At 61.6% G+C, this 55,312-nt stretch carries 57 protein-coding genes and 2 pseudogenes (2 of these 59 only partly in view); 32 read left to right on the forward strand and 27 right to left on the reverse strand.

The window, feature by feature from the left end:
• The 4 genes in view from IVB19_RS27135 to IVB19_RS27150 are tightly spaced (at most 11 nt apart) and all read left to right on the forward strand, a layout consistent with a single transcriptional unit that may run on beyond the window.
• Positions 1 to 463, forward strand: the final stretch of a protein-coding gene (locus IVB19_RS27135; RefSeq protein ID WP_247820133.1) for a CgeB family protein. It extends 668 nt beyond the left edge of the window; 463 of the gene's 1,131 nt are visible here — the last part of the coding sequence; its start codon lies off the left edge, out of view; it ends in the stop codon at positions 461 to 463.
• Positions 460 to 1,548 carry a CgeB family protein gene (locus IVB19_RS27140; protein WP_247820134.1) on the forward strand — a complete coding sequence of 363 codons (1,089 nt, stop codon included), beginning with the start codon at positions 460 to 462 and terminating at the stop codon, positions 1,546 to 1,548. The genes IVB19_RS27135 and IVB19_RS27140 overlap by 4 nt, the downstream gene beginning before the upstream one ends.
• On the forward strand, positions 1,545 to 2,669 hold the full coding sequence (locus tag IVB19_RS27145; RefSeq protein ID WP_247820135.1) for a CgeB family protein: 1,125 nt from the start codon (positions 1,545 to 1,547) through the stop codon (positions 2,667 to 2,669). The genes IVB19_RS27140 and IVB19_RS27145 overlap by 4 nt, the downstream gene beginning before the upstream one ends.
• An 11-nt stretch (positions 2,670 to 2,680) precedes the next feature.
• Entirely contained in the window at positions 2,681 to 3,748 is a 1,068-nt protein-coding gene (locus IVB19_RS27150) for a UDP-glucuronic acid decarboxylase family protein (protein WP_247820136.1), read from the forward strand.
• Positions 3,749 to 4,159: 411 nt separating this feature from the next.
• Here the strand turns inward: IVB19_RS27150 and IVB19_RS27160 are convergent, their stop codons facing one another.
• Positions 4,160 to 4,657, reverse strand: coding sequence for a ferritin-like domain-containing protein (locus IVB19_RS27160; protein ID WP_247290810.1), 498 nt, complete (start codon positions 4,655 to 4,657; stop codon positions 4,160 to 4,162).
• A 226-nt stretch (positions 4,658 to 4,883) separates the two neighbouring features.
• Between IVB19_RS27160 and IVB19_RS27165 the strand changes: the two genes are divergently transcribed.
• The 4 genes from IVB19_RS27165 (at position 4,884) to IVB19_RS27180 (ending at position 7,211) form a co-directional block, all read left to right on the forward strand.
• Complete coding sequence (locus IVB19_RS27165; protein WP_276017443.1) at positions 4,884 to 5,486, forward strand: NuoB/complex I 20 kDa subunit family protein; 603 nt, start codon at positions 4,884 to 4,886, stop codon at positions 5,484 to 5,486.
• 29 nt (positions 5,487 to 5,515) lie between these two features.
• Entirely contained in the window at positions 5,516 to 6,385 is an 870-nt protein-coding gene (locus IVB19_RS27170) for an MBL fold metallo-hydrolase (protein ID WP_247820137.1), read from the forward strand.
• A gap of 73 nt (positions 6,386 to 6,458) precedes the next feature.
• Positions 6,459 to 6,791 (forward strand): hypothetical protein, encoded by a 333-nt coding sequence (locus IVB19_RS27175; protein WP_247820138.1) that lies wholly within the window; start codon positions 6,459 to 6,461, stop codon positions 6,789 to 6,791.
• A gap of 186 nt (positions 6,792 to 6,977) precedes the next feature.
• Positions 6,978 to 7,211 (forward strand): DUF3551 domain-containing protein, encoded by a 234-nt coding sequence (locus IVB19_RS27180; protein WP_247821710.1) that lies wholly within the window; start codon positions 6,978 to 6,980, stop codon positions 7,209 to 7,211.
• 113 nt (positions 7,212 to 7,324) lie between these two features.
• Here the strand turns inward: IVB19_RS27180 and IVB19_RS27185 are convergent, their stop codons facing one another.
• From IVB19_RS27185 to IVB19_RS27205, 5 genes and pseudogenes are all read right to left on the reverse strand, one after another.
• A complete protein-coding gene (locus IVB19_RS27185; protein ID WP_247820139.1) occupies positions 7,325 to 8,185 on the reverse strand; it encodes an SIR2 family NAD-dependent protein deacylase in 861 nt (286 codons plus the stop codon).
• Complete coding sequence (locus tag IVB19_RS27190) at positions 8,186 to 8,665, reverse strand: NUDIX hydrolase (RefSeq protein ID WP_085348964.1); 480 nt, start codon at positions 8,663 to 8,665, stop codon at positions 8,186 to 8,188. It lies immediately after the preceding gene.
• Positions 8,666 to 8,738: 73 nt separating this feature from the next.
• On the reverse strand, positions 8,739 to 9,524 hold the full coding sequence (sdhB, locus tag IVB19_RS27195) for a succinate dehydrogenase iron-sulfur subunit (RefSeq protein WP_018460386.1): 786 nt from the start codon (positions 9,522 to 9,524) through the stop codon (positions 8,739 to 8,741).
• 38 nt (positions 9,525 to 9,562) lie between these two features.
• Positions 9,563 to 9,727, reverse strand: a complete 165-nt coding sequence (locus IVB19_RS27200) for a hypothetical protein (protein ID WP_204511968.1) — start codon at positions 9,725 to 9,727, stop codon at positions 9,563 to 9,565.
• Positions 9,699 to 10,207 (reverse strand): annotated as a pseudogene (locus tag IVB19_RS27205) (DUF2243 domain-containing protein). The gene IVB19_RS27200 and the pseudogene IVB19_RS27205 overlap by 29 nt, the downstream one beginning before the upstream one ends.
• Positions 10,208 to 10,621: 414 nt before the next feature.
• Here IVB19_RS27205 and IVB19_RS27210 point away from each other — a divergent pair.
• Complete coding sequence (locus tag IVB19_RS27210; protein ID WP_247820140.1) at positions 10,622 to 10,837, forward strand: hypothetical protein; 216 nt, start codon at positions 10,622 to 10,624, stop codon at positions 10,835 to 10,837.
• 704 nt (positions 10,838 to 11,541) lie between these two features.
• Here the strand turns inward: IVB19_RS27210 and IVB19_RS27220 are convergent.
• Positions 11,542 to 11,715: a hypothetical protein gene (locus IVB19_RS27220; protein WP_204511971.1), complete on the reverse strand. Its 174-nt coding sequence runs from the start codon at positions 11,713 to 11,715 to the stop codon at positions 11,542 to 11,544.
• Positions 11,716 to 11,984: 269 nt separating this feature from the next.
• Here IVB19_RS27220 and IVB19_RS27225 point away from each other — a divergent pair, with 269 nt between their 5' ends.
• Positions 11,985 to 12,173 (forward strand): hypothetical protein, encoded by a 189-nt coding sequence (locus IVB19_RS27225; RefSeq protein WP_083926604.1) that lies wholly within the window; start codon positions 11,985 to 11,987, stop codon positions 12,171 to 12,173.
• Positions 12,174 to 12,193: 20 nt separating this feature from the next.
• On the opposite strand, the gene IVB19_RS27230 is transcribed toward IVB19_RS27225, so the two are convergent.
• Positions 12,194 to 12,661, reverse strand: coding sequence for a metallophosphoesterase family protein (locus IVB19_RS27230; protein WP_247820141.1), 468 nt, complete (start codon positions 12,659 to 12,661; stop codon positions 12,194 to 12,196).
• 14 nt (positions 12,662 to 12,675) lie between these two features.
• On the reverse strand, positions 12,676 to 13,068 hold the full coding sequence (locus IVB19_RS27235; protein WP_247820142.1) for a DUF6894 family protein: 393 nt from the start codon (positions 13,066 to 13,068) through the stop codon (positions 12,676 to 12,678).
• A gap of 228 nt (positions 13,069 to 13,296) precedes the next feature.
• Between IVB19_RS27235 and coxB the strand changes: the two genes are divergently transcribed.
• From coxB to IVB19_RS27290, 11 genes are all read left to right on the forward strand, one after another.
• Positions 13,297 to 14,271: a cytochrome c oxidase subunit II gene (gene coxB, locus IVB19_RS27240; protein WP_247820143.1), complete on the forward strand. Its 975-nt coding sequence runs from the start codon at positions 13,297 to 13,299 to the stop codon at positions 14,269 to 14,271.
• Positions 14,268 to 16,181, forward strand: coding sequence for a cytochrome c oxidase subunit I (ctaD, locus tag IVB19_RS27245; protein WP_247820144.1), 1,914 nt, complete (start codon positions 14,268 to 14,270; stop codon positions 16,179 to 16,181). Before coxB ends, ctaD begins: the two co-directional genes overlap by 4 nt.
• A complete protein-coding gene (locus IVB19_RS27250) occupies positions 16,178 to 16,777 on the forward strand; it encodes a cytochrome c oxidase subunit 3 (protein WP_247820145.1) in 600 nt (199 codons plus the stop codon). Before ctaD ends, IVB19_RS27250 begins: the two co-directional genes overlap by 4 nt.
• Entirely contained in the window at positions 16,774 to 17,127 is a 354-nt protein-coding gene (locus IVB19_RS27255) for a hypothetical protein (protein ID WP_247820146.1), read from the forward strand. Before IVB19_RS27250 ends, IVB19_RS27255 begins: the two co-directional genes overlap by 4 nt.
• A complete protein-coding gene (locus IVB19_RS27260; RefSeq protein ID WP_247820147.1) occupies positions 17,115 to 18,038 on the forward strand; it encodes a cytochrome c oxidase assembly protein in 924 nt (307 codons plus the stop codon). The genes IVB19_RS27255 and IVB19_RS27260 overlap by 13 nt, the downstream gene beginning before the upstream one ends.
• Positions 18,039 to 18,110: 72 nt before the next feature.
• Entirely contained in the window at positions 18,111 to 18,902 is a 792-nt protein-coding gene (locus tag IVB19_RS27265; RefSeq protein ID WP_247820148.1) for a GlcG/HbpS family heme-binding protein, read from the forward strand.
• A gap of 111 nt (positions 18,903 to 19,013) precedes the next feature.
• Positions 19,014 to 20,870 (forward strand): PQQ-dependent dehydrogenase, methanol/ethanol family, encoded by a 1,857-nt coding sequence (locus IVB19_RS27270; protein ID WP_256474565.1) that lies wholly within the window; start codon positions 19,014 to 19,016, stop codon positions 20,868 to 20,870.
• Complete coding sequence (locus tag IVB19_RS27275) at positions 20,854 to 21,693, forward strand: substrate-binding domain-containing protein (RefSeq protein WP_247820150.1); 840 nt, start codon at positions 20,854 to 20,856, stop codon at positions 21,691 to 21,693. The genes IVB19_RS27270 and IVB19_RS27275 overlap by 17 nt, the downstream gene beginning before the upstream one ends.
• Positions 21,693 to 22,328 (forward strand): c-type cytochrome, encoded by a 636-nt coding sequence (locus IVB19_RS27280; protein WP_204511980.1) that lies wholly within the window; start codon positions 21,693 to 21,695, stop codon positions 22,326 to 22,328. The genes IVB19_RS27275 and IVB19_RS27280 overlap by 1 nt, the downstream gene beginning before the upstream one ends.
• A gap of 16 nt (positions 22,329 to 22,344) precedes the next feature.
• On the forward strand, positions 22,345 to 22,713 hold the full coding sequence (locus tag IVB19_RS27285) for a c-type cytochrome (RefSeq protein ID WP_018460405.1): 369 nt from the start codon (positions 22,345 to 22,347) through the stop codon (positions 22,711 to 22,713).
• Between the two features lie 26 nt (positions 22,714 to 22,739).
• A complete protein-coding gene (locus IVB19_RS27290) occupies positions 22,740 to 25,118 on the forward strand; it encodes a glucose/quinate/shikimate family membrane-bound PQQ-dependent dehydrogenase (RefSeq protein ID WP_247820151.1) in 2,379 nt (792 codons plus the stop codon).
• Here IVB19_RS27290 and IVB19_RS27295 read toward each other — a convergent pair.
• The 5 genes from IVB19_RS27295 to IVB19_RS27315 all read right to left on the reverse strand — a co-directional run bounded on the left by IVB19_RS27295 (position 25,078) and on the right by IVB19_RS27315 (position 29,807).
• The gene (locus IVB19_RS27295; protein ID WP_247820152.1) at positions 25,078 to 26,904 is read right to left on the reverse strand and encodes an SDR family oxidoreductase; all 1,827 of its coding nucleotides are present in this window, start codon (positions 26,902 to 26,904) and stop codon (positions 25,078 to 25,080) included. The two genes, IVB19_RS27290 and IVB19_RS27295, sit on opposite strands and share 41 nt — an antisense overlap.
• Before the next feature lie 57 nt (positions 26,905 to 26,961).
• Complete coding sequence (locus tag IVB19_RS27300; protein WP_026234025.1) at positions 26,962 to 27,363, reverse strand: hypothetical protein; 402 nt, start codon at positions 27,361 to 27,363, stop codon at positions 26,962 to 26,964.
• 22 nt (positions 27,364 to 27,385) lie between these two features.
• On the reverse strand, positions 27,386 to 27,580 hold the full coding sequence (locus IVB19_RS27305) for a hypothetical protein (protein ID WP_018460409.1): 195 nt from the start codon (positions 27,578 to 27,580) through the stop codon (positions 27,386 to 27,388).
• Positions 27,581 to 28,590: 1,010 nt separating this feature from the next.
• Entirely contained in the window at positions 28,591 to 29,478 is an 888-nt protein-coding gene (locus tag IVB19_RS27310; RefSeq protein ID WP_247820153.1) for a sigma-70 family RNA polymerase sigma factor, read from the reverse strand.
• A gap of 20 nt (positions 29,479 to 29,498) precedes the next feature.
• Entirely contained in the window at positions 29,499 to 29,807 is a 309-nt protein-coding gene (locus IVB19_RS27315) for a hypothetical protein (protein ID WP_026234026.1), read from the reverse strand.
• A 197-nt stretch (positions 29,808 to 30,004) separates the two neighbouring features.
• Here IVB19_RS27315 and IVB19_RS27320 point away from each other — a divergent pair, with 197 nt between their 5' ends.
• A complete protein-coding gene (locus IVB19_RS27320; RefSeq protein ID WP_247820154.1) occupies positions 30,005 to 31,411 on the forward strand; it encodes a DHA2 family efflux MFS transporter permease subunit in 1,407 nt (468 codons plus the stop codon).
• Between the two features lie 884 nt (positions 31,412 to 32,295).
• Here the strand turns inward: IVB19_RS27320 and IVB19_RS27325 are convergent.
• Complete coding sequence (locus tag IVB19_RS27325; protein WP_247820155.1) at positions 32,296 to 32,469, reverse strand: hypothetical protein; 174 nt, start codon at positions 32,467 to 32,469, stop codon at positions 32,296 to 32,298.
• An 862-nt stretch (positions 32,470 to 33,331) separates the two neighbouring features.
• Here IVB19_RS27325 and IVB19_RS40765 point away from each other — a divergent pair.
• The gene (locus IVB19_RS40765; RefSeq protein WP_524536764.1) at positions 33,332 to 34,054 is read left to right on the forward strand and encodes a hypothetical protein; all 723 of its coding nucleotides are present in this window, start codon (positions 33,332 to 33,334) and stop codon (positions 34,052 to 34,054) included.
• Between the two features lie 51 nt (positions 34,055 to 34,105).
• On the opposite strand, the gene IVB19_RS27335 is transcribed toward IVB19_RS40765, so the two are convergent.
• The 5 genes from IVB19_RS27335 to IVB19_RS27355 all read right to left on the reverse strand — a co-directional run bounded on the left by IVB19_RS27335 (position 34,106) and on the right by IVB19_RS27355 (position 38,728).
• Positions 34,106 to 34,777, reverse strand: coding sequence for an ABC transporter ATP-binding protein (locus IVB19_RS27335; RefSeq protein ID WP_018460415.1), 672 nt, complete (start codon positions 34,775 to 34,777; stop codon positions 34,106 to 34,108).
• On the reverse strand, positions 34,774 to 35,517 hold the full coding sequence (locus IVB19_RS27340) for an ABC transporter ATP-binding protein (protein WP_018460416.1): 744 nt from the start codon (positions 35,515 to 35,517) through the stop codon (positions 34,774 to 34,776). The genes IVB19_RS27335 and IVB19_RS27340 overlap by 4 nt, the downstream gene beginning before the upstream one ends.
• Complete coding sequence (locus IVB19_RS27345; protein ID WP_247820157.1) at positions 35,517 to 36,473, reverse strand: branched-chain amino acid ABC transporter permease; 957 nt, start codon at positions 36,471 to 36,473, stop codon at positions 35,517 to 35,519. The genes IVB19_RS27340 and IVB19_RS27345 overlap by 1 nt, the downstream gene beginning before the upstream one ends.
• The gene (locus tag IVB19_RS27350) at positions 36,473 to 37,351 is read right to left on the reverse strand and encodes a branched-chain amino acid ABC transporter permease (RefSeq protein ID WP_338014231.1); all 879 of its coding nucleotides are present in this window, start codon (positions 37,349 to 37,351) and stop codon (positions 36,473 to 36,475) included. Before IVB19_RS27350 ends, IVB19_RS27345 begins: the two co-directional genes overlap by 1 nt.
• A gap of 75 nt (positions 37,352 to 37,426) precedes the next feature.
• A complete protein-coding gene (locus IVB19_RS27355) occupies positions 37,427 to 38,728 on the reverse strand; it encodes an ABC transporter substrate-binding protein (protein WP_018460419.1) in 1,302 nt (433 codons plus the stop codon).
• Positions 38,729 to 38,993: 265 nt separating this feature from the next.
• Between IVB19_RS27355 and IVB19_RS27360 the strand changes: the two genes are divergently transcribed.
• Positions 38,994 to 40,193: an IS256 family transposase gene (locus IVB19_RS27360; protein WP_247820158.1), complete on the forward strand. Its 1,200-nt coding sequence runs from the start codon at positions 38,994 to 38,996 to the stop codon at positions 40,191 to 40,193.
• A 2,048-nt stretch (positions 40,194 to 42,241) separates the two neighbouring features.
• Here the strand turns inward: IVB19_RS27360 and IVB19_RS27365 are convergent.
• Entirely contained in the window at positions 42,242 to 42,919 is a 678-nt protein-coding gene (locus IVB19_RS27365; RefSeq protein WP_247820159.1) for a TetR-like C-terminal domain-containing protein, read from the reverse strand.
• Positions 42,920 to 43,453: 534 nt separating this feature from the next.
• Between IVB19_RS27365 and IVB19_RS40770 the strand changes: the two are divergent.
• Positions 43,454 to 43,885, forward strand: a pseudogene (locus tag IVB19_RS40770) (AraC-like ligand-binding domain-containing protein); the annotation flags it as partial.
• A 197-nt stretch (positions 43,886 to 44,082) separates the two neighbouring features.
• Here IVB19_RS40770 and IVB19_RS27370 read toward each other — a convergent pair.
• Entirely contained in the window at positions 44,083 to 44,631 is a 549-nt protein-coding gene (locus IVB19_RS27370) for a hypothetical protein (RefSeq protein ID WP_247820160.1), read from the reverse strand.
• A gap of 273 nt (positions 44,632 to 44,904) precedes the next feature.
• Between IVB19_RS27370 and IVB19_RS40775 the strand changes: the two genes are divergently transcribed.
• Positions 44,905 to 45,360: a zinc-binding dehydrogenase gene (locus tag IVB19_RS40775; protein WP_524536765.1), complete on the forward strand. Its 456-nt coding sequence runs from the start codon at positions 44,905 to 44,907 to the stop codon at positions 45,358 to 45,360.
• 21 nt (positions 45,361 to 45,381) lie between these two features.
• Here IVB19_RS40775 and IVB19_RS27380 read toward each other — a convergent pair whose 3' ends face one another.
• Positions 45,382 to 45,555, reverse strand: a complete 174-nt coding sequence (locus tag IVB19_RS27380) for a hypothetical protein (protein WP_247820162.1) — start codon at positions 45,553 to 45,555, stop codon at positions 45,382 to 45,384.
• A gap of 219 nt (positions 45,556 to 45,774) precedes the next feature.
• Here IVB19_RS27380 and IVB19_RS27385 point away from each other — a divergent pair, with 219 nt between their 5' ends.
• Positions 45,775 to 46,386 (forward strand): HdeD family acid-resistance protein, encoded by a 612-nt coding sequence (locus IVB19_RS27385; protein ID WP_247820163.1) that lies wholly within the window; start codon positions 45,775 to 45,777, stop codon positions 46,384 to 46,386.
• 154 nt (positions 46,387 to 46,540) lie between these two features.
• Here the strand turns inward: IVB19_RS27385 and IVB19_RS27390 are convergent, their stop codons facing one another.
• The 4 genes from IVB19_RS27390 to IVB19_RS27405 all read right to left on the reverse strand — a co-directional run bounded on the left by IVB19_RS27390 (position 46,541) and on the right by IVB19_RS27405 (position 50,721).
• A complete protein-coding gene (locus tag IVB19_RS27390) occupies positions 46,541 to 46,762 on the reverse strand; it encodes a hypothetical protein (RefSeq protein ID WP_247820164.1) in 222 nt (73 codons plus the stop codon).
• Between the two features lie 351 nt (positions 46,763 to 47,113).
• Complete coding sequence (locus IVB19_RS27395; RefSeq protein WP_247820165.1) at positions 47,114 to 48,136, reverse strand: glycosyltransferase family 4 protein; 1,023 nt, start codon at positions 48,134 to 48,136, stop codon at positions 47,114 to 47,116.
• A gap of 88 nt (positions 48,137 to 48,224) precedes the next feature.
• Complete coding sequence (locus tag IVB19_RS27400; RefSeq protein ID WP_247820166.1) at positions 48,225 to 49,844, reverse strand: alpha-amylase family protein; 1,620 nt, start codon at positions 49,842 to 49,844, stop codon at positions 48,225 to 48,227.
• Between the two features lie 169 nt (positions 49,845 to 50,013).
• A complete protein-coding gene (locus IVB19_RS27405; protein WP_247820167.1) occupies positions 50,014 to 50,721 on the reverse strand; it encodes a helix-turn-helix domain-containing protein in 708 nt (235 codons plus the stop codon).
• Between the two features lie 437 nt (positions 50,722 to 51,158).
• Between IVB19_RS27405 and IVB19_RS27410 the strand changes: the two genes are divergently transcribed.
• The 5 genes from IVB19_RS27410 to dnaK form a co-directional block, all read left to right on the forward strand.
• Positions 51,159 to 51,629, forward strand: a complete 471-nt coding sequence (locus IVB19_RS27410; RefSeq protein WP_247820168.1) for a PRC-barrel domain-containing protein — start codon at positions 51,159 to 51,161, stop codon at positions 51,627 to 51,629.
• Positions 51,630 to 51,647: 18 nt separating this feature from the next.
• A complete protein-coding gene (locus IVB19_RS27415; protein ID WP_247820169.1) occupies positions 51,648 to 52,301 on the forward strand; it encodes a hypothetical protein in 654 nt (217 codons plus the stop codon).
• A gap of 233 nt (positions 52,302 to 52,534) precedes the next feature.
• Positions 52,535 to 53,188 carry a BON domain-containing protein gene (locus IVB19_RS27420; RefSeq protein ID WP_247820170.1) on the forward strand — a complete coding sequence of 218 codons (654 nt, stop codon included), beginning with the start codon at positions 52,535 to 52,537 and terminating at the stop codon, positions 53,186 to 53,188.
• 39 nt (positions 53,189 to 53,227) lie between these two features.
• Complete coding sequence (locus IVB19_RS27425; protein WP_247820171.1) at positions 53,228 to 53,713, forward strand: Hsp20/alpha crystallin family protein; 486 nt, start codon at positions 53,228 to 53,230, stop codon at positions 53,711 to 53,713.
• A gap of 128 nt (positions 53,714 to 53,841) precedes the next feature.
• On the forward strand, positions 53,842 to 55,312 hold the 5' portion of the coding sequence (gene dnaK, locus IVB19_RS27430) for a molecular chaperone DnaK (RefSeq protein ID WP_247820172.1). It continues 443 nt past the right edge of the window; the window shows 1,471 of its 1,914 coding nt (coding positions 1-1,471); it begins with the start codon at positions 53,842 to 53,844; its stop codon lies beyond the right edge, outside the window.

A 55,312-nucleotide genomic window follows, 5' to 3' on the forward strand; every position in this document is an offset into this window, starting at 1 on the left:
CTATTCGGACGCAGCCCTCGCGACCATTCAGGCGGGGGGCATTCGGTATGGCGGCTGGCTGCCCGCACACTGGGCTCCCATCGCTTTCGCCGGCGCACGCGCGACTGTCCACGTCCCCCGCGGCCCCTATGTCCGCTTGCTACCGGGCATTCCGACCATTCGCATCTTCGAGGCGATGGCGTGCGGCATTCCACTGGTCTCGGCCCCCTGGTCGGACGCGGAAGGCCTATTCCCGGAAGGTGCCTATCTCAGCGCCTCCAACGGCACCGCAATGAAGCGGGCGCTTCGTGCGCTGCTCGACGACCGGGAATTTTGGTCAGCCACGGTGGAGACCGGACTCCGGACGATCAAGGAGCGTCACACCTGCCGTCACCGGGCGGAGCAGCTTGTCGGCATCGTGCAGGACCTCCGGGCCACAGGCCACGCGACACAGCCCCTGCGATACATCGGAGCCTCCGCATGAAGATCTGCTTCTTCGGATCCAGCCTCGTCTCATCCTATTGGAACGGTGCCGCCACCTATTACCGCGGCATGCTGAAGGAGATTGCGGCCCTCGGCCACGACGTCACATTCTTCGAGCCCGATGCCTTCGAGCGCCAGGCCCATCGCGACATCGACGATCCCGACTGGGCGAAGGTGGTGGTCTACGCCGCGACGCCCGAGGGCTGGCGTAGCTCGCTTGAGGAAGCCGCCCGCTCGGCCGACATGCTGGTCAAAGCCAGCGGCGTCGGCGTCTTCGATCGGGAACTGGAGAACGCGGTCGCCGAAATTCCGTCGAATGCAATGCGCATCTACTGGGACGTCGATGCCCCCGCGACGCTGGAGTCGGTGGCGGACAATCCAGACCATCATCTGCGCCATGCGATCCGGTCTTATGACATGGTTTTGACCTATGGCGGCGGCGATGCTGTCGTATTCGCTTATCGCGGCATCGGCGCGCGAGACTGCGTGCCGATCTACAATGCGCTCGACCCGGCCACGCACTTTCCGGCGCCGCCCAATCCGCACTTCACGTGCGATCTGAGCTTGCTGGCAAACCGCCTGCCGGACCGCGAGCAGCGCGTCGAGCGGTTCTTTCTCGACGTCGCGCGCCAATTGCCGGACAAGACGTTCGTGCTCGGTGGATCGGGGTGGGACTCCAAAGACACGCCATCCAATCTGCATAAGGTCGGGCACGTCCGGACCGGCGACCACAACGCGTTCTTCGGCTCCGGTCTGGCTACGCTGAACGTCAATCGCGACAGCATGGCGCGCTACGGCTTCTCGCCGCCAACGCGCGTGTTCGAGGCCATCGGTGCCGGAGCCTGCCTGATCACCGACCAGTGGGACGGCATTGATCATTTTCTCGAGCCAGATCGCGAGGTGCTGGTGGCCGCGAGCGGGGCGGAGGTCGCAGAGCATCTTGCCGCACTGCGCCCCGAGCGGGCTCAGGCGATCGCAGCGCGCGCTCGTGCGCGCATTCTGAGCCATCACACCTACCGGCAGCGCGCCCGCCAGTTCAACGATCTCTTTGCCGCAAGCAGTTCGCGAATCGAGGCAGCAGAATGAACCTCACCATCGTCGTCGTCGGTCTTTCGGTTACTTCGTCCTGGGGCAACGGTCATGCCACGACCTATCGCGCCCTGATCGAAGCCCTGGCACGACGAGGTCACCACGTCACGTTTCTGGAACGCGACGTCCCCTGGTATCGCGAGCATCGTGATCTTGCCAAGCCTTCCGCTTGGACTTTCGAGCTTTACCAATCCTTGAAGGACATCCCGCAGCGTTTCGGAAAGATGATCCGGGATGCCGATCTGGTGGTCATCGGCTCCTACGTGCCCGACGGCATCGCGATCTCCGAATGGATCACGACCCGCGCCCGGGGGATTACTGCCTTCTACGACATCGACACGCCTGTCACGCTTGCGAAGCTCGAGCAGGGCCTGGACTATCTGTCCGCGGCGATGATCCCGCGCTTCGACCTTTACCTTTCCTTTGCGGGCGGCCCGGTGCCCGGCATGATCGAGGAGAACTATGGCAGTCCGCTGGCTCGGGTGCTGTATTGCAGTGCCGACACCGACATCTACGCGCCGCAACGCGCGGAGAAGAAATGGGCACTGGGCTATCTCGGAACCTACAGCGAGGACCGGCAGCCGGTTCTGGAGCAGTTGCTGCTCGCCCCTGCTCGCACTCTCTCACGCGAGCAATTCGTCGTCGCCGGCGCGCAATATCCCGATGAGGTGGTCTGGCCCGCCAATGTCGCCCGGATCGAGCACCTCACGCCCAAACATCATCCGGGATTTTACGCAGAGCAACGCTTTACGCTAAACGCCACCCGCGCCGACATGCGCGCGCTCGGCTTCTCGCCCAGCGTTCGGCTGTTCGAAGCGGCCGCGTGCGGCACGCCCGTCATCTCGGACCGGTGGCCTGGAATCGAGACCGTCTTCGAGCCTTCGCGGGAAATCCTGCTCGCATCGAGCCCCCGCGACGTCGTGGAAATCCTACGCGACATGCCCGAGGAGCAAAGGCGCACGATCGCGGAAAACGCTCGGCGCCGCGTTCTGGCGGACCACACCTCCGAACATCGCGCCCGGCAAGTGGAGACCTACTACGCCGAGGCATCGGTCCGTCGCCGCCGGAAAGCCCCGCAACTTCCCGCCTCGCGTCCCATGCAGGTCGCTCAAATCTGAAAGGCAGCACCATGACACTTCAGACCCGCATCAACGCGTCCCGCCGCTCTCCCACCGTTCTGGTGGCCGGCGGCGCCGGCTTCATCGGATCCCACCTCTGCGACGCGCTTCTGCAGCGCGGCCACACCGTGATCTGTCTCGACAACCTGTTTACGGGAAGGATCGACAACATTCGGCCGCTGCTCAATCATCCGAATTTTCGTTTCATCGAACACGACGTGCGCGATCCCGCGGAGATCGAGGGCGACATCGACCGGATCTACAGCCTCGCCTGCCCGGCGTCGCCTCGTCATTATCAGAAAGATCCGGTCGGCACGATGAAGACGTGCGTGCTCGGCACCATCAACATGCTGGAGCTCGCGCAGCGGAAAGGCGCCCGGGTGCTGCAGGCATCGACCAGCGAGGTCTACGGCGATCCCGAAGTGCATCCCCAGCCGGAAACCTATCTCGGCAACGTCAATCCGATCGGACCCCGGGCCTGCTACGACGAGGGCAAGCGGGCCGCGGAAACGCTGATGTTCGATTATCATCGCATGTACGGGGTCGAAATCAAGGTCGCACGCATCTTCAACACCTACGGACCCCGGATGCTGGAGAACGACGGACGCGTGGTCTCCAACTTCATCGTGCAGGCGCTTCGCGGAGAGCCGATCACGATCTATGGAGGTGGTACGCAGACCAGGAGCTTCTGCTTCGTCGACGATCTCGTGCGCGGCCTCCAGCTGCTCATGGAGAGTCCATCCTCGATTACCGGTCCGTGCAATCTTGGCAATCCCCACGAGGTCACCATCGAGGCTATTGCGCGCGACGTGCTGGCGTACACCGACTCGATTTCCCCGCTGCGGTTCGAGGAATTGCCGAAGGACGATCCAAAGCGCCGCAAACCCGTGATCGACACAGCCGTTCGCGCGCTGGGATGGCGCCCGCGCGTGGCGCTCAAAGACGGTCTCAAGGCGACGATCGCCTATTTCGCCATGCGCATGGCCGGGGAAGCGCCGGCACTTGTTCCGGCCATTGCACCGCGCAGGAGCGGACGTACCGGGGCACGCGGACAGCTGACGATCGCCGATGGGCAGTAAACGGCAGAACGAGCCGACGAACGCGCGGAACCCCCGCGAGCTCTTAAGCCCGTGAAGCAGCCGCGCCACGGGCCGGCTTGCAGAATTTCTCGAGTGGTACTGGTATTCGGAGATCGCGCGATTGGCCATCCGGATCCGGTTTTCCTGGCCTTCCTCGACCATCATGGTGATGCGCTGGGCCAGAAACACGCACGCCTCGAACTCATCGTGGATCGCCCCGCTGCGGGCCAGAAAGTCCCACGCGATCTCATAGGCCTGTTCGGCAGCAGGACTACGGTAGTCGCTGAAAATGATGTGCGCCATTACAGCCAAACGTGGATAAGAGGTTCCGGTCCTGCGAGCCCATATGAGACCGCAGGCGGACTCGGCGGCCGAAGCCGCCGGTCTCGCCATGGTGGGTGTGGAGTGCGATCAGGCCGCCTGGCGCTGATGCGCCAGATATTCCATCGTCACCTTCTCGACGTTCGAGTCGATCCAGGCGGCCATGCGCTGCTCCTCCTTCAGCGATGCCTCAAGAGGCTCCTTGGCCTCCGCGAACCCAGCGGCGCCGCAGAGGGCGAGCAGAGACTTGTAGGCAGCGATCTCGAAATTTTCGAAGGCATTGTTGGCGAAAGTATTCTTGAGGATTTCGTCGCCGGCAACCGAGTGTGCCATGGCTTGCATGTTCGCCATCATGGATTGCGTCGTATCCTTGAGGCTGGAGGTGCTCTCCCCGCAGGCTTCCAGGCATCTCTCCAGCCGCTTCAGCTGCTCGTTGGTCTCCTGAAGGTGGGCGGCAACCTTGGCCTTGACCTCGGGATATTCGTCCAATCGTTCCGACTGACGTTCCATCAACTCTCGCGCTTGCACTTCCATCGCATGCGCATTGCGTAATCCAACCACGAATGTATCGCGGGCTGCGTTCGTCATTTCATGTTCTCCATTTCACCGGCCTTGTCGCCGCCAACCGCAGTTTCGGTGGATCGTTCCTAGAGTGATCCGTGACGCCGACGCTGGGTTCCGGCCGCCGGACCCGAAGCTAACCTGCGATAACAGAACACAAATCCGCTACCGCCGCAGGAACGCGGCATGCAAATGACTGTTTTCCCGAACGTGTGGTCGCATCGCCAAACGGCCGCAGCGCTTAGGGACAAGAATGACAGACAACTCTCCGCACGTCGGCAGCTCAGGCGCTTCGCTTGGCCGGCCTGGACTTGGCCGGCCCGAACTTGGCCGGCCGGGCGAGGGACGGCCCGACAACACTTCCGATCCGTTCTTCATGACGATCCGCGACGATCTTGCGGACAAGGGCTTCTTCACGGCGAGCGCGGAGGAGCTGATCACCTGGGCGCGAACCGGGTCCCTGATGTGGATGACGTTCGGGCTCGCCTGCTGCGCGGTCGAAATGATGCAGATGTCGATGCCGCGTTACGACGCCGAACGCTTCGGCTTCGCGCCGCGCGCATCGCCGCGCCAGTCGGATGTGATCATCGTCGCGGGCACGCTCACCAACAAGATGGCGCCGGCGTTTCGCAAGATCTACGACCAGATGCCCGAGCCACGCTACGTCATCTCGATGGGGTCGTGCGCTAACGGCGGTGGTTACTACCACTATTCGTATTCGGTCGTGCGCGGCTGCGATCGTGTCGTGCCGGTCGACATCTACGTGCCCGGCTGCCCGCCGACCGCGGAGGCGCTGCTGTACGGCGTGATGCTGCTTCAGAGGAAGATCCGGCGGATCGGCACGATCGAGCGCTAGTGAGCTGACCAACTCGGACTTGAATGGACATGACGCAGATCCCGCTTCCCTCTTCCGCCGACGCGGAGCACGCGCAATCCGACCTCGACCGCAATGACAACACGCGGCAGATCGTCGCTGACGTCGCCTATCGTCAGCTCGCGATCGTCAACGTCATTTTCGTTGGCCTCGAAAACGCCGGCGACGGCAATTGGGTGCTGGTGGACGCCGGCATTCCCGGATCGGCTGGCGCCATCCGCTCCGCCGCGAAGGCCCGGTTTGGAGGAAACGGCCGGCCTGCCTGCATTGTCATGACGCATGGGCACTTCGATCACGTCGGCGTGCTCGAAACGCTAGCGAATGAATGGGACGTGCCGGTTTATGCCCATGCGGCCGAGCATCCCTATCTTGACGGAAGCCAATCCTATCCGTCGGCCGATCCCAGCGTCGGTGGCGGGCTGCTCGCTCGGCTCTCTCCGCTCTTCCCGACAAAGCCGGTGGATGTCGCATCGCGCCTTTATGATCTTCCCTGTGATCACAGCGTGCCCTTCATGCCGGAATGGCAGTGGATCCATACCCCCGGCCATACCCCAGGGCATATCTCGCTCTGGCGCGAACGCGACCGCGTGCTGATTGCCGGCGATGCCTTCATCACGACGCGGCAGGAATCCGTCTACGCCGCAGTGACGCAAACGCCGGAGATGCACGGGCCCCCGATGTATTTCACCCCCGATTGGGGAAGCGCCAAGACATCGGTGCGCGCACTTGCCGCACTCGCTCCGGAGATCGTCGTCACGGGGCACGGCGCGGCCATGCAGGGGCCGCAGATGCGCGCGGCTCTCGATGCTCTCGCCCAACGGTTCGACGAAGTTGCCGTGCCTTCGCAATATCGACGCGGAGTCGTCGACGACAGAGCTTGATCACGCTGCACGGCTAGGAACGGTGGATGCTTCACATGATTGATCCGACATCGAAACCTCAAGGAGAAGGCAGATGCGTAAGACAATCCTGACGATCTTTACGGCAGCAATGCTTGCAGGCGCTTCAGTCGGCGCAGCGTTAGCGCAAGGTGGCGCAGGCGGCGCCGGTGGTGGCGCAGGCGGCGCCGGTGGTGGGGCCGGAGGCGGCGCTGGCGGTGCGGGCGCTGGTGCCGGGGCTGGCGGCGCAGGCGCAGGCGGAGCTGGAGCTGGAGATGGCGGCTCAGGCGGAACCGGCGGCGGCGGCGGCATCACCCATGTCGAGCGGGGCGGACAAGGTGCCTCCAGTCCTTCCGGCATGCGCAACGAAACGACCCCACCGTCCAACGGCGCCACGCCGCGTCGCTAGCGGTTCGCGGTTAGCAATTCTCCAAAGCGCGCCCTTGCTGTTGCGCGCTTGAGAGCGGCCTCGGTGAGATCCTCTCCTCGCCGGGGCCGCATCGCGTTCAGGTCGCAATTAGAGGAGTCGGTAAACGTTGCACTTTGGAACGCCGCTTCACGAGGGACGTTCAATGTGGAAATGGAGATTTCCATGATACATCGATTGCTCCTGGCTGCCGCCTCCCTTGCGCTCGTGACAGGCCTCGGCTCCCCAACGGCGGCCGTCGCACAAGACCGCTACTGCCTTCAGGGCCGCGTTTGGGGCTATCCGGGCAACTGCCAGTTCGCCAGTTACGCTCAGTGCATGGCGACTGCATCGGGAACGCACGCCTATTGCGGCGTCAATCCTCGCTATGCCTATGCACGGCGATATAGGGGATATCGGTGACCGGCCCAGGTTGCGGACTGGTAATCGAGCCCCCATTCTGACCCTTCCCGCCCGCCGCTGATCCGCGGCCCCGTGACAGCAGAGCAAACGCTCACGGCGCGCCAGGGACCGGTTTAGCTCTCTCGCTCGATACGCCGGCGGATGTCCAGCAAAAACTGGCTCACACCATCATCCGGGCTGACGCCGTCAGGTGGCGCTATGGTGGTGATGCCCCAGTTCGCCAATACCGCTTCCTGCACCGGATTGCGCTGCGTGACGAAAGCGAAGGACCTCGGTCGGTCCTGGCGGTGCCCGGACTGATCCCAACTCTGCCAAATCCGATGCAGCAGGAGCCGAATGTTGGGATCGGACATGCTGTATCCGATGAAAAGCAGCGTGCTGCCCAAAGCATCGGCGCGAAACCGGATATCGAGTGGCGAGTCGAACGCGAGCCGGTTGAGGAAGTCGGTCTCGGTCAAGACGAGCGAGGCATCGTCGTCGAAGTCACCATGAAATTTGATGATGTGCGTGACGCCGGAACGGGCGCTTGCAATGTCCTTTGCGTTGCTGATCTTGGCATAGGGCTTTTCCAGGACCTCGAAGGCCGTCTCGAGGTTGCGGTCGTAGTTCGTGGTGTAAATGGTCGGAAAATCGAGCTCCACGATCAGCCGGTGGAGCCGTGAGGCCGCGATCCTGTCCGGGTCGACGCGCCAGTTGCGGTCGAGCCAGCTGCGGAGCGGGCCGATTCCGCCGCGCTTCAGCCGGTAGTACTCCGCCAGCATCTGATAGCCGCCGTGCATCCCAGCGATCACGTCGAGCTCAAGTCCAAGGTCATCCAGCAGATGGTCGATCAGAGATTGCCAGGACGGCAGGCCGACAGCCATCGAGACGCCGGCGCCGACGAACAGGATCGCGCAACGTCGCTTGATCGCCGCGGCCAAGACCTCATGAGGCGGTCGCTCCTCGAATGCGAGTCCGGTCGGTTGCTGGTTCATCTACCTTGAATAGCTGGACGAGACGCGGGTTCCTGGAGCCATGCCATCGCTCAGCGGTGAGGAGGCGGTCTTCTCCGTCTGCGCCGCGAAGCGGGCGATTAGACGACGAAGCTGCGCCTTGTGCACCAGACGGCCCGCCGTCTTCGGCGAGACCCAGATTGCTTCACGCTCTCCCTTTTCCGGCCACCAGCGCTCCTGCCCGTGGACCCTCATGGGAAAGACGGCAACGTTCATGGTCCGCTTGCGATCACCCTTCCGTTTGCGATGCTTGAAGGAGCCCAGCGCGCGCTTTGCGGTGACGCCGACGAGACCGGCCTCCTCGTACGCCTCGAGCGCAGCCGTACGGTGCGGCTCCGTCTTGCGCATCGGCGATCCCTTCGGGACACTCCACCTGCGCTTGCGCCTGGTCGTGATCAGCATCACGCGCAATTCGGAATTGTTCAGCATGAACGGCAACGCGGCGAATTGTTTCTTGCCCATCAGGCGCCTCCAGTTTGGTCGATAAGCCTACCCCGCAGCCATCGTTCCTTTATGCGCGAGTGTCCGTCCCCGATCAGAACTTCCGTTCGACCATCTTGAGGCGCAATCCGGAAATGGCTTCGCCCGGATTCAAGCCCTTGGGACACGCCTTCGCGCAGTTGAGGATGGTGTGACAGCGATAAATCCTGAAGGGGTCTTCGAGCTTGTCGAGGCGCTCGCCCGTCGCCTCGTCGCGACTGTCATTGACCCAGCGGGCCGCCTGGATCAGGGCCGCTGGGCCGAGGAAACGCTCGGAATTCCACCAGTAGCTTGGACAAGATGTCGAGCAGCAGGCGCAGAGGATGCACTCGTAGAGCCCGTCGAGCTTGGCCCGATCCTCATGGCTCTGTCGCCATTCCTTCGGTGGTGTGGGTGACACGGTTTGCAGCCAAGGTTCGATCAATGCGAGCTGTGCGTAGAAATTCGTCAGGTCGGGAACGAGGTCCTTGACCACTGGCTGATGCGGCAAGGGCAGCACGCGCAGCGGCTCGCCGTTCGGAACGTCCTCGCTCATGGACTTGGTGCAGGCGAGCGTGTTCTGGCCGGCGACATTCATCGAGCAGGAGCCGCACACGCCTTCGCGGCAGGACCGCCTGAATGTCAGCGTGGAGTCGATGTTGTTCTTGATCCAGATCAGACCATCCAGAACCATGGGCCCGCAATCGCTCATATCGACGAAGTAGGTGTCGAGCCGGGGATTGCGTCCGTCGTCGGGATTCCAGCGATAGACCTGGAATTCGCGCAACGATTTGCTGTCCGGCTTGGGCCAGATCCTTCCCTTTTCGACGCGGGAGTGTTTCGGAAGCCTGAACTCGACCATGTTACCTCCGGGAAGACATGAGGCGTGATAACCGCGCATCAGCCGGGATTGAAGCAGCGTAGTTGCAGAAGATCATCCAGCGACACACCCAACAGCACGATGCGAAAGGCCGGTGCTGTAGCGAGCATCAGCAGCAATATAAAAATGGCATAGACCAGAGCTGGCGGGGTCTCTCTAGCGAGGCTGTAGACTGCTTTCCGCATGGACCCTCCCTTGCGTGCCGGCGCGTGTCATGGCGGCGCCGATGACCAACATGGCCGCACCCCATAGCAGGAAGCCGATGTCCCAGAAGATGCGCTGCTCGTGAGGCACGGTCTCATTCACCTGGTGCAGCTTGAAGACCTCATGGTCAACCACGCCTTCAACCAGATTGAAGATGCCCCACCCGAGCAACACCGCGCCGAGACACTGGCCGCGCGACCAGTGGATGTCAGACCTGCGCGCCCGTTGCCACAGCACATACAGGCCGAGGAGCACAACAACATAGGCCGCGCTGTGGAAGATGCCGTCCCAGGTCGTGTTGAGCTTGACGTTGTCGATGGAGTTGAGCGGATACCAGCCGCTTAACATATGATGCCATTGCAGCAGCTGATGAAACACGATGCCGTAAAAAACCCGCCCAGACCAAGCCCGAGAAGGACGCCCGCGGAAATCGGGAAGCTGCTTGAATTTCTGTGTTGCATGATTTTGCTCGTGCGCCGGTCGGCATCTGGATGATGGACAAACCGTCCTCAGTGCTGCCGTTCCTATGATCATGACGCACTTCCCGTGCCAATAACCTGCGTTAACCTGCGGGCTCGTGCCAGGATGCCGACATCAGGTGGAGCATCGCCCGGCTGCTTACGGCGGCGATAGGAACGTTCGAAACGGTCGCAGCGTCTTGTGAATCCAACATTGGAGATTCCACGTCGTATTTGCGATCAGATGGCACCCCGGCGAACAGCAGGTCGCACAGATGTCGCTGCCGACATTCAGCGCCACCTGGCGATCCTGAGCAATCTCGGGGAAGTGGGCTAGAGCTTACCCAGCGACAAAGGAGCGGCAGTGGCCGTCGGCCCCGCCAAAGTTGCCGATGAATCAAACCGCGAGGAGCCAATATGGCGTATGCCCTGTTCAAGGACGGCGAAAAACTGAGCCGGACGTTTTCAACGAAAGAGGAAACCCTGAAAAAGGCCGACGACGCCGGTCTGGTCGAAAGCGGCGGGGGTGAGCCCAGGCTCGAGGACGACCTGAAGATCAAGCCCTGCTCGCCCGACCCCGAACCTCGAAGCGAGGACGACCTCGATTGGACGCCGGAAAACCCGGCGTCCTGATCGCCGATCTAACAGCCTTTGCAGATGCTCTTGATCTTTCGATCGACGTGGGAATCCTGAGAGTTCTCCGAGCGTATTTCGGCGTCGCCCGGCATCGACGGACCGGGTGTCGCAGTTCCGTCAATCCGTCCGCTGCTGGTCCCCCCTGCGGGATTGCCGGCCCGCCCGACGGTGGTCGATCCTCGCGGCCCGCCACCGGTCGATTGGGCCGTTCCAGCGGTGTTCGTGCCGGTAGCCGTCGTGCCACGCGAAGCCGCGGCCGCGTCGCCTGGATTGCCCAGGCTGGGCGATGCACCGCCCGTCTGGTTTGTAGCTCCTGCAGACCCAAGGCCTGCCGACCCAGGGCTTGTGGCACCGCCGGTGCCGCCGCTCGTGCTGCTCGCGCTTGCTCCGCCCGATCCTCCCGAACCGCCGCCACCGCCACTCTGCGCCGAGGCGGCCCCTATCGACGCGGTCGCCAGGAACGCGATCAGCATCAAGCTCGAAGTTGTCTTAGCCATTGCTCAGCTCCTCTCACGATCGTCGTGCGTGTGATGTTGATCGCGCTCACCACCGCCTCCCGAGACGTGTGATTTGCGGTCGTTGGTAGCCGTTCCGGGCGCAGGGCGCTCATGCTCGCGACCTTCCTTTTCGGGGTGCTTGCGATCCTGCCGCGAGGAGCCCGGACCACCGAAGCGTTCACTGTCTGAGTTCTTGTGTGGCATTCATCGGTCCTGCTGGTAGCCTTGGTTTGTCGTGTTCTGCTTGATGTTGCCGTGACGACCCTGGGTGTCGAAGTTCTCGCGGCCGGGGACTCTTTCATCCGTCTCGATCCTGGGATCAGATCCGGGTCCCTTGTCGCTGCGCTGCTCTGGCGGTATGGGGGGCATTTTGGACATTGCATGCTCCTTGTTTCGGTCTCGCGACCTCTTGCGCTGGCAATGAGATGGGGCGGCGGTCGTTCCTGATCGATGCTGATGCATGCCCGTAGGAACGAACGATTCCTGCCCGTGTTGACCCCGCAGTTCATACGGAAGGCTTTTTGTTCATGGTCCAGGCTCTATCGCGGGAAACGGAGAAGGACGGCACCCGGAAGCTGATGATGCGGGATCGCTGGCGTACGTTGATCGCGTGCCGCCACACCGACAGATCGCAGAGAGGACAAGTTATGCCGAAAGCGAAAGCGCCTGAAAACGACCCGAGAGAAACACCGGTCGACGATCCGCGACAGCAGACGGATTTGCCAACCCACCGGCAGACGGACCAGCCTTGGCAGGGAAATCCCGAGAAGGAGCAGATCGACCCAAAGCGTCCCCCGATTGATCTGGAGCGATGGCAAAAGTCGAATACCCACTAGCTGCTACCCATGTACCTCGTTCACGCGTCGAGTTCATGGATGGTGGGCCGCAAGTCGCCGCCCTCATCGAGATCGAGCGTTGCCAGCGTGATCGGCAGCTTGAAGCGCCTTGGACCGGCGCTCCCGGGATTCAGGAAAAGCACTCCATTGATCGTGTTGACCTGCACCCGATGCGAATGTCCTGATATCACCGCGTTCACACCGGTTGCCGCGGGGTCGATGGCGAGCGCCTTGAGATCGTGAAGGAGGTAGAAACAACGAGCGCCGAGGTGCACTGTTTCGGTTTCGGGATAGCGCCTCGCCCAACTGCCGACGTCGACGTTTCCCCTGATGGCGGTGACGGGCGCTATTCGGCAAAGCCTCTCCAGAACCTCCGGCGCGCCGATATCACCAGCGTGGAGGATATGCGACACCCCTGCAAGACGGCGTTCGGCCTCAGGTCTGAGAAGGCCGTGCGTATCCGAGATCACTCCGATCCTCAACGCCATGTCAGGCCGCTACTTCAGTGCAGGACATCCAGTGGCACTTTCCCGATCTCCTCACCCTGCTGGTTCGTGACCAGGATGGAAAAATGACGATTCCTGAGTTCGGGACGCTCCGCAAGGAGCCTCTTCGCGATCTCCTCGGCAACGTCCAGCGCCACGATGTCGTCGGGCAATTCAGCTCCTCCCTCGTCGGCGACGGTCTCGGAGTCGACCAGATCAAAATGATAGCGCGGCACGTGAACCCTCAATTCGTCGCAGGAACGCGCGATCTCGGGCCTTCGTTCCGGCGCTCGCACGTCAACGCCCGGCGTTTCCGCAGGAACCCTCAGGGTCATCGCGGCATTGCTGCTTTTTTGGAGCCGACACATGCTCGGAGAGTTGCGCGTGCTTGCCCAGCCGGGCGCAATCATCGCTAGTCTCGCCGTCCTGCTGCTGATGGCCGCTGGCGACGCGGCGATCGTGATCGCCTTAAAGGGCTGGCCATTCTAGCCCGATGATCGATGTCGACATGTCCTTCTTCGGCCAACCGCTCCGGTTAGCGCATAGGAACCTTTGTAGGCCTGCCCGGTTCCGCCTGTGAAACGGAGTGCGACAAAGCGTCAATGCAGGTCTGGGTGCGAAGAGTTCTGGTGTTGGGCATGACCTTGCCGCTTGCTGCGTGCGCGGGCCGGCAGTCGGCGCTCGACCCACAGGGGCTGCAATCCGACCAGATTTGGCACACGCTGTTCATCTTCCTCATTGTCGCGGCGATCGTCTGGACCGCTGTCGTCATCGTTCTGGGCATCGGGCTCTTGCGCCGGAAGCGCGCAGCCGATCAGCCGCTGGACCTCCACCAGCCCTTCGAACAACGCTCCGGGCGTGTCATCCTCGCGCTTGGGATTGCGACCACCGTCGTCGTGCTCGGCCTCTCCTTGGTCAGCTATGCCGGTCAGCACACCGTCTTTGCCAAGAACGAGAAAGCCCACACGCTCAAGATTATCGGACATCAATGGTGGTGGGAGGTTCGCTATGAAGCCGACAGTCCGCACCAGAGTTTCGTGACGGCGAACGAGATCCGGATCCCGACCGGCCAACCGGTGAAGGTCGAGCTGGAATCCGCCGACGTCATCCACAGCTTCTGGGTGCCCAGCCTGACCGGCAAGATGGACTTGATTCCCGGTCAGAAGAACGAGCTGCAATTCACGGCAAAGAATGCCGGCGTCTATCGTGGACAATGCGCCGAGTTTTGCGGGCTTCAGCACGCCCATATGGCATTCGCCGTGATCGCGCTGCCGCCCGACGAGTTCGGCCGCTGGCGCGACCATGAAAACCAGAGCGCGAACAGCCCTACCGATCAACTCGGCAAGCAGGGCGAGGCTCTGTTCCGGGCGCGCGGCTGCGCACTGTGTCACAACATCAGCGGTACGATGGCCGGCGGGCAGCTGGGTCCGGACCTCACGCATATCGGCAGCCGCACGACGATCGCGGCGGGAACGTTGCCGAATAATTCGGCCACGCTCGGCGCCTGGATCGCCGATCCCCAGCACATCAAGCCCGGCAATCTGATGCCGAGGATGCCGCTGCAATCGGATGAAATGATCGCCATCATTCATTATCTGGAGCAGCTCAAGTGAGCATCGCCGCTGAACCAAATGAGTTGCGGGACGACGTCCTGAACGGCCTTCGACTTTCCACACAGCTGGAGAAAGTGTGGCGCACGCCGTCCGGCTGGATGGGCGCGCTGACGTCGGTCGACCACAAGGTGGTCGGCCGCCGTTACATCATCACGGCGTTCGTATTCCTGCTCCTCGGCGGCCTCCTCGCGGTCCTGATGCGCATTCAGCTGGCCGGGCCGGAGAAGACGTTTCTCTCGGCCGACAAGTACAATCAGGTTTTCACCATGCATGGCTCGACGATGATGTTCCTGTTCGCCGTGCCCGTGATGGAGGCGTTCGCCGTTTATCTCGTGCCGTTGATGGTCGGCACGCGGAACATCGCCTTTCCGCGACTGAACGCCTTCAGCTATTGGATGTTTCTGTTCGGCGGCTGCTTTCTCTGGATTTCCTTTGCGCTGAATGTCGGCCCGGACGTTGGCTGGTTTGCCTATGTCCCGCTCTCCTCGCTGCAATTTACGCCGACAAAGCGCCCGGATGTCTGGGCGCAAATGATCACCTTCACCGAGGTCGCGGCGCTCGCCGTCTCCGTGGAAATCGTCGTGACTGTGTTCAAGCTCCGCGCGCCCGGCATGACGCTCGACCGCATTCCCCTATTCGTCTGGGCCATGCTGGTGACGAGCTTCCTTGTAATGTTCGCGATGCCTTCGATCATGGTCGCATCGACGTCACTGATTCTGGATCGCCTCGTCAACACGCGCTTCTATGATTCCTCCTCGGGCGGACATCCCCTGCTCTGGCAGCATCTGTTCTGGTTCTTCGGCCATCCCGAGGTCTACATCATCTTCATCCCGGGAACGGGAATGGTCTCGGCGATCCTCGCGACGTTCGCGCGGCGGCCGGTGATCGGCTATCCCGTGGTGATCCTCTCGTTGATCGCGACCGGCTTCCTGTCGTTCGGTCTCTGGGTCCACCACATGTTCGTCACGGGCCTGCCGCAACTCGGCGCGGCGCTGTTCACAGCCTCCAGCATGCTGATCGCGGTGCCGAGCGGACTGCAGATCTTCTGCTGGCTGGCAACGCTCTGGGACGGGCGTCCGGTGTACCGGACGCCGCTGTTGTTCGTGATCGGCTTCATCGTGATCTTCGTGCTCGGCGGGTTGTCCGGCGTCATGGTCGCCTCGGTCCCGATCGACACCCAGGTGCACGACACCTATTTCGTCGTCGCCCACTTCCATTATGTCCTGATCGGCGGCGCTGTGTTCCCACTGGTCGGCGCGGTCTACTACTGGTTTCCCAAGATCGCCGGCCGCATGCTCAGCGAGCGACTCGGGCGCTGGAATTTCTGGCTCGCCTTCATCGGCTTCAACGTCGCCTTCTTCCCGATGCACATTCTCGGGCTGATCGGAATGCCGCGCCGGGTCTACACCTACACCGCCGACATGGACTGGGCGCACCTGAATCTCGTGTCCAGCGGTGGTGCTCTCATTTTCGCGCTCAGCTTCGCGTTGCTTTTGGTCAATGTGGTCTACAGCTTGCGTAAGGGCGCGCTCGCAGGCGACAATCCCTGGGATGCCTCCACGCTGGAATGGGCGACGTCATCGCCGCCCCCGCCGCAGAATTTCGACCGCATCCCGGTGGTCAAGCACCGCGATCCGCTGTGGGCCGATAGCGAGAGCCTGCCCGTGGTCGCGGGTCTGAGCGCCGAGCGGCGCGAGGTCCTGCTGACCTCGCTCGCCGAAGCCGAGCCGCAGGTCCGCGAGGCCTCGCCCGAACCCAGCATCTGGCCGCTGCTCACAGCTATCGCAACGACCGTGTTCTTCATCGGCTCGATCTTCACGCCCTGGGCGGTGCTCTGGGGCACGCCGCCGATGGCCGTCACCTTGATCGGCTGGTTCTGGCCGAGCGGCAGCAAGGAGGACGAGGAATGAGACAGACCATCGTCCGCAATGTCGCTGAACTGCCGACTTACGGCTATGGCCCGCGCAGCGGACCGTGGTGGGGCGCGATGGGCTTCATGGCGCTGGAAGGCATGGGCTTTGCCATTGCCATCGGTGCCTATCTCTATCTCTACGCCGTCAACCCAACTTGGCCGATCGGCGCCTCGCCGCCCGATCTCTGGCCGGGCACGGCCGAAGTCGTGGTCTATCTGCTGAGCATCATCCCGAACGAGATCACCAACAGGGCCGCGCACCGGCAGGATCTCACGAAGGTGCGGATCGGTCTCATCGTGATGGCCCTGATCGGGATCGCGCTGCTGGTGCTGCGCGGCTTCGAGTTCGCGCATCTCAACACCCGCTGGGACAATTCAGCCTACGGCTCGATCGTATGGCTCATTCTGGGGCTGCACACGACCCACCTTGCCACGGATGTCGGCGACACGGTCGTGCTGGCAGTGTTGATGTTCACGCGCCATGCGAAACCGCGTCGGTTCAGCGATGTGACCGACAACGTGTTCTACTGGAATTTCGTCGTGCTCGCCTGGCTGCCGCTCTATGTCTTGCTCGATTGGGTGCCGCGCCTATGACCGCAGCCGATCAACAATCCAGACTGCTCTACTGGGCCGGCGTTGCGCTCGGGCCCATCGCGTGGGGTATCAATTTGCAGGGCGTCTACGTGCTCGCGCACTTCTCCTGCGAACAGACCAGGATCAGCGGCGCGATCATGAGTGCGGCTCTCGCTATCGTCGCTCTCGCAGGCACTGTCATTTCAGCCCGCGCCGTTCGGCGCGGCGCGGGGGCTGAATGGGCCGATGCGCGGGGTGGCGGACCACGAACGTTCATGGCCTGGCTCGGCGTCGGCTCCGGCGTGCTGTTTTCGCTGGTGATTGCGAACCAGTTCGCCGCCTCGCTCATGATCAGCCCATGCCTGCGCTGAGCTTTGCAGCACTGCTGCTCGCGCTGCTCGCGGCGCCGGCCGATGCGCACGGACTATCGGAGGTCGATTCCGGTTCGCTGTGGAGCTACGATCCCTGGCTCATGGCTCCGCTCTATGCCGTCGGTATCGGCTTCTATGTCGGAACGCAGCGGCTCTGGCATCATGCGGGTGGCGGCCGTGGCGTCAGCTTCCGCCAGGTGGCCGCGTTCTGGACCGGATGGCTGGTGGCCGCACTTGCCGTGACCTCGCCGCTGCACTGGCTCGGCGAGCGTCTGTTCACCGCGCACATGGTCGAGCACGAACTGCTGATGGTGGTCGCGGCACCGCTGATGGCGTTCGCCCGGATCAATGGCCCGCTGCTGTGGAGCCTGCCAGCCCGGCTGCGCCCGGCCACGGGTCGCATGCTCAATTGGCCGATCCTGGCGTGGCCGTGGCGTTTTGTAAGCCACCCCATGAGCGCGACCATCCTTCACGGCGCAGCGCTCTGGGTCTGGCATGCACCGCCTTTATATGCGTGGGCGCTCGAGAATGCGGCGATCCATCGTCTCCAGCACATCAGCTTCTTCGCGACTGCGCTGTTGTTCTGGTGGGTGCTGCTGCATGGCCGCGGTCAGGGCCGCAGCACTCGAATTCGCGACGGCATCGCTGTCGCGTGCCTTTTCATCACCATTTTGCATTCCGGCGTGCTCGGAGCTCTGCTGACCGTGTCGCCGCGGCTGTGGATCCCAGGCCAGGGCGCCCTCGCCGGGGAATTCGGCCTCTCGGCACTCGAGGACCAGCAACTCGCCGGCATCCTGATGTGGGTGCCCATGGGCATACTCTACACGGGGGCTGCGTTGTTTTTTGCTCACCGGTGGCTGACTGCGAACGGCGGCCATTCCCGCCTGCCGCTCCTTCAACATCCGGGCTGAGCGACGCTGCATAGGAACCGCAACTTCTCTTCGAACGTTCGCCTGCCGACTGCGACACTCCACGGAGGCCACATGGAAAAACGATCCGTCAGGGCGGCAACGGCTATCTTCACCGCAGCACTCTTGATGCCTGCAGTCTTGAACGCGCAGGACCAACCCCAGCCAGGGATGTCGTGCCCGGTCGATCATGACAAGCTCGCCGATATCCTCAAGAAGAGTGTCAAGCCGGGCGGCGGCCCAAGCAACGGAGGTCTCGACAACAACGAATGGGCTGCAGTCGTCAATCGGCAGGGCGTCGTCTGCGCAATTGCCTACAGCGGCGGCAAGGTCGACGACCAGTGGCTGGGCAGCCGGGCCATCGCGGCCGAGAAGGCCAACACGGCGAATGCGTTCAGCCTGAAGGACAAGGCGATCGCGACCGCCAATCTCTATGCCGGTGCGCAGCCCGGCGGGTTCCTGTTCGGAGCGGCACTCGGCAACCCGCCGTCTCCGGAAGCCTTGTACGCCGGATCTCCCGACAACTTCGGCACGGCCAGCGATCCGATGGTGGGCAAGCCGATCGGCGGCACGATCGTGTTCGGGGGAGGGCTGGCGCTCTATGACGGCAACGGCATCACGGGCGCGCTGGGCGTCAGCGGCGACAGCTCCTGCGCCGATCACAACGTGGCCTGGCGCGTGCGTCACCAGCTCGGGCTCGACCGCGTGCCGGCCGGCGTCAGCCCCAACATGAAAGACGCAATCATCTATGACATCGGACCCGACGGCAAAAGTCCGTCTGGATTTGGCCACCCCAAGTGTAACGGCAAGGAAGATCAGATCGCAGTTGACCTCGGCGCCGGCGTGTCCGGCAACGTCGTGAGATAGCTCATCGTCGGTCTCACCTCTTTGGAACCAAGCGAAGTCGGAACGTTTGTAGGTTCGTAAACCGGCCTGCAACGGCGCACGGCCTCATCACTGCCGTGGAGATCTTTACATATGTTAGTGCGTGGTCTCACGCGTTTGCTGGGCCGACTTCCAGGCTTCCTTTGTGCCCTTTGCGCGTCCTGCGCGTTGCTGTCGTCCGCCTCGGCACAGAGCGATCTCGCCAGCCGCATGAAAGATCCCGGCCAGTGGCCGATGGCGGCGCGCGACTACGCCAACACCCGCTATAGCAACCTTGATCAGATCAACACGTCCAATGCATCGCGCCTCCAGCTTGCATGGACGTTCTCGGTCGGTGCCGATCGCGGCCAGGAGGCGGCGCCGCTCGTGGTGGACGGCACCATGTATGTGGTCGGCCCCTATGCCGGCCCCTACCCCAATCGGGTATTTGCACTCGATGCCACGACCGGGGAATTGAAATGGTCCTACGCACCGAAGCCGGAGCCCGCTGCCGCGGGCGTTGCCTGCTGCGACGTCGTCAATCGCGGACTCGCCTTCGACAACGGCAAGGTCTTCCTCAACACGCTTGATAACCACACGGTCGCGATCGACGCCAAGACCGGCAAGGAGCTGTGGCATACGAAGCTCGGGGAGATCAACAAGGGCGAGACCATCACGATGGCTCCCGTCGTGGTCAAGGGCAAGGTGCTCGTCGGCAACAGCGGCGGCGAGATGGGCGTGCGCGGCTGGGTCACCGCGCTCGATGAAAACACCGGGGCCATTGCGTGGCGCGCCTACGCCACGGGCCCGGACAAGGACGTGCTGATCGGCGACGACTTCAAGCCGTTCTACGACAGTCTCAAGGGCAAGGATCTCGGCGTGAAGACGTGGCCGGCCGACCGCTGGCAGGTCGGCGGCGGCACGATGTGGGGATGGATCTCCTACGATGCCGAACTCAATCTGATCTACTACGGCACAGCCAATCCGAGCCCATGGAACGCCAACCAGCGCAGCGGCGACAATCTCTGGAGCACCACAATCTTTGCCCGCGACCCCGACACCGGCCGCGCCAAATGGGCTTACCAGATCAACCCGCACGACCTGTTCGACCACGACGAGATCAACGAGAATGTGCTCGTCGATCTCGAACTGAATGGACAGCCGCGCAAGGTGCTGATCCACCCGGGCCGCAACGGCTATATGTACGTGATGGATCGGGCGACCGGCGAAGTCATCTCGGCGGACGCGTTTGAATTCGTCAATGCCTATAACGGCGTCGATCTCAAGACCGGCAAGATCATCCCCAACGAGGAGAAGACGCCGCTCGCCGGCAAGACCGTCGAGAACATCTGCCCGGCCGCGCCGGGCGCCAAGGACTGGCAGCCAACCGCCTGGTCGCCCCGCACCAAGCTGCTCTACGTGCCGCATCAGCATCTTTGCATGAATTTCAAGGCATCGCAGGTCGGCTATATCGCAGGCACACCTTATGTGGGCGCCGATGTCGACATGTATGCCGGCCCCGGCGGCCACCGCGGCGAATTCATGGCGTGGGATCCCGTCGCGCGCAAGAAGGTCTGGGAGATCCACGAGAAGCTGCCGGTCTGGAGCGGCGCGCTGGTTACGGCAGGCGACGTCGCGTTCTACGGCACCATGGATCGGCTGTTCAAGGCCGTAGATGCCAAGGACGGGCATGTCCTCTGGCAATTCCGCGCCGGCTCCGGATTCATTGGCCAGCCGATCTCCTATCGCGGCTCCGACGGACAGCAATACATCGCGATCCTGTCGGGCGTCGGCGGCTGGCCGGGTGTGGTGGCCAACGCCGAGGTCGATCCGCGGGTGCGCAACGGCGCGCTCGGTTTTGTCGGTGCGACCCAGGATTTGCCGTTCTACACCGCGGGCGGGAGTGAGCTGCTGGTCTTCAAGCTCGGCGGCGCGAATGGTGAGGACACCAGCCATGCGCCTTCGAAATAGTTATCCCGGCATCGCTCTTGGTTTTCTGGTCGGGCTTGCAACCACGGCGGCGGCAGCGTCGGATCGCGAGCTTCGCGTCTGTGCCGATCCCAACAATCTGCCTTTCTCGAACAGCGCCGAAGCAGGATTCGAGAACAGGCTCGCGGCCATGGTGGCCGAGCATTTCGGCCTGCAGGTCTCCTACACCTGGTGGGCGCAGCGCCGCGGCTTCATCCGTAACACGCTGAAAGCCGGCAAATGCGACGTCGTCATGGGCGTGCCGTCCGGCTATGATCTCGTCGAGACGACGAAGCCGTATTATCGCTCGAGCTACGTGTTCGTCACGCGGCAGGACCAGCACCTCGAGCTTTCGTCCCTGCTCGACCCACGCTTGCATCACCTCGCAATCGGCGTGCATCTGATCGGCGATGACGGCAACAATCCCCCGCCGGCGCAGGCGCTCGGCGAACAGGGCATCGTCGACAACGTCCGCGGCTACTCGATCTACGGAGATTATCGCGAGGCCAATCCCCCGGCGCGCCTGATCGAAGCCGTCGAAAGCGGCAGCCTCGATGTCGCCGCAGCCTGGGGTCCGCTCGGCGGATATTTCGCCCAGCGCTCTCTCGTCCCCCTGACGGTCATGCCGATCCGGGATTACGAGCGCTTTGCACCTCAGCAGTTCCAGTTCGCCATCGCGATGGGCGTGCGCAAAGGCGACGACGCCTTGCGCGACCGACTGAATGCATTCATCGACGAGCACCGGTCCGAGATCACTTCGCTGCTGCTCAGTTACGGCGTTCCCCTGGCGGACCAACCGGCTATGGTATCGGGAGGACATGAGTGATGTCTGCTCCAGTGCTGCGCGCAAGCGCCCTATCACTACTGCTGGCGGTCCTGCCGAATGGCGCGGGGCTGGCCCAGCAGACTTTGCCGCAGTCGCAGGAGGCGCAGATGCCGACGCTGTCTCCGCGCCCGAACTTCGGTGGCAGCGTCGGCAATGGCAGGCCCGGCGTCTTCATGCAGGTCCCGGTCAGTCACCTCCATCCCGGCGCGCAGCCGGACCCGCCGCAGATCAAGAACCCCGTGCAGGGCGATCCCAATGCGGAGCAGCGCGGGATGACCTACTACGTCAACTTCAACTGCGTCGGCTGCCACGCGCCAAATGGCGGCGGCGGCATGGGTCCGGCACTGAGCAACAACAACTTTACTTACGGCTCGCAGCCAGAGAACATTTTTCTCTCGATCTACCAGGGGCGGCCGAATGGAATGCCGGCCTGGGGCGGCGTGCTGCCCGACAGCGTGATCTGGGATCTCGTCACCTATATCGGCAAGATCAGCAACGAGCCGAGCCACCAATGGGGCCGAACCTTTTCCGCGAATCTGCCTTCGCCCGAAGTCGAGCAAGTCCCGAGCGAGCAGGTCTCGACGACCGATCCCTGGTCTGCCACCAAGTCTTTCAATTTCGGCCAGAAGCCCTGATCGCCGGGAAGCAGCGATGGCAAATCCGATCACGAGATTGCTAGTCACCGCGCTGCTGGCTACCACAGGCGCCGCCTGCAAGGCTGCGGGCCCGGACAACTTCACCGGCGACGCGCGTCGTGGCGCCGACCTCGTCAAGCAGTATCACTGCGGCGGCTGTCACGATATTCCCGGCATTGCCGGCGCCGAAGGCAATGTCGGCCCACCCTTGCATCGGATCGGCACGCGGACCTACATCGCCGGCTACATCCAGAACTCGCCGGACAACATGGCTGATTGGATCGAGGATCCACAGCGGGCGTTGCCGGGCAATGCCATGCCGAGAATGGGCATCCCGCAGAAGGACGCGCGGGACATCGCGGCGTTTCTCTATACGCTGAAGTGACCATCATGCCTCCCATGCATCGTTCAATGAATTGGCTCCGTGACGCGCCATTGCTGGCCATCACCATTGTGCTCGTCGCCATCATGGGACTGGGCCTCCTCGCGGGCGGTGCCTGGCTCGCGGCCCTCGGTGGCTCCGTCTACTATCTGATCGCGGGCGTCATGCTTCTGCTCACGAGTTGGCTGCTCGCGCGCCGTCGTGCCGAGGCGCTCTGGATCTATGCCGCGCTGCTGGCGGGAACGATGGCCTGGGCGATCTGGGAAACGGGCTTCGATTTCTGGTCTCTGGCGCCGCGCGGCGACGTGCTCGTGCCGCTTGGCCTGTGGCTGATACTTCCCTTCATTGCCTCCCGCCTGGGGCCTCGCTTGCGCGCGGCGCGATGGGCGCTTGGCCTTGTGTTGGTCGCCGCAGCCATCGTCGTCGGCATGTCCCTGACGAGCGATCGCCGCGATCTTGCCGGCACGATACCTGAGGGCGAAACAACGGGTGCCATTGCGTCTCCCGAACCGGACCAGCCCGCTGCCGGCCAGAACTGGACGGCCTACGGCGGCAGCGGCTTCGGTACGCGCTTCTCGTCGCTGAGCCAAATCACCAAGGACAACGTCAAGGACCTCAAGCTCGCCTGGGAATTCCGCACCGGCGATCACAAGGGCCCGGACGATCCCGACGAGATCACCAACCAGGCGACGCCGCTCAAGGTGGGCGATCTGCTCTACACCTGCTCGCCGCACCAGATCGTGTTCGCGCTCGAAGCCGCGACCGGAAAACTGCGCTGGAAGTTCGATCCGCAGGTGCAGCACAACAAGGCCTTCCAGCACATGACCTGCCGCGGCGTGTCCTATCACGCGACCAAACCCGGCGCGATAACTGCCGACGGCACGCCGGCCCCGAGCGATTGTGCGGGGCGCATTTTCATACCGACCAACGACGGACGGATGTTCGCGCTCGATGCGCAGAGCGGCGTGCCTTGCCAGGATTTTGGCAATCAGGGACAGATCGATCTCAAGCAGGGCAGCGAGATCCAGACACTCGGCTTCTACGAGGGCACCTCGCCGCCCGTCGTCACGGACAAGTTGCTGATCGTCGGCGGAGCGGTGATCGACAACTATTCCGATCGCGTGCCGTCGGGCGTGATCCGCGGCTTCGACATCTATTCAGGACGGCTGATCTGGGCATTCGATGCCGGCAATTCCGATCCGAACGAGATGCCCTCGGCCTCGCATCATTTCACGGCCGGCTCACCCAATTCGTGGAGCATTTCCGCGGTCGACGAGAAGCTCGGACTGGTCTATGTGCCGCTCGGCTCGAGTTCTCCGGATATTTGGGGCGGCGGCCGTTCGCCCGAGAACGAGCGCTACGATTCGGCATTGATTGCCCTCGATCTCATGACCGGGAAACTGCGTTGGTCGTTCCAGAACGTGCACCACGATCTCTGGGACATGGATATGCCGTCGCAGCCCAGTCTGGTCGATTTGCGCCTTAACGGCGGCGTGACGCCTGCGATCTACATCCCGGCAAAGACCGGCGACATCTTCGTGCTCGACCGCCGCGACGGGCGTCAGCTGGTGCCCGCACCGGAGAAGCCGGTGCCGCAGGGCGCCGCGAAGGGAGACCGGCTGTCGCCGACCCAGCCCTTCTCGGAGTTGAACTTTCGCCCGCCCGGCATGCTGACCGACGCGCAGATGTGGGGCAGCACGATGTTCGACCAACTCGCCTGCCGGATCAAGTTCAAGCGCCAGCGCTATGAGGGGCCGTTCACGCCGCCGTCTGAACAAGGCACGCTGGTGTTTCCAGGAGACTTCGGCATGTTCGAATGGGGCGGCATTGCCGTCGATCCGCAACGCCAGATCGCGATCGCGAACCCTCAATCGATTCCCTTCGTCTCGCGTCTCGTGCCGCGCGGGAAAGACAATCCGGCAGCGCCGAACGCGGCGCATCCGCCGGGAACCGAGCTCGGCGTGCAGCCGATGTACGGCGCCCCCTATGGCGTCGACCTCGGCATTTTCCTCTCACCGCTCGGCATCCCCTGCCTTGCCCCGCCATGGGGCAACATCGCCGCGATCGATCTCAAGTCGCACAAGGTGGTCTGGCAGCATCGCATCGGCACGATCCGCGATCAGGCCCCGCTGCCGCTGCCATTCAAGCTCGGCGTTCCCATGCTGGGCGGTCCGATCGTCACCGCGGGCGGCGTCGTCTTCATCACGGGAACGATGGATGACTACATCCGCGCGTTCGACGTTCGCGATGGCAGACGGCTTTGGCAGGACCGCCTTCCTGCCGGCGGCCAGTCGACGCCGATGACCTATGAGGCCAACGGCAAGCAATATGTCGTCACGGTCGATGGCGGCCACGGCTCGTTCGGAACTAAACTCGGCGATTACGTGCGGGCCTACGCGCTGCCGTGATCTGCCTCGGCAGGACATGCTTGTGCTTGGCGACGCCTTGTCCCGATCTGCCAGCGCGACGCGCAACTGCTGAAGCCAGGAGAGCCACGCCCGCAGCTAGTCCCAGCGCCGCGAGCCCCTGACTGATGACCCCGGCAGGTGGGAGCTGCTTGCGTGACAGCCAACCGCCATCGATTGACGTGCCCTGCGGACCAGCTTCGATCATGGTGCCCTCGCTGCTCTTCGCCGGGCGCGCGCGCGACAGCAGGTACCGGAAGGCAACCCCCAGGATGTTCTCGGTAATCTGCGGAGCCATCGCGTAGGCAATTTGGCCGGCACGCGCCGGCCAGCCCACGGCGACCTCATCTTGGGGTGCGCGGACGAGGCTCACGAACGTCTCGGCAACGTCCTCCGCCTGATACAGCAGCGGACCGGGATCGATCGTCCGGCCGGACATGTTGGCGCCGTGGACGAAGCCCGGCGTGTCGACCATGGCCGGGAAGACGCCGCAGACATGGATGTTGCGATGAGCCCTGAGCTCCTGACGCAGGCTCGCGGTGAAGCCCCGAAGGCCGAATTTGCTCGCTGTGTAGGCCGCAGCAAAAGGCGTCGGAGCCCAGCCGCCGAGCGAGATGTTGTTGATCAAGATACCGCGGTTCTGGCGCAGGAAGATCGGAAGCACCGCGAAAGCGCCATGCATCGTGCCGAGGAGATTGACCTCGATCGTTCGGCGATGAAGTGCGATATCCGCGTCCTGATAGGCCCCGAAAACGCCGGTGCCGGCGTTGTTGATCCAGACGTCGATGCCACCGAGCGCGTCTTCCGCCTCTCGGGCCAGCCGCTGCACCGCGTCGGCATCGGTGACATCGGTCGGGATTGCCAATGCGCGGCCTCCGAGCGCCTCGCATTCTGCAGCGAGGCTCGTCAGGACTTCGGCACGGCGTGCCGCCAGGACCACGCTTGCGCCCTTTCCGGCGAAGGCCAGCGCCGCAGCACGCCCGATTCCGCTCGAGGCACCGGTTATGACGACGCGCGTGCCAGTCATTTGCCGCGGCTCGGATCCGGAGCCGCCCGCCGGAAGCAGCCAGTTCAGGGATCGCCGGAGACGCTCGGTTCCGTCCGCTTCGAACCAGTCGCCATGCGCGAAGATCACCCGCTCCGGCGACAGCCGTATGAGCCGCTCGGCTGCCGACCGCACGGAACGGCCGCCGAGGCGCAGCAGCAGTCGCAGATAGACCGGCGCCGTTCCGTTTGGCTTGGAAATGCCGAGGAGGTTTGCCGCGGCCTCGTTTGACGCGCTGAGATCATCGGGATCGAGATTTTGCACCAGATCCGTCAGGATCAGTGTCCGGCTGCGCTTGTCGAACAGCTCGATCTCGGAGAACATCGGAGCGTTCACCGAGACGGCTTCGAGGTCGGCCCTCCATTCCTCAGGCGTCGCCTCTCCAAGCTCGCGGTCGATGTGGATCCGTGCCGCTCGAACTTGCCGACGCGCCGAAAGGCCGCGCGCCGCGAAAGTCGTCACCTGTGGCAGCTCTCTCTGCCAGTCGGACAGGAACATCCAGTGCGCGATATTCGGCGCGAGCAAGTACCTTATCGGCCCTAGCCGCTCCAACTCACCGCGGAGAGTCGGCGAATGTCTCACCGGCGAATGCAGCACGAGATCGCCGTTCGAGAGCCGAATGACGGTCATACGCACCGGAAGTTTCAGACCGGCAGCGCTGATCGGGGCATCGTCCACGACCCAGATATCGTCCGTCGCTCGCGACAAACGGGCCGTCGACAAGGTAGCGTCGGAACTTTGCATGAGCGTCTTCCATCACAAGGCGTTTGCTCAAGCTTCGGGAGCGACGCTCGTTCCTCGCTAGGACGCCCGAGCCTGCATGCGGGCATTGCGTCGGCGACGGCGCGCGGCGAGTCGTCCTCGGATCCTCTCCGCCGGAATGTGCCGCGAGATCGCCGGGGCAAGCTCTGGTTCTGAGGGAGGTTGTTGGGTGGCAATCGGCGCTTGGTCCGGACGAGCTTCCATCAGACCGAGCACGGCGCGGCCCTTGGCCGTGATGCGCCACCCGCCATTTGTCCGGTCGATCAGCCCTTGCGAAAAGATGTCCAGCCCCGGCACCCGCCCGGCGAGCCGCCGGGTGCGCTCGGTCCAGTCGCGACCGCTGGTCGCCAGAATGGCCATATCCCGCTTGAGATCCTCCATGGCCGCGAACCCATCCGGGTAGCTCACCAGGATCTTGAGGACCGTCACGTGGAAATTCACCCCTGCCCCCACATGACCATCATCACATCGTCGGGACTTCTGAAAGGGCATTGCGGGCCGCTAGTTTGAGACGATCCGCAGAGATGTCGCCCCTGCTTGCAGTCTCCAGAAGCTTCGAGGCTACGCGAGTCCTGGCGCCGATCTCACAGCGTGGAACAGCTTCACACACCTCGTCCAGAACGGTGCGCAACAACGCCTTGGTCGCGGTATCGATCATGGAAAGCCCCGGCGGAAAGGTTCACGGTAGGGCAATCGCTCGGGCCAGGGATTCAACATTGTTAATGATCTTAAAATTTCGCTGCCTGGCCACTGCCGGCTTAGCGATGTCTTGGGCCTGCTGTGCGCGACCTTGCGGACTCCTGCTCGGCATTGCTCGTGAAATCGGGGAACCTCCGTCGTCGGCCAATCGTTCGCATGCCATGGAGATTGTCGTTTTCGCGGTCCTCGTCCTCCTGGTTGCGACTGTAGTTCGGCATGCGTGATGGCGAACCGCGCAGCTTCGCATTCTCGCGGCTGATTCCGCCCGAGCTTTGCTTCGTCGCTTCACCCTCTTGTCCAAGAGCGCGCAGGGAAGGCCGGGTGCCGGCTGGCACCCGCGGTCCGCTGCGCGAAAAGCACACGCAGGAAAACCGCACAGCAGCATACAGGTGTAGCCAATCACTCGGCCTTCCCTGCGCGATGGTTGGACGGCTTATGCCGTGCTCTCCCGGGAGCCGAGTTCCTGCTAGCCTCCCTCACCCCAGCGAAATTCACCGGCACCGCGCCGGTTGACGCAGATGCCGCATTCGCCAGGGCTTGACCGTAGCAACGACGGCCAGGACCACACGGTTTTGCCGTACGCACGGCCCGCCATTTCGCCGCAGTATTCCCAGCCCTGTCGACGGAGCCGGAAACTTACAGACGAGACGAAGCCTAGCAGCGCCGCTCGTCGGAACGCAGCCTTGGGCTCACGGAGAGCAATCCGCCCTGCCCTTAGCCTCTCGCACCCGAACGCTGCCGCGTCCACCGCAAGCCCGGCTCGCGAACATGACGACCACAAGATCGCCCCTCAAGGATGAGCCGGGATGGCCAACATATACGCCGTTTCCGAATTTCGGTAAAGCGGGATATATTTGTGGGGAGGGGTTGACGGGATGGCGGGTGTTTTGCCCGACGGGCAGTCCTCCCATTCAACCTGCCACGGCCCTCTAGTCAAGCGACGCGCCTGCTCCGATGGAGAAGGCGAGTTCACCCTCTATCCACCACGCACTCCGCACCATCAATAACATAGGCTGCGTGACGAAAATCCCTGATGGTGGCGAGCTTGCCGGCGGACCAGTCGAGAAGCATGAAATATTTCGCCCGCCCGGCCGGCTTATTCGGATCGAACACGAGGATCGCGGGACGTCCCTCGACCTGCCCCGTCACCAGGTGCCAGTCCCTGTTCTTCGAATAATTGCCGAAATAGTTCGACACCTCGGCCTTGCCTTTCAGCCTGGTACGGTTGACGAGCTCGAGCCTGACGTCGTCGGCGATCATGGCGCGGATCGCGTCGAAGTCGCGGGCATTGAAATGGCCGACATAGGCGTTGAGTCGCGTGCGATCTGCTTCCGACAGGCCCGGCTGCGGCACATCGTCGGGCTCTCCGGCGAACTCCCGCAGCTGCGTGCGTCCGCGATGCAGCGCGGCCTTCACCGCCGGCAGGCTGAAATCCATGATGTCGCAGACCTCGGCAAGCGAGCAGCCGAGCACGTCCATCAGGATCACGCTGGAGCGCTGCGCCACCGGCAGCCGCATGAAGGTGCGAAGGCTGGTCGCGGCGATCTGGCGGCTTTCCACATCATCGAGCTGGTCGGCAATCATCTCCACCTCCTCAGCCGAGTGCAGCGCCTCCTGCCGGTTGCGGCGACGCAGGAAATCCAGCGCGGTGTTGTGCGCGATGCGAAACAGCCAGCCCTCCGTATTGACGGGCGTGACCGATTGCAGCGCTTCCATCGCCTTGATCAGCGCATCCTGCAACACATCCTCACCGTCGATGACCGAGCCGACCATGCGGGCGCAGTAGCGATGCATTTTCGGCCGCATCCGCGCCAGCAGGGCCTCGGTATCGATGGTGGCCAGCGGGTCTGGCGCCATTGCTCCTCCGCTTCGCTTGTTCAGGACTCGTCCAGCATACGATAGTTGCCGACGATCCTCACATCACGAACCAGCGGCGGCTCCGCGCAGCGGTCGCGGATGCCGTCCTGGAACGTCTGAAATGCCTTGAGTTTCGGAATCGGGCTCGAGCCGTTTTCGGCCGCGGCCTCGACAAGATGGATGAAGGTGTCGTCCTCCAGCCGTAGCGTCAGGTAGCGCACGCCGTCCGGGCCGGCCGCCTTCAATTCGGCAAATACGGCCGAAACCAGCTCGGCATTCCGATCGGCCAGCTCCGGCCTGGCCTTGTACCTGATCAACGTCCTTCTCATCGCGCGCTCCTTGCTGATGTCGCGACCTGGTTCGCTCAAAATCGGGCAAATGGCCGCATCACCCCTAGGACGTTTGCCGGCAGGCGAAGGATGCGGCCCGGAACAAATTATTATTGGGCGCATCCTTTGCCGCTCAGCCCTCGTCTAGCCCGCAGAACGCGCCGCGACAGGCTGGCGCGACACACGGAGACAGGGCGATGCAGACCCCGATCAATCGCGCCGCGCAGAACTGGGTGCTCGGCGTCACCGCGCTGGCATCCTTCATGATGGCGCTCGATGCCATGATCATCACGACAGCATTCGCGACCATCCGCGCCGAATTCGGCAGCCCGGTCGAGACGCTGCAATGGACCGTCAACGCCTTCAATCTGACCTTTGCCGTGCTGCTCCTGACCGGCGCCGCACTCGGCGACCGCTTCGGTCGCCGCCGGATGTTCGCGGCCGGGCTCGCCCTGTTCGTCGTTGCATCGGCGGCCTGTGCGCTCGCAGGCAATGCCACCGCTCTGATCGCCGCCCGCGCGCTGCAGGGCGCCGGCGCCGCGCTGGTGATGCCGCTGGCAATGACGATCCTGAGCGGCACGTTCGGCCGCGAGGAGCGCGCCCGCGCGCTCGGCATTTTCGCCAGCATCACCGGCTGCGCGCTGATCATCGGTCCCGCCATCGGCGGCTTCATTACCGAACATTTCGGCTGGCGCTGGGTGTTCTGGATCAACCTGCCGATCGGCCTGATCGCGATCACCCTGGTACTGGCACGCTTGCGCGAAAGCTTCGGCCCGGCCGCCGCATTGGACATCCCCGGACTGGCGCTTGTCGCGCTTGCGGCGCTGGCGTGGGTGTGGAGTCTGTTGCGCGGCAACGCCGTGGGTTGGGCGAGCGCCGAAATCATGGCCGCGCTGATGGCAGGCCTGGTGTTCACAGCCGGCTTCGTTCTCTGGGAATTGCGCGCGACCGCGCCAATGGTGCCGATGCGGCTGTTTGCATCGCGGGCGCTTGCCTCCGGCATGTCCGCCAGCGTGCTGTTCTACGCCGCGATGTACGGCGTCTTGTTCCTGCTGCCGCAGTTCCTCCAGACCGCGCTGGGCTTCGACGCCTTCGGCGCCGGACTTCGCCTGCTGCCCTGGACCGCGACGCTGTTCGTCACCGCCCCGATCGCCGGCGCGGTCGTCAACAGGTTCGGCGAGCGGCCGCTAGTGGTGACGGGATTGCTGATGCAGGCGATCGGACTTGGCTGGATCGCGGAGCTCGTGAGCTCTGCGGTTACCTACTCCGCCCTGGTCGCGCCGCTGGTGCTGGCCGGCGTCGGCGTCTCGATGGCGATGCCGGCAGCACAGAACGCCATCCTGAGCTCGGTCGCGGTGGCCGAAATGGGCAAGGCGTCCGGCATCTTCAACATGGGACGCTTCCTCGGCGGCATGTTCGGCATCGCCGCGCTGGTGGCGAACTTCTCGGCGCATGGCGGGGTCGATTCGGCCGCTCATTTCGAGAGCGGATTTGCCGCGGCGATGAGCCTTGCCGCAACGCTGTCGCTGGCCGGCGCGATTGCCGGGTGTTTCCTGCCGGCACGGCGGCGGACCGCCGGAGCAGCCGCGCCGCAGGATGCGTGACACTGACAGCCATCATCAAAGCCGGAGGCGAGATGATCGCTTCGCGACCAAGTGCTGGCCTTCAATGATCGGCTAGCCGGCAGAATACCGGTTGCAGTTTCGACCACGTCCGCCGCCGCGCCCAAGGCACTGTCAGGGCGCGGCCCGGCCTTGCGGACGATGCCGGCTGCGCGATCGGACTCGCGCTGGAGCTCTTCGCGGGTAACGATCCCGGTTGGCCCTGTGGCCGCGTCGACATCGACCGCGGCGACGCCCCCCGGCAGCGCCTTGACGTCGCTCCCCGATCACCTGCCCCGGCGAACAAGCGAATGCGCACGGGGCCGCGACGCCTTGGAGAAATTCTCTGGTTGGCGAAGCTATCGAGGCACGAAACCGAGAGATACTCGGTGATCTTCTCGGGCTCCAGGAGCCCGAGCTGGAACGAATGCGCAAAGACGGGGTCATCTAGCCCGTTGGGCAGCATCCTGTGACGATACCAACCGATTCTGCAGCAACGGTCCCCTGCGGCGACGGGGCAGAAACAAAGGAAAGTCGCGCAGCAATCCGACCGCAAAACCTCCGACAACAAAACGTCGCACGAGACCCGTTTTGTTCTCGGCGACCCTTCTCGTTAGTTCTTGAAGAAGAAGGCTTATGCTTGGTGGGCGCACCAGGGCTCGAACCTGGGACCCGCAGATTAAGAGTTTCATCTTTCACAATAACTTTCAGCTACTTAGCTGTAAAACGCCGTCACAACAGCACTATCGAAATCAACAGGTTACAGACGAAATGTAAATTGCTCGGCGGCGCCTTCTGTACCTGCGACCCCTGCGTCCCGGACGCAGTGAACATCTTCTAAGTTGTTGATCTTTCTCTCATCGGCAGGTGCTTCCGTCCCGTTTTGTTCACGCTAGTTTCACCCAATTCGTTGCGTTTCGTTGCGGCGGCGGCGAGGGATAACGGCGCTCGGCGCACATGCGAGCTTTGGCGGCGACGCGCATTTCGGCGGCATGGGACATGAAGGCGGATTCGGCGGCGGCGCCCGGTTCGGCGGCGAGCACCTCGGCTTCGGCGATCATGCCGCCGGCCTCCGCCAGCACGCGTTTCACAGCTACGGCCGCTACCGGCCCGGATATGGATTCTACGGCGCCTATCCGGATTGCTATGATTGGTACGAGCTGCATCCCGGCCGGCCGTTGCCGCTGAGCTGCAGCTAGATCGGCGCGCACGGCGCTGATCGGTCCGGATCGCATAGCGTTACGGTCCGGGCCGATCGCGCTAGCGCAGTTTCATGGCGTGCCTGTCGGCATGCGTGATGGCGAAACACGCAGTTTCGCGTTCTCGCGGCGCGTTTCGCCCGAGCTTTGCTTCGTCGCTTCACCCTCAAAGCCAAGAGGGCGCAGGGAAGGCCGGGTGCCGGCTGGCACCCGCGGTCCGCTGCGCGAAGATGTAGCGCAAAAGAACCGCACAGCAGCATACAGGTGTAGCCAATCACTCGGCCTTCCCTGCGCGATGGTTGGACGGCTTATGCCGTGCTCTCCCGGGAGCCGAACTTTCCTTTTGGCCTCCCTCGCCGCGCGAATTTGAATGATGCTGTCCGCCCGGGTGGGCTCGCACACACCTCCGCGACAGCTTGACCGTAGCAACGACGGCCAGGACCACACGTCTATATTTTGGCATTCGGTGAAAAACACCGAAACTAACAAAAGACGTTGAAACAAGTGTTTTTCGACTACCCTGATGCAGGCTGTTTCAGCGGGCTTCACCAAATTAAGGGCCCGGCCCTAAGCCTTTCAGCGTCCGCACGACAAGCTGAAAGCTCCTCAAAGCCGAGCCCTTTGGTCCCAAGCCTGAGGAGCCGAAACCACATGGATAATTGCATCGCCCCCTTTCCCCGTCGGCAAGCGCGGCCGCAACAGCAGCGTCATCCTGACCGACCGCCTGTGCGAGAAGCGGGTCGCCAAGCGGACCAAAGTCTACGACCGGAAGTGCCCTGGTCTTTACGTCAGCATCACCACGGCGGGCGCGGCGACCTTCTCGTTCAAGTTCACCGACCGGAAGACCGGAAAGCAGCGCACCGGCTGGCTCGGCGTCTACAATCCCGAGACCTTCACCGTCGAGGACGCGCGCAGCACGGTTTACGGCCTCAGGGCCAAGGGTGGCGACGCACTCGCCGAGACCTTCCGCGACCAGAAGGCCGCGAAAGCGCAGCGTGGCAAGACGGTCGCCGAGATCATTGAGGAGCGGATCGAGTGGATGAAGACACTGGTCAAGAAGCCGGACGGCGAGATGGGGCCCCGGCTGGAGGCTTGGGAGAATATGCCGAGCCACCTGCGCCGGCTTCTCAGTGCGAGACTTGGCAAAACACTCGCAAGAGACGTCACGAAGCATGACATCGCGACACTCTCGAATGACATCGTCGCGGGCAAGTTCGGCAAGCCCTCCGTCAGCAACGCACGTCATATGCGCAAGGCCGCCTCGGGGTTGTTCAACTGGGCGGCTGAAGCGGGCCGCGACTATGTGACGGCCAGCCCCTGCGGACAAACTAAAACACCTGCACTAAGCCGACGTGCCCGAAATCCAACGACGGACGATCTGAATCGCGACGATTACGAGGAACGGTCGAAACAGAGTGCCACGATCACGTGGCAGAGCGGACGCTGAATCGGTAAACCGCCGAGGTCTGCTTAGGCCGGCGGCTCCTCCACCGCGTCTTCAATTAGCTTGGCGGGCCTCGATCTCACCTCTTTCAATGGTGAGCGTCACGTCGGCAAAGGTTTCGAGCAGCTTTGGATTCGACTCGGTGATCAGCAGCGTAATGTCCTTATCCTGCAAACGAAGCCGCCGGAGTGCTTCCGCATATCGCTGCGCTAACACAGGCGCGAGACCCTGAAATGGCTCATCCAGGATAAGCAGCCGGGTACCAAGCATAAGCGCCCTCCCAAGCGCCACCATCTTGCCTTGGCCGCCCGAGACCGATCCCGCCGGACGTTTGGCAAGCTCTTTGAGTTCCGGCAGCACCGAATATGCTCGCTCCAGCCGCCGCCGCGTCTCGTCCGGATTCAGCTTGGCGACACGACCGGGAAGCAAAATATTTTCTTCGACGGTGAAGGCGGAAAACAGACGCCGGTCCTCAGGCGCGTAGCCAAGACCCAGCGACGGCCGGCGATGCGGCGCGATCGCTCCAAGATCTTCGCCGCCCAGACGAACGGTGCCGCTCGCTTTTGTGAAGCCCATGATAGTGCGCACGGTCGTGGTCTTGCCGGCGCCGTTTCGCCCGATAAGCGCTGCGCTCACACCCGGCAGCAGCGAGAAACTCACATTTCGCAACACAGGCGCGTCAGCAATCGCGACGTTGACATTCTCGAAACTCAGCATCGGTGTCATATCCCGATCACCTGTTCCCGGACCTTCGGGTCCGCCAGAACCTCAGCCGGCGTCCCAACCATCTGGATCTTGCCGACATTCCACACGGCGACGCGGTTGGCATAGCGCTCCACCATATCCATGTCGTGCTCGACGAAGACCGAGGTGACTTTCTCCTTTGCCAGCGCCGTGGTTAGAATGTCCATGATGGTGAGTTTCTCTGATGACGCGACGCCCGAAGTCGGCTCATCCATCAGGAGGAGCTTTGGCTTCAGCGCGAGCGCGAGTGCAATATCGACCAGCTTGCGTTGCCCCTCGGGCAGTTCGCGCGCCGTTCGTTCCGCATACGATTTGACACCGACGAGATCCAGCAGCCGCTTCATTTCCGGCACTTCCGGCATGAGAGAAAGAGCCTGGAAACCAGACGGACGGCCTCGCAGGGAGGCGGCCGCGATCAACATGTTCTCCATCACGGTCTGGTCGAGGAACAGCTGTGGTATCTGGAAGGCGCGGGCAATGCCGAGCCTGGTGATCGTACGTGGCAGCTGCGCGGTGATGTCGTGGCCGAGAAAGGTAACGGTGCCGGCTTGCGGCCGAAGATAACCGGTCGAGATATTGAGGAACGTCGTCTTGCCGGCCCCGTTCGGCCCGATGATGGCAAGGTTTTCGCCTTCCAGGACGTCGAGGTCGATGCCATCGGCGGCGATGACGCCGCCGAACCGGATCTTGATGTTCTTGGCAGAAAGCAGGACGTTGGCCATTAATGCGCTCCCCGCCCGGATTGACCGTAGCGCTGGCGGAGGCCGATAAGGCCGTTCGGCGCGTAAAGAATGATGACGACCAGCACGACGCCGAGAATGAGCTGCCAAGAATCCGCCAGATGCGCCGCGGCATAGAACCGTACGCATTCGAACATCGCCGCGCCTGCAAACGCACCGAAAGCATGGGCGCTGCCACCGAGGATCGCGATGAACACGAACTCGCCGGACTTGGTCCAGAAGCCGAATTCGGGGGTCGCGATCTGCTGAATGATCGATACCAGAGTGCCGCCTATGCCGCCGAGAAATGCGGAGAACACGTAGCCGATGAGCAGCACGCGCCGCGCCGACATGCCAAGATATTCGAGCCTGGTTTCGTTAGATTTCATTGCCCGCAACATGTGACCGAGCGGGCTGTCGAGATAGCGTTGCACGCCGTAGAAGGCAGCAATCGCGACCAAAAGGCTCACGTAGAGAATAACGTATTGGAACGTCTCCGGCGTGAACGAAAATCCAAACAAGCCAGGACGGGCGACCCGGATGCCGTCCGCGCCGTTAGTGTAGTGGAACATTTTCTCGAGCAGCGACCACAAGACCATGGAGAATGCCAGGTTCAGCATTCCAAAGAAAATTTCCCTGTAGCGAACCACGAACAGGCCGACGATCAGGCCAAAAACGGTAGAGGTTATGCCTCCCAGCGCGAGAAAGATCAGGATATCGCCGCCGCCGATGTACTTGCCCCAGAACGCCGCGGTATAGGCGCCGGTGGCGAAGAACATCGCGTGTCCGAACGATACTTGTCCCGCCTGCAGCAACAGGACGATGCCGAGCACCACGATGCCCTTGGCGAGGATGAGCGCGAATAACGTCGCCCAGCTCGCGACGAAGAGCGGCAGTACCGCGCTGGCCAGAAACAAGATGATTGCGACTGCCGTGATCGGCTTGATACGGCCCGCCATCAGATTTTTCTCATCTGCAACGTACCGAACAGTCCGAACGGGCGCACCAGAAGCACCAGTACCATCAGCAGATAGGGTACGAGAACTTCGAACTCCGGCTGCAGATAGATGACGAAGGCGCGCGTCAAACCGATCATAAGGGCCGTAAGGGCGGTGCCCTCGATCTGCCCCAGACCCGCAGTGGCTGCCACCGCGAACGAGAGCACGATCATGTCCGCGCCCATGCCTGGCACCAGCGACGTGGTCGGCGAAGCAAGCGCGCCGCCGAGCGCCGCCAGGCTCGCCCCGATGATGAACGTAATAGAGTAGACGCGTTGGGCGTCGATGCCGATGGCGGTTGACGCCTCCCGATCCTCGGTTACTGCTAGAATCACGGCTCCCGCAAGAGTTTTCCGCAAGAAGTAACGCAGTCCGAACAGCGTCGCGACTGCCACGCCTGGAAGCAGGATGACCTGGTAGGACGTATAGTTCACGCCGAATACGCTGATGTTCGGCAACAGCTTCAAGGGCTCAGCAGCGAAGATGGGCTGCACGCCCCAGATCAGACGCTGCAGATTGTCCATGATCATGAAGGCCGCGAAGGTGATCAGGAGCTGCAACACGTCGTCTCGTCCGTAAAGCGGCCGCAACAGGAAGCGCTCGATGAAACCGCCGCACACAAACCCTATGACGATGGAGGCAACCAGCAATGCGGGATAGGTAAGCCACGGCGACACCTGCGCAATCACGAGGCTCAACGTCGCGGCGAGATAGGCCCCAAAGGCATAAAGCGACCCGTGCGCGACATTCACCACGCGAAGCACACCGAAAATCAGGCTCAGCCCGACGGAAACCAGGAACACCAAGGCGGCGTAACTGATCCCGTCAAGGACGGCCAATATGGCGAGAGTCGAATTCATGGAGACCTTCAGGAAAGCCGTCCTGCGGTTTTGCCCGGAGGACGATGATCTGGCCTACTGCTTGAAGGTCGGAACGTCCATTTTAACGAATTCCGGCTTGAGCGTCTTCAGCCACTCGACCGAGCGCACGCCCGCCGGATTGGTGATCACCTTCGGATCAAAGATCATCATGTTGTCGAGCAGTTTGAAGTCATAGCCCGGGAAAGACTTGGTGACGCCGACGAGCTGCGCTTCCAGACCTTGGTTGTCCTCGGGCCTCAGCGTGATCGGCCGGCCGAAACCGGTCGCGAACTCGGTGCCGGAGGTTGCGTCTACGACCTGCTCCCGTGTCGGCCAGTTGCCGCCATTGGCCTTGATCGCCTTGTCATAGGCAGCTTGCAGCGCCGTGAAAGCCTGCGCCATGTGGTAGACGGGGTAAATCGGCCAGGCGCCGGTCTTTGCCTTGAATGCCTCGGCAAACGCCTTGAAGGCCGGATCGTTCTTCTTTTCAGGATGCAGGAACCAATGATCGCCACGCGCGCCGACGATCAGGCCTTCCGGCAGATCCTTGCCCAGTCGCTGGATCGAGGATTCGCCGATGCCCAACACGAAGGTCGACTGTTGCAGCAGGCCGCGTTGACCGGCCTGACGGACCAGCGTGTCGAGATCGCCGCCCCAGGAGGTGGTTAGAACGACATCCGGCCGCAATGCCAGTAAGCGCGAAACTTCGGTGGAATAGTCCGGCGCACCGAACTTCGGAAAAAGCTCCGCCAACACCTGAACGTCGGGCTTCAGCGCCTTCAATGCGGTGGAGAAGATCTCCCAGCTTTCGCGGCCCCACGCGTAGTCCTGATTGACGACCGCGATGGTCTTGAAGTCGGGCTTTGTCTTAAGGAGATAGACGAGCACCGCCAGCATCTCCGGCGTGCCGTTAGCCTGCGTGCGGAAATTGTAGCGATATTTCTTCGTCTCCAGAATAGAAGCCGCACCGCAATCCCACATAAAGTTCATGACTTTGAGGTCTTCGGCGACCGGGACAAGCTGATTGCAGCTGCCCGAGGAGATGGAGGCGAAAGTCACGTCGACCTTTTCGTCTTGCACCATGCGCCGGTAGTTCGAGACCAATGCCTCGCCGCCGGCGCCTTCATCGATGAAAGACAGTTTTACCGGTACACCGCCGATTCCGCCCTTCTTGTTGAGGTCTTCTGCAATCATCTCGGCCGCGGCCTTTGCCGGTACGCCGAATACGGAAGCCGGTCCCGACAGGAAAGTGGTGATACCGATCTTGATTTCCGGCGGCTTGCTCTGCGCAAGCGCAGCGCCCGTAAAAGCTGTGATGACTAGACCGGCTGCAACTGCGGCTTTCAGCAAAAGCATTTGAATCTCCCCATTTTTAACTTGCGTTGACCGGGCGGCCATCGCGATTTTTCTTGCCGCGACGCTACTTATAATTCTGAAATATTGCCAGCACTTACTAGTTGCTGGGGTCGTGTCCCCGGTGGTGGTGTAGCTCGGTAGAGCAAAGCCGCCCGGATGCGCGCCTTCAAATAGCGCCGTAGCGGGCGGGCGGCTTTGCGGTGGTCACCGGCAGTTCTCCGGTAGGATCGGGTTGCGACACGCCAACGCAACCGAGGAACCACCGATGACCGAAGACATGATGAACCTGCGCACGCTCGTAGAGAAGACCCCCGACGCCGATCTGCTGCGCGAGATGATCGGCTTTGCCGCCCAGCGCCTGATGGAGCTGGAAGTGGAAGGCCAGACCGGGGCGGCCTACGAAGAGAAGAGCCCCGAACGCCTGGCCCAGCGCAACGGCTACCGCGACCGGATCTGGGAGACCCGCGCCGGCGCGGTTGAGCTGCACATTCCCAAGCTGCGCGAGGGCTCCTACTTCCCGGGCTTCCTGGAGCCGCGACGCATGGCCGAGAAGGCGCTCACCGCCGTGGTTCAGGAAGCCTATGTGCAGGGCGTCTCGACCCGCTCGGTGGACGACCTCGTCCAGGCCATGGGCATGACCGGCATCTCCAAGACCGAGGTCAGACGGCTGTGCGGCGAGATCGATGACAAGGTGAAGGCCTTCCTCGCCCGTCCGATCGAGGGCGACTGGCCGTATCTGTGGATCGACGCCACCTACGTGAAGGTGCGCCAGAATGGCCGCATCGTCTCAGTCGCGGTGATCGTCGCGGTTGGCGTCAATAGCGACGGCCGACGCGAGGTCCTCCGCATTGACATCGGCCCTTCCGAGGCCGAGACGTTCTGGACGGCGTTCCTGCGCAAGCTCGCCCGCCGCGGCCTGCGCGGCGTCAAGCTGGTCGTGTCCGACGCCCACGAAGGCATCAAGTCCACCGTGGCCAAGGTGCTCGATGCCAGCTGGCAGCGTTGCCGCGTCCACTTCATGCGCAACGCGCTGGGCGCATGCCGGCAAGAGCGGGCGGCGCGTCGTCTCCGCCTTCATCGCCACAGCGTTTGCCCAGGACGACGCCGAGGCCGCGCGAACCCAGTGGCGCAAGGTCGCCGACCAGCTCCGCCCCAAGCTGCCCAAACTTGCCGGCTTCCTCGACGAGGCCGAGACCGATGTGCTCGCCTACATGACCTTTCCGCACAGCATCAGACCAAGCTGCACTCGACCAACCCGATCGAGCGTCTCAACGGCGAGATCAAACGGCGGACCGAGGTCGTCGGCATCTTCCCCAACGAGGACGCCATCACTCGCCTCATCGGCGCGATCCTGCTCGAACAGAATGATGAATGGGCCGTCCAGCGTGCCCGCTACATGACACTGGAAACCATCGCGCCGTTGAGCGATGATCCGAGCGTCAGCATCACGGCTATCGCCAGCTGACCAGCCCGGCTCCAGCCGGCGAACGCGGTGACCCGCCGCCAGCTACACCACGCCACGGGACACGATCGGTGCTGGTGGGAAGGGCTTCCGCGGCTCGACAGTATATAATGAGATTGGTTCAGTATGCTCATGAACCTTACCGACCGTCCCACTTACCCCCACTCGGAGCGGTTATCGACTGCGAAGCGTGAATGCGCCTTGGCTACGTATGCCTCTGGAGAGAGAAGTGATGAATTTAAAGGGTGTGGTTGCACTCGCTTTCAAAGCGAACGCGCTGTCGCATCACCACTGTCCCCTGTGAGCCCTGCCGCGCATGCGATAGCAATCGTTCGACAGAGCCGTTTAGCAATTTCGAGTTCCGTTTTCCACTTCTGCAGAATAGCTATCGCCATCGCAGAGCCAATAGTCGTCGAGCGGTTTGAAACCGGTCAAAATTCACTGCCACTCCCACTGTCCAGTGGCGATCGAACCGGTCTCTGCCAATCGTCTCCACGGAAAAAGGTAATTTCTGCGGTTTGGGCTGGAGACTTTCGACGACTTCTCGCCAAGGTTGCCGGTTTCAGAGGAACAGAGACTTTCCGCACAAAAATCCCGTAAAATGCGGCACTTTCAGCCAATACGGTCCCACTCTCTATAGTTGAGTGACTGCTTGGCTGCGGCGGGAGGGATCGAACCTCCGAATGGCGGAATCAAAATCGCCGATGCACAAATCGGTCTATCGGCGCTTCGAGACGGGATCGGTTCTCCTCTATGACCGCATGGCGGCTTATTGGCCAGACAACATAAGAGTTCACATCGACTTCAAGCACTATTTCGGTGGAGGCGCTGCGCAGCTGCCCAATGCGTCGCTGATGAAATTGAACAGAAGTGGAAAAATGCCAGCTATGTCGGGCGGCTCTGATCTACATACAACATCAAGGAAGTGGTTCTGCCGGACGGCCTTCGAGTCGCCTTGGCCTCCGTCGAGACGGACAGAGTAGATCACAATGCCGAGAGTGGACTCGCCGGCTGGCCGTCAAGAACACCGTTTGAAAAACCGTTTTAGTCCGTCGGTCTCAAACGGTTTCTCTTGCTAAGGTCTTGATTTATTTGGTGGGCGCACCAGGGCTCGAACCTGGGACCCGCTGATTAAGAGTCTCATGTTCTACTAACACAAACAGGTACTTAACTGTAAAATGATCATTCAATAGGCCTATATAGACCAATAGGTTACAGGTGGATTGTAAATCGCTCGCAGCCCGCGAGCCCTGCGTCCCGAACGCAGTGAACATCTTCTAAGCTATTGATTTTCTTGCGATGGCGATCGCTTCCATTCCGTTTTGTTCACGCTCATTTCACCCAATTCGTTGCGAATTCGTTGCGGCGTCCTGGAAGAGAACAGGGCCTGCGGGAGATCTGAGATAGTTGGATGCGGGCTGAAACTCCTGGCCGCCGGCAACGCGACGCCTTTCCAAAGCCCAATCCCAAATGAAGAGCCAACAGCGGCACCCGGGACAGGGGCAGTGACAGCGATCGCCGAAGTCGAGGCCCTAAGGACCCCGGCGAGGAGCCAGGTATGCGCAGCGCATAGGGCGTGGCCCGCTTCGCGGGCACGCACTCCGTTGAGCCGTGACAGATCTCTCAGTTTCGCGGGCCTTAGTCCCGGCGGTTATCCGACTGAAAATGGGCATTCGTCGCACGATCATCCCGTCTGGCGAGCCTTGCCCGCCGAGGGATGTAAAAGCTGGTGAACTGGCAATCGGATGGAACAACAAGCAGACAGCCAACGGTCATCTCAGGGACGGGTGGTGGCCCGCGCCATAGAGGACAAGTTGATGGGCCTCGGACAGCTATCGTCGAGGAGTGGTCGAGGAATCGCTCGGCATGGTGCGCGCGACTATCACGGAATCTCAGCGGCTCCCCGAGCCGAGGAGTCCTCGCGGGAGAGCCGGTGCTATTCCTTCGGCTGGCCAGTTGGCGGAGCTGATCGTTGGCTCCGTTGGATGGCAAACCGCGGACACGCTGCGCGCTGTATTGGGACATGCGATTCCCGCGTTAAGCAGGGGCCATCAACCTTCAGAGATTGAAATGGGTGAAGGGCTCATACTAGATCCTTGGACGGCTCGTCGCCGCGGACATGGAATTCGTAAACCTAATTCAGAGCGGTTTGTCTCGCTGACACGCAGGCCCGCAATAAAAATGTCCAGCGCCCGCTCGTACGCCTCATCGTAAGAATATGTATGTAAGAACGCGTCCATGAATTCGTGCAGAGCAAAGCCGCGGACCAGGCATCGGAGAATCTGCAAAGCGTCATCGCCTTCACGGCCGCAGATGTTGCATTCAGCGAACACCGCGACCATGAACTCGTGGAGTTCCTGATAAGCTCGACGCCATTCCGGACATTCAGTTACAGGTGCACGAAAAGTTGCTGCAGCCAGTCCAGGGTGCTCGACCGCAAACCGGCGCATTTCACTGGCGATTGCCCTGAGTGCGGAAAAGGACGATTTACCGCTCCGTGCGCTTTCGAGGCGACCCAACAAATTCCGGCACGACTTTATCGCAAAGAAGCGCCGGATCTCCGGAATACTAGTGCGTGGTTCACCTGAGGCGAGTTCCAATTCGGCCGCAATGTCGTCCGCGAGCCGCTTGTCCCAGTTAGACGCCAGAATTTCATCGATCGAGAAGTCGCGCGGGTGCTTCATCGAGCGGATTCCTTTCCAGGGCGTAGCAAGGCGGCTGCCGTTCATAACTGACTTCAAGTTCGTTCCCGCGGACCCAGACCCGCTTGCATTGTCGAAATACCAACTTGGGGCTGGACACGAAGATGAGAAAAAACCTAGTGAGGTCATGCGGGTCTCGGACGAACAAGCGTGCGCCACCATCCCAGACGCTTGGAACCTGGCAATCAGTCGACCAGGACTCATCAAGGGCGACGCACCGCGCATCGAGCGGATGAGTGAATGTGACCCTTTTCGGTTCAGTGCGAAGCGCTGGAAAGCCTAACGTGTGAAGTCGGCTCTTCGCAGGATCAACTCCGGTCGATTGCCTTGGAGCTATCGACGGCGGTTTCGCTCCGTGTTCGGACGTGTTCAGCATCGCTGCACCGCGCAAGTAGTTTTACGGGATCTTCGGCGGGAAATTTTCGGTCGTTACTTCTTCGACAGTTAAGGGATGCGGCTGTAGGACTTTTCGAACAAGGCTGAGCGTAAGCCCCTTCCTCGCAGGGCGCTCGGTCAAATGAGCGCCATTGCTCGGCCAAACGACGGTAAAGGACTCGTTACGTGCAGACAGTTTTCTCAACCGATCAAGTCCATGCTCGCGACCGGTTTGACTATTGGCATAGTAGCGTCGCTTGCCAAAGGATTGTGGAGCACGAGACGATCCCGGCGGATCGGTTGAACTTTGGCGCCTCAATTGAAGTAGGTGGCTTGGGCAATCTGGAACTTTCCAGTTTTCATAATTCCCCTATGCAGGTAGGCCACACCCTGGCGCACTTGGCTCGAGCGCGTTCCGACCAACTGTTCGTATGTTATCAGGTCTCTGGCTCCGTCTTCATGGCACAAAATGCACGTGAAGTGACTTTGAACGCGGGAACCCTTACGTTGATCGATCCATTGCTTCCCTATGATTGTAGATTTCTTGATGGCTCAAAGACGCTCGTTGTGAAAGTGCCGCGGCTCGAGTTACGGGCCCGCCTTGGTCGAAATCGGGAACTTGTCGCCCGTCTCGTCCGTCCGGTCCAGGTCGACGACAGCTTGGCCGGCGTTCATGGCGCCACGCTCATCATTTTTACCGCGATCCAATTGAGAACCGTCAATGCACAGCCCCCGGTGCCGATACGCACTGGAGGATCCCGATCAAGCCCATCGTACCGTGAGCGAGATAGCATATGGGTGGGGATTCTGCGATCTCACTCACTTCGGCCGGCTCGTCGAAGCATCGCGCCGCCAAGAGACCCTGCCCAGATCGCGAGGTTTTCGAGATTGACGCGCCGTACCCATACGACGAGAGCGTTGGGGTCGCTGAGATTCTCCCGCCACCATTGGTCAAGTAGCTGACCGGCATGCGGCAATCGCGACAACCAAGGTGGAGCGGCAATCCCGTTAAGTCCGAGCGAGTTGAGCGAGGCCAGCAACGCACCGCTTCCCTCGGCAATCTGCCGTGCCAACAACATGGCCGGCACGATCACGAAACATGCCATAACAAGGGTGAAGCATAGTGGAGCCAGGACCTGTGGTCGCTCGCCGCCGATCGCCGACAGACGGTTGTAAAGTGGCCAAGTTGCGATGGCGATGATGGCGGCCCAGGCCAACGCTGCCATAAATTCCCACGCGACCCAGGCCGCCAGAACCACAACGACCGCCCCGATCACGACACGAGCCGCGGCCTGCACCCCGGCATCGACTGACGGAGTTCCTGGATCCGCGTCCCTGGAGACATTTCCTTCGCCGACCAGCATGACTTTCTGCCTGCGGGATCAAGCTTGGAATCACGCACGATGCGTGCTCTCGAGCTAACCGACACGATTCGGCAATCGGTCGGTTCCAGCGTTGATGACCGTCAGCCCGACCGTGATTTTCGATAGGACCTCCAGCACGCAGGAGCTATTGCGACAACAGGTCTGACGGCTCTGCAAGGCATCGACGATGCCCTGACCTTAAGGAGGGGTGAGACAATCATCATTCATGGCGCCTCGGGCGGCGTCGGCACACTGGCGGTTCAATTTGCCAAGCTGCGTGGCGCTCGCGTATTTGCTACGGCCTCCGGGATAGAGGGCGCGGAACTGGTGCGAGAGATGGGTGCCGATGCGGTCGTCGATGGCAAGCGGGTCGTCGACATCGACGATCGTGCGCGCGCTTTTGCGCCCGAGGGAGTTGATAGCGTGCTCGCTCTTGCCGGCGGCGACGCACTCGGGCAATGCCTCGACGCGCTTCGACCAAACGGAAGGGTGGCTCATCCGAACGGCATCGAACCAGCGCCAAGGAAGCGACGCGGTATGATATTGACCCGATATGACGCCGTTGCCGGGGTCCGGGAATTCGAGCACCTCAATGACGCAGTACAGGCGGCGAAGCTCAAGATCCCGATCGCAGAACGTTATTCGCCGGCTGAAGCCCACAAGGCGCACTTACGTCTCGAGGCAGGCGAGGTCCTTGGAAAAATCGTGCTGACAGTTCACGGCGCATGATTGCGAGGACCCGTTCCTCCCCTACGAAGCGTGGCCCGGGTCCAAATGGTAGAGCGCCGTCTTCTTCGCGCGCTGCGGCGTCATCTTGGCTGGGTCGGGCGCTCCGGGAACGCCGCGCGGCCCCAGCAGCTCGCGCTGAATATCATCTTCGGACTTCTCGGGTTCAACCCCGTTGATGGGACGCTCTTTTGGCATTCTATCTTCTCCTTCGTCTCGGCACAAAGTGCTCAGCGCGATGGCTCATCATACTGCTCGCGAAGCGGTGATGCTGCGATTTGGGAATACTACGTAAGGCGCCTCTGGCGTTCGAATTGTCTCGTAACGTGCAAAGCTTGATAGCTGTCATGGCACGTGGTGGCGGCAGGCCGCTACTATGGCCGCACCGGGAAACCGACAGCTATTTTGGAGCTAGACATGACCAGCACGACAATCAACAGCAATGCTGACTTCAACATCGACTCGGCCTCCGCGATGCTTGCCAAGAATTGGTGGCTGTTCCTGCTGCGGGGCATCTTCGGAATCATCTTCGGATTGCTCGCTTTTGTCTTCCCGGGTCCCACCATGCTCTCCCTGGTGTTGTTGTTCTCGGCCTACATGTTGGTCGACGGCGTGGCAGGAATCATTTCCGCCGTTCGTGCGATGCGACGGAAGGATGAATGGGGACTGTTGATATTTGAAGGCCTGCTCAATATCGCCGTCGGCGTTGCCGCCTTTATCTGGCCGGGCCTGACGGTACTTGCCTTTGTCTTCATGGTCGCCGCCTGGGCGATCGTCTCGGGCGCGCTGATGATGGCTGCTGGCTTCCGCCTCAAGCTTGATCATGGCCGCTGGTGGATGGTTCTGGGCGGGGTGTTGTCCCTCATTTACGGCGCGCTGCTGGTCGCTATGCCGCTGATCGGGGCCGTGGTGCTTACGTGGTGGATGGGAGCTTACGCGATGGCCTTTGGTATCGCGCTGGTCGTTTTGTCCTTCAAGTTGCGCACCCGCCAGAACGAGGAGACTGGCTCCCTCGCCGCGGCGGCGTGAGCCATCCCGACAGCGGCCAAGTTAGTGCGGCAGCGCAATATGTCGCGATGGGCTTTCCGGACTCATGCACCGCAGCAAGGGCGGAACTATTCGACAACCGCATCGGCGAGGGCGGCACGGTGACGCCGAGAGCGTTCGCCGCCGCCGAGCGGTCTTACCGCCGTTCGACAATGACTGTTCCCCTCACCACGAACAGGGTCCGGTCGCCGTTAGTGGCGACATAGGTGTTGCGGGAACGCGCCGCAGCTCTTTTCAGGTCGGCCGGCATCCGCTGCACGGCGCGGTGACATGCTGTCCCATTGCTCGGGAATAGCTTTCCACGCAGGTCTTCAATCTTTTGGCCGCGCACATGCTGATGAAAGAAGTAGCGAGGCATTGGGCCTCCTTTCTCCATTCAAGAGTCAACGAGCGGCAGAGCGGTTTGTTCAAAAGTGAACTTTGGGGGTAGGCCGGGAAACTCGGACGCCGAAGCGCCGGAGCCCCAGTGGCCTCGGTACTCCCGGTGCACCGGGGATCACCCCGGAAACCACCATCTCCGTCGATAGAGCGGCCGCGATGAACATTCGCTGAAAACCAACGATAGCTTCCAATAGGTTGATCGTCCAAGGCGCTGTTACTTTGCGGCGTACTGAACGGTGCGGATCAACTTGGCTCGCCAGGCAAGGTCGTCATAGGTCTTGGCGATCTTACGGAGCGATTCCTTGACCACATAGAATGTCCAGCTCTACTAAACCAAGAGAGCGCAATATTGGCGCAAGTAATCTCGTGCCATCCGCTCCGCCGTGAAGCGCTCTTCGAAGCGCGCGCGGACGCGCCCGCGATCGATTTGCCCAAGCCGCGTCACAGCCTCAATTGCTTCGTCCTCATTTTGGACGATGAAGCCGGTCACGCCTTCCTCTATCACCTCGGGCACCGAGCCGGATCGGTAGGCTATGACCGGCGTTCCGCAAGCCATCGCCTCGATCATCACCAATCCAAACGGCTCGGGCCACCTGATTGGGAATAGCAAAGCGGCTGCCCCTGCAAGGAATGGCTGTTTCGAGCCGTCATCTACCTCGCCGACGAGCTGGATTTGTTTGCCGTCGATCTGAGGCTCTATCTTCTCCCTGAAATAACCAGCCTCGGCGCGAGGGACCTTGGCGGCAATCCGAAGCGGCATTCTTGCGGCGAGAGCGATGCGGATAGCATCTTCGGGGCCTTTGTCCGCTGTCAAGCGCCCAAGAAACGCCAAGTATGATCCGGAAGCAAATGAAGCGCGGAACTGGCCGATGGGCAGACCGTGATAAACCGTCGCACACCAGTTTGCGCATGCGAGAGGAATGCGCTGATTATCTGAGATGGATACAAAACGGGCTTCTGGAAATTTGGCGATCACGGCCGGCAGTCCCGGCAGATCCAGCCGGCCGTGCATCGTCGAGATAAATGGCACGCCTGCGCGATTGAGGATAGGCAGATGTAGCCAGTCGATGTGAGCGTGAATCACGTCGAACTGGTCTGCGCAATGGGAAACTGCTTCCAGTTGGGCGGCCAGAGCCGCGTTCGGGTCTGAGCGTGGTCGACCAAGGCGAAGGGCTTTTGGCCACACGGGAAAAAGCGTAGCTCGGGTCGTGGAATCACCGCTCGCAAAGAGGGTGACCTCATGCCCAAGCTCGACGAGTGCGTCCACCAGCCAGGCAACAACTCTTTCAGTACCGCCATAGAGCTTTGGCGGGACACTTTCGGCCAGAGGAGCAATCTGGGCAATCCTCATTGGAATACTCCAAACCGAGCTTGCGTCTCAGCGGCCGGCATTCGAACCGGATCGCGGAGAAGGTCGCTTCTATCCGGCAAGTGCACCATCAATCCATGCGAAACCAACGATATCCGTAGCCATCAAGTTCAATCTCAGCATCCAGGTTGGCGTTTGATGAGTAAACGCGGTTACCGAAGACGTCTCTCAGCTTGGATCCTTTCGGAAGATCCGTGACCTGGACACTGCACTTAACTTTCGACAAGTTGTGCAATGTGAGCGCTGATCGGGCCTCCCACACGAATTGTTGGGCCAGAACAGTGGACTGATCGCTTTGCGGCAAACTCAAATCGCCCCACCCGATTTCCGGGCAAGACTGGCGGGTCTCGACCAGGCGTCGCAGCCAATTGAAGAGCGAGTCCGGATCTCGCTGCTGGTCGACAGCATTGACCTTGGCCGGAGCGTATTCGACGTCATTGATAATGCGGTGAAGTAGTCTAGCTGCGGGCCGAGAAGAAAACCCGCCATCTGCATCATTGGTCCACTGCATGCACGTTCGCACCGGCCATCGCTCCGGAAGCGCCAGGTCATCACCGATTCCGAGCTCGTCTCCGTAATAGATGACCGGTGTGCCAGGCACGCTGAAGAGCAGGCTGAAAGCGAGTTCGATGCGCCGGCGATCATTCCCAAGGATGCATGCCAGCCGGCGGCGAATTCCGCGGCCGTAAAGTTGCATGTTTCGAGCCGGAGCAAAGGCGGTATAGATTTCTTCACGCTCTTCGGGCGCCAGCCGCCCAAGATCAAGCTCATCGTGATTGCGCAAGAACTGGGCCCACTGAGCGAACGGTGGCAGCCGAGGTAGCGCGGCCAGACACCTCTGCAGTGGTTCGGCGTTCTCGCGCGCAAGCGCCAGAAACAGATGCTGATTCAACAAGAACGCGAACAGAAGGTGTATGCGCGATCCATCGCCGAAGTAATGCTCGAGTTCGGAAGGAGCGACGTTAGCTTCCGCCAGCAGGACGGCATCACCTCTACGCCACGACAAAAAGTCACGAAGTTCTCCAAAGAACTCGTATCGGTGTTTTGCTGGCCGATCCGGGTGTATCTCCTCAACGACGAACGGTGCAGCGTCGATGCGAAATCCTGACACGCCGAGCTCGAGCCAAAAGCCGACGATTTTAAAAATCTCTTCGCGCACGGCAGAGCAAGCTATGTTTAGATCGGGCTGATGCTGATAGAATCGATGATAGTACCAGGCGTGGGCACAAAGATCGTAAGTCCATACGCTCAGTTGAACCCCTGGAAAGACGACGCCTTCCGTGCTGTTTTCGGGCTCCGCATCTGACCAGATATAGTATTCGCGAAATGGTGATTTTGGATCGGCGCGTGCCTGCTGAAACCACGGATGCCGCTCCGAAGTATGATTGATAGGGAGGTCGATGATCAACCTCATGCCGCGCAGTCGCGCTTGATGGCTGAATTCGACAAAATCGCCAAGCGTTCCGAGTGCTGGCGCTACATTATAGTAGTCCGTCACATCGTAACCATGGTCAAGCCCGGGACTCGGATAGAACGGAAGCAACCAAAGGCAATTCACCCCGAGTTGGGCGATATGGTCGAGCTGCGCTGCCAATCCCTCGAAATCGCCGATACCATCGCCGTTACCATCTTTGTAGGTGGCCACGTTCAGGCTGTAGATTGCTGCGTTCTTGTACCAGAGGTCAAGCAACGGCCCATCTTCCTTCCAGAATTACTCCCGCAGGACAACCACGCTTACGTCCGCTTTATCGCTGTAGCGACGCGCTACGACAGACTCGCCGCCTACCTTGCCTTCGTCCAACGCGCCTCCATCCAGCCTTGGTCGGTCGCGCGTCATGAGCCCACGCCCCAGAGCACAATTAGGCAGCGATCGTGTCAGAACCGGCGTTCGGATACTTTCTACCGATTTGGTGCTCCAGTGCATCGCGATCCACAATTCGGACTGTTCGAATCCCAGTCAGAGCAATGATACGGCGCTGCTGCAGATCCGAAAACGCACGACACACAGTCTCCACGGACACGGCGAGGTACTCGGCGAGATCATACCGCGTGATCGGAAGCCGAATGTCTCCTCGCTGGTCTCCGTAGCGCTTCTCAAGAAGCAGCAGGAAGGCACTCACCTTGTCCGCCGTCGTGACCCCCCCGAGGACTACGAGCTGCTGTCGGGTCCGTTCCAACGATTGAAAGGTGATCTCTCTCAGTTCTCTTGCGACCTGGCGATCGCGCTCGCCGAGATTCTCGAGCCGCACTCCGGAATAGCCCGCGAGTACAGTCTCTTCCGTAACGGCCTCGATCGGTTCTTCTCTCTGGCTGCTGCCGACAAAGAAGAAGTCCTGCACCAGCATCAGATCCAGGATCTGCCGGCGCCCATCGGTGCGGATGGTCGACCGCCGTACGGCGCCGGCAATCACGTAGTACCAATGTCCCGCGGGACCGTCGTCCTCCGGAACCTGCTGGTCGCGGTTCAATTTTACAATTGCGACCGATCCATCGAGCGGCTTCAGCGCGTGCGGCTGTGCGGCGAAAATCCTTCGATAGTAGTCCGCTGGGTGGATTATCGGCTTCATTTCTCTGTCCTTCCCTCTTCGGCCTTTTGCTTCAAGAATTCTCGGCGGGAGCAACGATCCACTCGCTGGCAATCAACTATCGGCAATACAACCGTGTAAACGTGGGAAATCTTCATACGTATAAACACGTAACGGCGCTTGAGACGCCCTCAAGACGGGGCAGCATCGCGACAAGGTCGACGGTGAATCTCTCGATGGTGCGTGCGACCGAGTCGTCGGGCCCCTACTCGGATTACGGCTCGATGGTTCCAATGGCTTCGTTTCTCTCACGGCATCGATCCAGACGCAGGTTGCCGCAAATTCGCAGTCATGACGGTTGGACAATCAAGGCATTCACCCGCGGTGGCGATTAAGCGATCTGCGAATTGACAATGGTCAGCGCACTGCTGGTTCAAAGGGGGTACTCGCTAACCCACTGACAGTCACAGGAGAGAAACATGGAAGCAACCATCCGACGTCCCCTTTCAAAACTCATGGTCAGCGCGGCTACGCCTTCCCGGCAGAACGCGGCGAAGTGGACGAAATATTCCGGTCTGGCGGCACTTGCCGCAATCGTGGCCGTCCTCAGCAGCAATCCCGCCCTGCCTCAGGCTGGCGTAGCTCTCGTCAAGGTCGACTTGAGCGTCGTCGCCCAGGGCTATCGCATGAGCAAGATGATCGGCAGCACCGTCAACAACGACAAGAATGAGAAGATCGGGAGCCTGGATGACGTGATTGCCAGCAAAGACAAGAAACAACTCGACTTCGCGATTCTGCAGGTCGGCGGCTTTCTCGGCGTAGGCGGCCATCTGGTCGCGGTGCCGTTTGATAGCCTCGTCATCGATGACACCGGCAGCAAGGTCACTCTTCCCGGCGCTTCCAAGGAAGAGCTCAAGAAGCTATCGGAATTCCACTACCGATCCTCTTGACGGCCGCATCAAATGTCGATGTCAAGATCAACCGACACGATCCTGGACCGTACCCGCACTCGCGAAGTGACCGGTGTCTTTCACTCGCGACGTACGCTCGATGACGCGGCCCAGGATTTTCTTCTGTCGGGATTCGATCGCTCCGACATCGACATCAGCGCTTCTCCCGACGAAGTGCAGCGACGGCTGAATTACGCTGTGATTCCTCCGGCCGATCTCGCCGACATGCCAACCACGCCGAGACAGCCCTTCTTTGGCGACGACGATCTGCTTGGCGCCGAAGCCGTCGCCAGCAGCGTTCTCGGCTGCATCGCAGCGGTTGGCTCCGCTCTTTTCCTGATAATCAAAGGCTATGAGGCTATGGCAGTCGCCATGTGGTCGATCCTGATCGGGATCTTCACAGGTGCGGTCGTCATAGTGCCCATATACCGACTACTGCGCCGCGAGCGCGCCAGAGGTTTGGAGCCGGTAGCAGAATGGGATGGCCTCTTGATTTGGGTTCGGGTTCGCGCACCTGAGAAGGAAGCTCAGGCCCAGGAGATTCTGATGCGGCATGGCGGGCAGGCCGTGCACGTCCATGAAATCGATCTGGAAAAGCGGCCGGAAGATCTGCCGCTGCACTCACTTCGTCCGGATCCCTGGCTGGGTGACGAACGCCTCGGGCGACCGTAACGAGGCCGCGACACATGCTGCGGCCGCGTCATTTCTCCCAGTTGCTTTCACTAGGCTCACAGAGATCATCTTTGGCGACCTTCATGCAGTTCGGATCTCACAAGCTCAAGCGAGAAAGTGGAGACGGAAGTTGACGGTCGTCATGGCTCGCTTGCTCGTCACGCGTAAATTGCCCCTATCGGCGATGACGGAGCCGCGCCGGGAATACCACTCGCAAATGCCAGGAGCCAGTCATGAAGTCAGACAGCGAGATCGAACGTGATGTCCGTGACGAACTGAAATGGGATCCCGACCTCGATGCCAGTGACATTGCCGTTTCGGTCAAGGACGGCGTTGTCACGCTTGCAGGTTTCACGCACAGCTACGCCGACCGGCTTGAGGCCGAGTCCGCGGCGAAGCGCGTAGCGGGCGTTCGCGCCATAGCCAATGACATCGAGGTCCGGCTGCCATCGATCGATCAGCGCCCGGATCCTGATATCGCACGCGACGCGGTCACCGCGCTCAAGTCGGAGCTTCCGATCTCTCACGACAAGATCAAGGCAACCGTCAGGGACGGCTGGATCACGCTCGAAGGTTCCGCCGAATGGCAATATCAAAAATCCGCCGCTGAAAACGCGGTCCGCAAGGTCAAAGGCGTCAAGGGCGTCATAAACGTGATCACGGTCAAGCCGAAAGTCCAGCCCTCCGAGCTCAAGCAGAAGATTCAGGACGCGTTCAAGCGAAACGCGGAAGTCGACGCCAACCGGATCCAGGTCGAGGCTAACGGCAGCGAAGTGGTCCTCAAGGGAACGGTACGCTCCTGGATCGAACGCGAAGAGGCCGAGCGCGTCGCCTGGTCGGCGCCCGGCGTGAGCAGGGTCGACGATCGCATCGTCGTGAGCCCCTAGAGCCCAGAGTTGCATCGCAAGCTGAAAAAGGAGAATTCAATGAGGTTACGATCACTCGTCCCGTCTCGTGATGCAGGAATGCTGATGCGGCCCGACTTCGGCCTGTTCGGCCTGCACCGGGAAATCGACCGCCTGTTCAGCGAGTTTTCGCAGGGCTTGAGCCCCAACGGACAGCAGCTCGTACCGAACATCGAAATCGCGGAAACAGACAAAGCCATCGAAGTCACCGCCGAAATGCCGGGGCTCGAGCGCAAGGACGTCGACATCTCCATCGAGGACGATACGCTCACCATTCGCGGCGAGAAGAAGGTGGAGCAGAGCGCGGACGGCGGCAAGGACAAGAGCGACAAGAATGTCCAGCATAGCGAACGCAGCTATGGCGTGTTCCTTCGCGTGCTGCAGCTGCCACCTGGCATCGATCCCTCGTCCGTCCAGGCGACGATGACCAACGGCGTCCTCAAGATCACGATTCCAAAGCCCGCAAAGCCGGAACCGAAGAAGATCGAAGTCAAGGAAGCTGCTTGACCGTCGGCGCGGCGAGACGCCAGAGCCCTTTATCTCCTCACAGCCCGGCTCGAAGCGTCTCGCCTCCCATCCCAAAACTCTAGGACGGTGCCGCCGTCCGCCGCATTCGAATCCGAAGGAATCTGATCATGGCAAAAGCAATCGGCATCGATCTCGGAACCACCAACTCGTGCGTGTCCGTAATGGAAGGCAGCAAAGCCAGGGTCATTGAGAATGCCGAAGGCGGGCGCACCACGCCCTCCATGGTTGCCTTCACGGACGATGGCGAAGTCCTGGTCGGGCAGCCGGCCAAGCGTCAAAGTATCACCAACCCCGAGAACACGATCTACGCGATCAAGCGCCTGATCGGCCGGCGTTACGACGACCCGATCACGGCGAAGGACAAGACCATGGTGCCGTACCACATCGTGCGCGGCGACAATGGCGACGCCTGGGTCGACGTCCGGGGTAAGAAGTACAGTCCGAGCCAGATCAGCGCTTTCATCCTCACCAAGATGAAGGAAACCGCGGAAGCCACTCTTGGCGGCGCCGTCACTCAGGCCGTCATCACCGTGCCCGCCTATTTCAACGACGCGCAGCGCCAGGCAACCAAGGACGCCGGCCGGATCGCCGGGCTGGAAGTCCTGCGCATCATCAATGAGCCAACTGCGGCCGCCCTGGCCTACGGCCTCGACAAGAAAGGCAGTGGCAAGATCGTGGTCTATGACCTCGGTGGCGGCACATTCGATGTCTCGATCCTAGAGGTCGGCGATGGCGTGTTCGAGGTGAAATCAACCAATGGCGACACCTTTCTCGGTGGAGAGGATTTCGACAAGCGGATCATCGACTATCTGGCGGACGAGTTTCGCAAGGAAAACGGAATCGACCTCCGCAAAGATCGCCTCGCCCTGCAACGGCTCAAGGATGCGGCCGAGAAGGCCAAGATCGAACTCTCCAGCGCCACCCAGACCGACGTCAATCTGCCCTTCATCACCGCAGATCAGGCCGGACCGAAACATCTCAATATCAAGCTGTCGCGCGCCAAGCTCGAAGCGCTCGTCGATGATCTGATCCAGCGCACCATCGATCCCTGCAAGGCAGCGTTGAAGGACGCCGGCCTGCAGCCGTCGGATATCAACGAAGTCGTGCTGGTCGGCGGCCAGACCCGCATGCCAAAGGTTCAGGAGACCGTGCAGAAGCTGTTCGGGCGCGAACCTCACAAGGGCGTCAATCCCGATGAAGTGGTCGCGGTCGGTGCCGCGATCCAGGCCGGCGTTCTCCAAGGCGATGTCAAGGACGTCCTGCTGCTCGACGTGACACCCTTGTCATTGGGCCTCGAGACCCTTGGCGGCGTCATGACGAAGCTGATCGAGCGCAACACCACCATTCCGACCAAGAAGAGCCAGGTGTTCTCGACAGCGGAGGACAATCAAACCGCGGTCACGATCCGGGTCTTCCAGGGTGAGCGCGAGATGGCGGCGGACAACAAGCTGCTTGGACAGTTCGATCTAGTCGGGATCCCGCCGGCACCGCGGGGCGTGCCGCAGATCGAGGTGACCTTCGATATCGATGCCAATGGCATCGTTAACGTATCGGCCAAGGACAAGGCAAGTGGCAAGG

It is taken from the genome of Bradyrhizobium sp. 187, assembly GCF_023101005.1.
Classification (GTDB): Bacteria; Pseudomonadota; Alphaproteobacteria; order Rhizobiales; family Xanthobacteraceae; genus Bradyrhizobium; species Bradyrhizobium canariense_D.

Bases quoted from the DNA above. Each gene is read 5' to 3' on its own strand.
- IVB19_RS27170 (WP_247820137.1), top strand. From the start codon at position 5,516: ATGACGCAGATCCCGCTTCCCTCTTCCGCCGACGCGGAGCACGCGCAA.
- IVB19_RS27150 (WP_247820136.1), top strand. From the start codon at position 2,681: ATGACACTTCAGACCCGCATCAACGCGTCCCGCCGCTCTCCCACCGTT.
- IVB19_RS27270 (WP_256474565.1), top strand. From the start codon at position 19,014: ATGTTAGTGCGTGGTCTCACGCGTTTGCTGGGCCGACTTCCAGGCTTC.
- IVB19_RS27165 (WP_276017443.1), top strand. From the start codon at position 4,884: ATGACAGACAACTCTCCGCACGTCGGCAGCTCAGGCGCTTCGCTTGGC.
- IVB19_RS27255 (WP_247820146.1), top strand. From the start codon at position 16,774: ATGACCGCAGCCGATCAACAATCCAGACTGCTCTACTGGGCCGGCGTT.
- IVB19_RS27210 (WP_247820140.1), top strand. From the start codon at position 10,622: ATGGCGTATGCCCTGTTCAAGGACGGCGAAAAACTGAGCCGGACGTTT.
- IVB19_RS27385 (WP_247820163.1), top strand. From the start codon at position 45,775: ATGACCAGCACGACAATCAACAGCAATGCTGACTTCAACATCGACTCG.
- IVB19_RS27420 (WP_247820170.1), top strand. From the start codon at position 52,535: ATGAAGTCAGACAGCGAGATCGAACGTGATGTCCGTGACGAACTGAAA.
- IVB19_RS27145 (WP_247820135.1), top strand. From the start codon at position 1,545: ATGAACCTCACCATCGTCGTCGTCGGTCTTTCGGTTACTTCGTCCTGG.
- IVB19_RS27295 (WP_247820152.1), bottom strand. From the start codon at position 26,904: ATGCAAAGTTCCGACGCTACCTTGTCGACGGCCCGTTTGTCGCGAGCG.
- IVB19_RS27160 (WP_247290810.1), bottom strand. From the start codon at position 4,657: ATGACGAACGCAGCCCGCGATACATTCGTGGTTGGATTACGCAATGCG.
- IVB19_RS27305 (WP_018460409.1), bottom strand. From the start codon at position 27,580: ATGATCGATACCGCGACCAAGGCGTTGTTGCGCACCGTTCTGGACGAG.
- IVB19_RS27410 (WP_247820168.1), top strand. From the start codon at position 51,159: ATGGAAGCAACCATCCGACGTCCCCTTTCAAAACTCATGGTCAGCGCG.
- IVB19_RS27140 (WP_247820134.1), top strand. From the start codon at position 460: ATGAAGATCTGCTTCTTCGGATCCAGCCTCGTCTCATCCTATTGGAAC.
- IVB19_RS27230 (WP_247820141.1), bottom strand. From the start codon at position 12,661: ATGGCGTTGAGGATCGGAGTGATCTCGGATACGCACGGCCTTCTCAGA.
- IVB19_RS27275 (WP_247820150.1), top strand. From the start codon at position 20,854: ATGCGCCTTCGAAATAGTTATCCCGGCATCGCTCTTGGTTTTCTGGTC.
- IVB19_RS27345 (WP_247820157.1), bottom strand. From the start codon at position 36,473: ATGGCGGGCCGTATCAAGCCGATCACGGCAGTCGCAATCATCTTGTTT.
- IVB19_RS27315 (WP_026234026.1), bottom strand. From the start codon at position 29,807: ATGAGAAGGACGTTGATCAGGTACAAGGCCAGGCCGGAGCTGGCCGAT.
- IVB19_RS27380 (WP_247820162.1), bottom strand. From the start codon at position 45,555: ATGCCAAAAGAGCGTCCCATCAACGGGGTTGAACCCGAGAAGTCCGAA.
- IVB19_RS27185 (WP_247820139.1), bottom strand. From the start codon at position 8,185: ATGAACCAGCAACCGACCGGACTCGCATTCGAGGAGCGACCGCCTCAT.
- IVB19_RS27265 (WP_247820148.1), top strand. From the start codon at position 18,111: ATGGAAAAACGATCCGTCAGGGCGGCAACGGCTATCTTCACCGCAGCA.
- IVB19_RS27365 (WP_247820159.1), bottom strand. From the start codon at position 42,919: ATGAACGGCAGCCGCCTTGCTACGCCCTGGAAAGGAATCCGCTCGATG.
- IVB19_RS27200 (WP_204511968.1), bottom strand. From the start codon at position 9,727: ATGCGGAAAGCAGTCTACAGCCTCGCTAGAGAGACCCCGCCAGCTCTG.
- IVB19_RS27290 (WP_247820151.1), top strand. From the start codon at position 22,740: ATGAATTGGCTCCGTGACGCGCCATTGCTGGCCATCACCATTGTGCTC.
- IVB19_RS27190 (WP_085348964.1), bottom strand. From the start codon at position 8,665: ATGGGCAAGAAACAATTCGCCGCGTTGCCGTTCATGCTGAACAATTCC.
- IVB19_RS27360 (WP_247820158.1), top strand. From the start codon at position 38,994: ATGACCGAAGACATGATGAACCTGCGCACGCTCGTAGAGAAGACCCCC.
- IVB19_RS27250 (WP_247820145.1), top strand. From the start codon at position 16,178: ATGAGACAGACCATCGTCCGCAATGTCGCTGAACTGCCGACTTACGGC.
- IVB19_RS27310 (WP_247820153.1), bottom strand. From the start codon at position 29,478: ATGGCGCCAGACCCGCTGGCCACCATCGATACCGAGGCCCTGCTGGCG.
- IVB19_RS27415 (WP_247820169.1), top strand. From the start codon at position 51,648: ATGTCAAGATCAACCGACACGATCCTGGACCGTACCCGCACTCGCGAA.
- IVB19_RS27355 (WP_018460419.1), bottom strand. From the start codon at position 38,728: ATGCTTTTGCTGAAAGCCGCAGTTGCAGCCGGTCTAGTCATCACAGCT.
- IVB19_RS27225 (WP_083926604.1), top strand. From the start codon at position 11,985: ATGCCGAAAGCGAAAGCGCCTGAAAACGACCCGAGAGAAACACCGGTC.
- IVB19_RS27280 (WP_204511980.1), top strand. From the start codon at position 21,693: ATGTCTGCTCCAGTGCTGCGCGCAAGCGCCCTATCACTACTGCTGGCG.
- IVB19_RS27235 (WP_247820142.1), bottom strand. From the start codon at position 13,068: ATGATTGCGCCCGGCTGGGCAAGCACGCGCAACTCTCCGAGCATGTGT.
- IVB19_RS27405 (WP_247820167.1), bottom strand. From the start codon at position 50,721: ATGAAGCCGATAATCCACCCAGCGGACTACTATCGAAGGATTTTCGCC.
- IVB19_RS27220 (WP_204511971.1), bottom strand. From the start codon at position 11,715: ATGTCCAAAATGCCCCCCATACCGCCAGAGCAGCGCAGCGACAAGGGA.
- IVB19_RS27370 (WP_247820160.1), bottom strand. From the start codon at position 44,631: ATGCTGGTCGGCGAAGGAAATGTCTCCAGGGACGCGGATCCAGGAACT.
- IVB19_RS27335 (WP_018460415.1), bottom strand. From the start codon at position 34,777: ATGACACCGATGCTGAGTTTCGAGAATGTCAACGTCGCGATTGCTGAC.
- sdhB (WP_018460386.1), bottom strand. From the start codon at position 9,524: ATGGTCGAGTTCAGGCTTCCGAAACACTCCCGCGTCGAAAAGGGAAGG.
- IVB19_RS27340 (WP_018460416.1), bottom strand. From the start codon at position 35,517: ATGGCCAACGTCCTGCTTTCTGCCAAGAACATCAAGATCCGGTTCGGC.
- IVB19_RS27390 (WP_247820164.1), bottom strand. From the start codon at position 46,762: ATGCCTCGCTACTTCTTTCATCAGCATGTGCGCGGCCAAAAGATTGAA.
- IVB19_RS27260 (WP_247820147.1), top strand. From the start codon at position 17,115: ATGCCTGCGCTGAGCTTTGCAGCACTGCTGCTCGCGCTGCTCGCGGCG.
- IVB19_RS27325 (WP_247820155.1), bottom strand. From the start codon at position 32,469: ATGATCGCCGAAGCCGAGGTGCTCGCCGCCGAACCGGGCGCCGCCGCC.
- IVB19_RS27285 (WP_018460405.1), top strand. From the start codon at position 22,345: ATGGCAAATCCGATCACGAGATTGCTAGTCACCGCGCTGCTGGCTACC.
- IVB19_RS27425 (WP_247820171.1), top strand. From the start codon at position 53,228: ATGAGGTTACGATCACTCGTCCCGTCTCGTGATGCAGGAATGCTGATG.
- coxB (WP_247820143.1), top strand. From the start codon at position 13,297: ATGACCTTGCCGCTTGCTGCGTGCGCGGGCCGGCAGTCGGCGCTCGAC.
- IVB19_RS27175 (WP_247820138.1), top strand. From the start codon at position 6,459: ATGCGTAAGACAATCCTGACGATCTTTACGGCAGCAATGCTTGCAGGC.
- IVB19_RS27395 (WP_247820165.1), bottom strand. From the start codon at position 48,136: ATGAGGATTGCCCAGATTGCTCCTCTGGCCGAAAGTGTCCCGCCAAAG.
- IVB19_RS27320 (WP_247820154.1), top strand. From the start codon at position 30,005: ATGCAGACCCCGATCAATCGCGCCGCGCAGAACTGGGTGCTCGGCGTC.